Source organism: Chloroflexota bacterium (assembly GCA_015478725.1).
Classification (GTDB): domain Bacteria; phylum Chloroflexota; class Limnocylindria; order Limnocylindrales; family CSP1-4; genus C-114.
Map to the genome: position 1 here is coordinate 57,672 of JADMIG010000009.1, position 46,776 is coordinate 104,447.

The 46,776-nt window shown below is 69.1% G+C and carries 57 protein-coding genes and 4 tRNA genes (1 of these 61 cut by a window edge); 1 reads left to right on the forward strand and 60 read right to left on the reverse strand.

Annotated features, from left to right (window positions below; genetic code table 11):
- The 60 genes from IVW53_08010 to IVW53_08305 form a co-directional block, all read right to left on the reverse strand.
- Positions 1–448 carry the 5' end (the start) of a tetratricopeptide repeat protein gene (locus IVW53_08010; GenBank protein MBF6605509.1) on the reverse strand. It extends 584 nt beyond the left edge of the window, so 448 of the gene's 1,032 nt are visible here — the first part of the coding sequence; it begins with the start codon at positions 446–448; its stop codon lies off the left edge, out of view.
- Positions 441–1,424: an ornithine carbamoyltransferase gene (argF, locus tag IVW53_08015; GenBank protein MBF6605510.1), complete on the reverse strand. Its 984-nt coding sequence runs from the start codon at positions 1,422–1,424 to the stop codon at positions 441–443. Before argF ends, IVW53_08010 begins: the two co-directional genes overlap by 8 nt.
- 23 nt (positions 1,425–1,447) lie before the next feature.
- Complete coding sequence (gene rpsI / locus IVW53_08020) at positions 1,448–1,846, reverse strand: 30S ribosomal protein S9 (GenBank protein ID MBF6605511.1); 399 nt, start codon at positions 1,844–1,846, stop codon at positions 1,448–1,450.
- A 16-nt stretch (positions 1,847–1,862) separates the two neighbouring features.
- Complete coding sequence (rplM, locus tag IVW53_08025; GenBank protein MBF6605512.1) at positions 1,863–2,294, reverse strand: 50S ribosomal protein L13; 432 nt, start codon at positions 2,292–2,294, stop codon at positions 1,863–1,865.
- Positions 2,291–3,064, reverse strand: coding sequence for a tRNA pseudouridine(38-40) synthase TruA (truA, locus tag IVW53_08030; protein ID MBF6605513.1), 774 nt, complete (start codon positions 3,062–3,064; stop codon positions 2,291–2,293). Before truA ends, rplM begins: the two co-directional genes overlap by 4 nt.
- 31 nt (positions 3,065–3,095) lie before the next feature.
- Positions 3,096–3,449, reverse strand: coding sequence for a 50S ribosomal protein L17 (gene rplQ, locus IVW53_08035; GenBank protein ID MBF6605514.1), 354 nt, complete (start codon positions 3,447–3,449; stop codon positions 3,096–3,098).
- A gap of 3 nt (positions 3,450–3,452) precedes the next feature.
- Positions 3,453–4,442: a DNA-directed RNA polymerase subunit alpha gene (locus IVW53_08040; GenBank protein MBF6605515.1), complete on the reverse strand. Its 990-nt coding sequence runs from the start codon at positions 4,440–4,442 to the stop codon at positions 3,453–3,455.
- 10 nt (positions 4,443–4,452) lie between these two features.
- Positions 4,453–5,079, reverse strand: a complete 627-nt coding sequence (rpsD, locus tag IVW53_08045) for a 30S ribosomal protein S4 (GenBank protein MBF6605516.1) — start codon at positions 5,077–5,079, stop codon at positions 4,453–4,455.
- Between the two features lie 30 nt (positions 5,080–5,109).
- Positions 5,110–5,505, reverse strand: a complete 396-nt coding sequence (rpsK, locus tag IVW53_08050) for a 30S ribosomal protein S11 (GenBank protein ID MBF6605517.1) — start codon at positions 5,503–5,505, stop codon at positions 5,110–5,112.
- An 18-nt stretch (positions 5,506–5,523) separates the two neighbouring features.
- Positions 5,524–5,895 carry a 30S ribosomal protein S13 gene (gene rpsM, locus IVW53_08055; GenBank protein MBF6605518.1) on the reverse strand — a complete coding sequence of 124 codons (372 nt, stop codon included), beginning with the start codon at positions 5,893–5,895 and terminating at the stop codon, positions 5,524–5,526.
- A 3-nt stretch (positions 5,896–5,898) separates the two neighbouring features.
- Positions 5,899–6,012 carry a 50S ribosomal protein L36 gene (gene rpmJ, locus IVW53_08060; GenBank protein ID MBF6605519.1) on the reverse strand — a complete coding sequence of 38 codons (114 nt, stop codon included), beginning with the start codon at positions 6,010–6,012 and terminating at the stop codon, positions 5,899–5,901.
- A 37-nt stretch (positions 6,013–6,049) separates the two neighbouring features.
- Positions 6,050–6,268 carry a translation initiation factor IF-1 gene (gene infA, locus IVW53_08065; GenBank protein MBF6605520.1) on the reverse strand — a complete coding sequence of 73 codons (219 nt, stop codon included), beginning with the start codon at positions 6,266–6,268 and terminating at the stop codon, positions 6,050–6,052.
- 100 nt (positions 6,269–6,368) lie between these two features.
- Complete coding sequence (gene map / locus IVW53_08070) at positions 6,369–7,157, reverse strand: type I methionyl aminopeptidase (protein ID MBF6605521.1); 789 nt, start codon at positions 7,155–7,157, stop codon at positions 6,369–6,371.
- A complete protein-coding gene (locus tag IVW53_08075) occupies positions 7,157–7,822 on the reverse strand; it encodes an adenylate kinase (protein ID MBF6605522.1) in 666 nt (221 codons plus the stop codon). Before IVW53_08075 ends, map begins: the two co-directional genes overlap by 1 nt.
- Entirely contained in the window at positions 7,819–9,102 is a 1,284-nt protein-coding gene (gene secY, locus IVW53_08080) for a preprotein translocase subunit SecY (protein MBF6605523.1), read from the reverse strand. The genes IVW53_08075 and secY overlap by 4 nt, the downstream gene beginning before the upstream one ends.
- Before the next feature lies 1 nt (position 9,103).
- Complete coding sequence (gene rplO / locus IVW53_08085; protein ID MBF6605524.1) at positions 9,104–9,736, reverse strand: 50S ribosomal protein L15; 633 nt, start codon at positions 9,734–9,736, stop codon at positions 9,104–9,106.
- Positions 9,733–9,954, reverse strand: a complete 222-nt coding sequence (gene rpmD / locus IVW53_08090; GenBank protein ID MBF6605525.1) for a 50S ribosomal protein L30 — start codon at positions 9,952–9,954, stop codon at positions 9,733–9,735. Before rpmD ends, rplO begins: the two co-directional genes overlap by 4 nt.
- Entirely contained in the window at positions 9,944–10,486 is a 543-nt protein-coding gene (gene rpsE, locus IVW53_08095) for a 30S ribosomal protein S5 (GenBank protein MBF6605526.1), read from the reverse strand. The genes rpmD and rpsE overlap by 11 nt, the downstream gene beginning before the upstream one ends.
- 19 nt (positions 10,487–10,505) lie before the next feature.
- On the reverse strand, positions 10,506–10,868 hold the full coding sequence (gene rplR, locus IVW53_08100; GenBank protein ID MBF6605527.1) for a 50S ribosomal protein L18: 363 nt from the start codon (positions 10,866–10,868) through the stop codon (positions 10,506–10,508).
- A 21-nt stretch (positions 10,869–10,889) separates the two neighbouring features.
- Positions 10,890–11,441 carry a 50S ribosomal protein L6 gene (rplF, locus tag IVW53_08105; protein MBF6605528.1) on the reverse strand — a complete coding sequence of 184 codons (552 nt, stop codon included), beginning with the start codon at positions 11,439–11,441 and terminating at the stop codon, positions 10,890–10,892.
- A 6-nt stretch (positions 11,442–11,447) separates the two neighbouring features.
- Positions 11,448–11,846 carry a 30S ribosomal protein S8 gene (rpsH, locus tag IVW53_08110; GenBank protein MBF6605529.1) on the reverse strand — a complete coding sequence of 133 codons (399 nt, stop codon included), beginning with the start codon at positions 11,844–11,846 and terminating at the stop codon, positions 11,448–11,450.
- A 6-nt stretch (positions 11,847–11,852) separates the two neighbouring features.
- Positions 11,853–12,038 carry a type Z 30S ribosomal protein S14 gene (locus IVW53_08115; protein MBF6605530.1) on the reverse strand — a complete coding sequence of 62 codons (186 nt, stop codon included), beginning with the start codon at positions 12,036–12,038 and terminating at the stop codon, positions 11,853–11,855.
- A gap of 18 nt (positions 12,039–12,056) precedes the next feature.
- Positions 12,057–12,599, reverse strand: coding sequence for a 50S ribosomal protein L5 (gene rplE / locus IVW53_08120; GenBank protein MBF6605531.1), 543 nt, complete (start codon positions 12,597–12,599; stop codon positions 12,057–12,059).
- On the reverse strand, positions 12,596–13,036 hold the full coding sequence (gene rplX, locus IVW53_08125; GenBank protein ID MBF6605532.1) for a 50S ribosomal protein L24: 441 nt from the start codon (positions 13,034–13,036) through the stop codon (positions 12,596–12,598). Before rplX ends, rplE begins: the two co-directional genes overlap by 4 nt.
- Positions 13,036–13,404, reverse strand: coding sequence for a 50S ribosomal protein L14 (rplN, locus tag IVW53_08130; GenBank protein MBF6605533.1), 369 nt, complete (start codon positions 13,402–13,404; stop codon positions 13,036–13,038). Before rplN ends, rplX begins: the two co-directional genes overlap by 1 nt.
- Complete coding sequence (gene rpsQ, locus IVW53_08135; protein ID MBF6605534.1) at positions 13,401–13,766, reverse strand: 30S ribosomal protein S17; 366 nt, start codon at positions 13,764–13,766, stop codon at positions 13,401–13,403. Before rpsQ ends, rplN begins: the two co-directional genes overlap by 4 nt.
- 28 nt (positions 13,767–13,794) lie before the next feature.
- Positions 13,795–14,001 carry a 50S ribosomal protein L29 gene (rpmC, locus tag IVW53_08140; GenBank protein MBF6605535.1) on the reverse strand — a complete coding sequence of 69 codons (207 nt, stop codon included), beginning with the start codon at positions 13,999–14,001 and terminating at the stop codon, positions 13,795–13,797.
- Positions 13,988–14,425 (reverse strand): 50S ribosomal protein L16, encoded by a 438-nt coding sequence (gene rplP / locus IVW53_08145; protein MBF6605536.1) that lies wholly within the window; start codon positions 14,423–14,425, stop codon positions 13,988–13,990. Before rplP ends, rpmC begins: the two co-directional genes overlap by 14 nt.
- A 3-nt stretch (positions 14,426–14,428) precedes the next feature.
- Positions 14,429–15,115, reverse strand: a complete 687-nt coding sequence (gene rpsC, locus IVW53_08150; GenBank protein MBF6605537.1) for a 30S ribosomal protein S3 — start codon at positions 15,113–15,115, stop codon at positions 14,429–14,431.
- A 3-nt stretch (positions 15,116–15,118) separates the two neighbouring features.
- Complete coding sequence (gene rplV / locus IVW53_08155) at positions 15,119–15,457, reverse strand: 50S ribosomal protein L22 (protein MBF6605538.1); 339 nt, start codon at positions 15,455–15,457, stop codon at positions 15,119–15,121.
- A 14-nt stretch (positions 15,458–15,471) separates the two neighbouring features.
- Positions 15,472–15,756 (reverse strand): 30S ribosomal protein S19, encoded by a 285-nt coding sequence (gene rpsS / locus IVW53_08160; GenBank protein MBF6605539.1) that lies wholly within the window; start codon positions 15,754–15,756, stop codon positions 15,472–15,474.
- 18 nt (positions 15,757–15,774) lie between these two features.
- A complete protein-coding gene (rplB, locus tag IVW53_08165; protein ID MBF6605540.1) occupies positions 15,775–16,602 on the reverse strand; it encodes a 50S ribosomal protein L2 in 828 nt (275 codons plus the stop codon).
- Between the two features lie 2 nt (positions 16,603–16,604).
- On the reverse strand, positions 16,605–16,928 hold the full coding sequence (gene rplW / locus IVW53_08170) for a 50S ribosomal protein L23 (protein ID MBF6605541.1): 324 nt from the start codon (positions 16,926–16,928) through the stop codon (positions 16,605–16,607).
- Positions 16,925–17,548, reverse strand: coding sequence for a 50S ribosomal protein L4 (rplD, locus tag IVW53_08175; protein MBF6605542.1), 624 nt, complete (start codon positions 17,546–17,548; stop codon positions 16,925–16,927). Before rplD ends, rplW begins: the two co-directional genes overlap by 4 nt.
- Before the next feature lies 1 nt (position 17,549).
- Complete coding sequence (gene rplC, locus IVW53_08180) at positions 17,550–18,161, reverse strand: 50S ribosomal protein L3 (protein ID MBF6605543.1); 612 nt, start codon at positions 18,159–18,161, stop codon at positions 17,550–17,552.
- 7 nt (positions 18,162–18,168) lie between these two features.
- Entirely contained in the window at positions 18,169–18,477 is a 309-nt protein-coding gene (rpsJ, locus tag IVW53_08185) for a 30S ribosomal protein S10 (GenBank protein MBF6605544.1), read from the reverse strand.
- 4 nt (positions 18,478–18,481) lie between these two features.
- A complete protein-coding gene (tuf, locus tag IVW53_08190) occupies positions 18,482–19,678 on the reverse strand; it encodes an elongation factor Tu (protein MBF6605545.1) in 1,197 nt (398 codons plus the stop codon).
- Positions 19,679–19,720: 42 nt separating this feature from the next.
- Positions 19,721–21,796 (reverse strand): elongation factor G, encoded by a 2,076-nt coding sequence (fusA, locus tag IVW53_08195; protein MBF6605546.1) that lies wholly within the window; start codon positions 21,794–21,796, stop codon positions 19,721–19,723.
- Positions 21,797–21,822: 26 nt separating this feature from the next.
- Positions 21,823–22,290, reverse strand: coding sequence for a 30S ribosomal protein S7 (gene rpsG / locus IVW53_08200; protein MBF6605547.1), 468 nt, complete (start codon positions 22,288–22,290; stop codon positions 21,823–21,825).
- Entirely contained in the window at positions 22,290–22,721 is a 432-nt protein-coding gene (gene rpsL, locus IVW53_08205; protein ID MBF6605548.1) for a 30S ribosomal protein S12, read from the reverse strand. The genes rpsG and rpsL overlap by 1 nt, the downstream gene beginning before the upstream one ends.
- A 235-nt stretch (positions 22,722–22,956) precedes the next feature.
- A complete protein-coding gene (rpoC, locus tag IVW53_08210) occupies positions 22,957–27,501 on the reverse strand; it encodes a DNA-directed RNA polymerase subunit beta' (GenBank protein ID MBF6605549.1) in 4,545 nt (1,514 codons plus the stop codon).
- A gap of 126 nt (positions 27,502–27,627) precedes the next feature.
- Complete coding sequence (locus IVW53_08215) at positions 27,628–31,089, reverse strand: DNA-directed RNA polymerase subunit beta (GenBank protein ID MBF6605550.1); 3,462 nt, start codon at positions 31,087–31,089, stop codon at positions 27,628–27,630.
- A 174-nt stretch (positions 31,090–31,263) separates the two neighbouring features.
- Positions 31,264–31,653 (reverse strand): 50S ribosomal protein L7/L12, encoded by a 390-nt coding sequence (rplL, locus tag IVW53_08220; GenBank protein ID MBF6605551.1) that lies wholly within the window; start codon positions 31,651–31,653, stop codon positions 31,264–31,266.
- A gap of 48 nt (positions 31,654–31,701) precedes the next feature.
- Positions 31,702–32,229: a 50S ribosomal protein L10 gene (locus IVW53_08225; GenBank protein ID MBF6605552.1), complete on the reverse strand. Its 528-nt coding sequence runs from the start codon at positions 32,227–32,229 to the stop codon at positions 31,702–31,704.
- A gap of 358 nt (positions 32,230–32,587) precedes the next feature.
- Positions 32,588–33,298 (reverse strand): 50S ribosomal protein L1, encoded by a 711-nt coding sequence (locus IVW53_08230; protein MBF6605553.1) that lies wholly within the window; start codon positions 33,296–33,298, stop codon positions 32,588–32,590.
- A gap of 94 nt (positions 33,299–33,392) precedes the next feature.
- Positions 33,393–33,818, reverse strand: a complete 426-nt coding sequence (gene rplK / locus IVW53_08235) for a 50S ribosomal protein L11 (protein ID MBF6605554.1) — start codon at positions 33,816–33,818, stop codon at positions 33,393–33,395.
- 18 nt (positions 33,819–33,836) lie between these two features.
- Entirely contained in the window at positions 33,837–34,418 is a 582-nt protein-coding gene (gene nusG / locus IVW53_08240; GenBank protein ID MBF6605555.1) for a transcription termination/antitermination protein NusG, read from the reverse strand.
- A gap of 10 nt (positions 34,419–34,428) precedes the next feature.
- Positions 34,429–34,635, reverse strand: a complete 207-nt coding sequence (gene secE / locus IVW53_08245; protein ID MBF6605556.1) for a preprotein translocase subunit SecE — start codon at positions 34,633–34,635, stop codon at positions 34,429–34,431.
- A 38-nt stretch (positions 34,636–34,673) separates the two neighbouring features.
- Positions 34,674–34,750: transfer RNA gene (locus IVW53_08250), tRNA-Trp, on the reverse strand.
- 12 nt (positions 34,751–34,762) lie between these two features.
- Positions 34,763–34,927 carry a 50S ribosomal protein L33 gene (gene rpmG, locus IVW53_08255; GenBank protein MBF6605557.1) on the reverse strand — a complete coding sequence of 55 codons (165 nt, stop codon included), beginning with the start codon at positions 34,925–34,927 and terminating at the stop codon, positions 34,763–34,765.
- 4 nt (positions 34,928–34,931) lie between these two features.
- Complete coding sequence (tuf, locus tag IVW53_08260) at positions 34,932–36,128, reverse strand: elongation factor Tu (GenBank protein ID MBF6605558.1); 1,197 nt, start codon at positions 36,126–36,128, stop codon at positions 34,932–34,934.
- 87 nt (positions 36,129–36,215) lie between these two features.
- Positions 36,216–36,291 (reverse strand) — tRNA-Thr (locus IVW53_08265).
- A 28-nt stretch (positions 36,292–36,319) separates the two neighbouring features.
- Positions 36,320–36,404, reverse strand: a tRNA-Tyr gene (locus tag IVW53_08270).
- Between the two features lie 67 nt (positions 36,405–36,471).
- Positions 36,472–36,547: transfer RNA gene (locus tag IVW53_08275), tRNA-Thr, on the reverse strand.
- Between the two features lie 98 nt (positions 36,548–36,645).
- Positions 36,646–37,809, reverse strand: a complete 1,164-nt coding sequence (rlmB, locus tag IVW53_08280) for a 23S rRNA (guanosine(2251)-2'-O)-methyltransferase RlmB (protein ID MBF6605559.1) — start codon at positions 37,807–37,809, stop codon at positions 36,646–36,648.
- Positions 37,810–38,353: 544 nt separating this feature from the next.
- Positions 38,354–39,766, reverse strand: a complete 1,413-nt coding sequence (locus IVW53_08285) for a cysteine--tRNA ligase (GenBank protein MBF6605560.1) — start codon at positions 39,764–39,766, stop codon at positions 38,354–38,356.
- Positions 39,763–40,995, reverse strand: coding sequence for a 2-C-methyl-D-erythritol 2,4-cyclodiphosphate synthase (gene ispF, locus IVW53_08290; protein MBF6605561.1), 1,233 nt, complete (start codon positions 40,993–40,995; stop codon positions 39,763–39,765). Before ispF ends, IVW53_08285 begins: the two co-directional genes overlap by 4 nt.
- A complete protein-coding gene (locus IVW53_08295) occupies positions 40,992–42,050 on the reverse strand; it encodes a PIN domain-containing protein (protein MBF6605562.1) in 1,059 nt (352 codons plus the stop codon). The genes ispF and IVW53_08295 overlap by 4 nt, the downstream gene beginning before the upstream one ends.
- Before the next feature lie 171 nt (positions 42,051–42,221).
- Positions 42,222–43,664 carry a DNA repair protein RadA gene (gene radA, locus IVW53_08300; GenBank protein MBF6605563.1) on the reverse strand — a complete coding sequence of 481 codons (1,443 nt, stop codon included), beginning with the start codon at positions 43,662–43,664 and terminating at the stop codon, positions 42,222–42,224.
- 25 nt (positions 43,665–43,689) lie between these two features.
- Positions 43,690–46,164: an ATP-dependent Clp protease ATP-binding subunit gene (locus IVW53_08305; protein ID MBF6605564.1), complete on the reverse strand. Its 2,475-nt coding sequence runs from the start codon at positions 46,162–46,164 to the stop codon at positions 43,690–43,692.
- A gap of 192 nt (positions 46,165–46,356) precedes the next feature.
- Here IVW53_08305 and IVW53_08310 point away from each other — a divergent pair.
- A partial coding sequence (locus tag IVW53_08310; protein ID MBF6605565.1) for a hypothetical protein occupies positions 46,357–46,776 on the forward strand: 420 nt, incomplete at its 3' end.

Consider the following 46,776-nt stretch of genomic DNA (forward strand, 5'->3'; position numbering starts at 1 on the left):
TGCCGCCGGACGACCCCCGGAGACGGCCGAGCAGGCCCTCCACCTGGCGGCGACGCTCCTTCGACTCCGCCTGCTCGAGGGCGCGGCCCGCGGTGGCGCACGCCTCGGCGAGCCGGCCGGCCGCCTCCTGGACGTCCGCGAGTCGATCGTAAGCGTCCGCCGCCGCGATGCGCCTGCCCATCCAGGCGAGCGTCTCGGCGCGGCCGGCGAGTGAGGCTTCATCACGCGGCGCCACGGCAAGGGCGGCGTCGAATGCGGCGAGTGCCTCCGCGGATCGGCCGGCTCGGGCAAGGACGGCGCCGCGACTCGCGTGCGGAAGGGGACGATGCGAGGCGAGCGCGCTCGCCTCCGTGTACGCCGCAAGGGCCTCCTCGGTCCGGCCACGGAGCGTCGCCTCGTGGCCCCGTCGGAGCGCGTCCTTGTACCGCTCGAAGAGCGGCTCACTCATGCGGCGCCTCGAGCAGCTCGGCGAGCAGGCCCTTCTGGGCATGGAGCCGGTTCTCCGATTGCGCCCAGACGAGACTCCGTGGACCGTCCATCACCGCATCCGTGATCTCGTCGCCGCGGTGGGCCGGCAGGCAATGCATCGCGACCGATTCCGGACCGGCCGTATCGAGGAGCGCGTCGTCCACTCGGTAGTCGGCGAACGCGACGCGACGCGCGGCCACCTGTGACTCCTGGCCCATCGACGTCCACGCGTCCGTGTAGACGACCGCAGCGCCGCGCACGATCGCCCGGGGATCGCGGTCGAGGACGATGCGGGCGCCGGACGTCTCCGCCATCCGGCGGGCGCGGGCCACGATCGCCGCATCCGGGCCGTATCCGTCCGGATGGGCGAGCCGGATCTCCATCCCGAACAACGCTCCGGCAAGGACCAGGGAGTGGAACACGTTGTTCCCGTCCCCGACGAACGCGACGATCACGCCGTCGAGGCTCCCGAAACGCTCCCTGAGGGTGAGCAGGTCGGCGAGGACCTGGCACGGATGCTCGCGGCTCGTCAGGGCGTTGATGACCGGGATCGCGGCACGGTCCGCGAGTTCGGCGATGACCTCGTGTTCGCCGATGCGGGCCATGATCCCGTCGACGAACCGCTCGAGGTTCCGGGCGACGTCGCCGACCGACTCGCGCTCGCCGAGACCGACGTCCGCAGCGGCAAGGTAGATGCCATGGCCCCCGAGCTGGGTCATCCCGGCTTCGAAGGTCACGCGCGTCCGGAGACTCGGATGCTGGAACAGCATCGCCAGTGATCGACCGGCGAGCGGCGGCTCGAGGTGCCCGTGGCGGGCGAGGAATTCCCGCTTCAACGCAGCGGCGCGGTCGAGGATCCGGTCGAGCTCCGGACGGGTGAAGTCGCCGATACCGACGAAGTCGCGGCCGCGAAGGGGCGACCGGGACGACGTCCCGGGTGGATCGACGGCCGCCATCTGCGGGCCCTCGATCCGGACGGTCAGCGCTTCGTGTACTGCGGCGCCTTGCGGGCCCGCTTGAGGCCGTACTTCTTGCGTTCCTTCATCCGCGGATCGCGAGTGAGGAGGCCGGCCTGGCGGAGGGGCAGCCGATTGCCGTCGGGATCGAGCTGGAGGAGCGCCCGGGCGATGCCGTGGCGGATCGCCCCCGCCTGGCCGGTGACGCCGCCGCCCTCGACCTTGATCATCGCGTTGAAGCGACCCTCCGTGCCGGTGACCCGGAAGGGCATCCGCAGATCCGCCTCGTTGAACGCGTTGCCGAAGTGCTCGTCGAGCGATCGGCCGTTGACGACGATCGCTCCTTCGCCGGGGAGAAGCCGGACGCGGGCGGTCGCCGTCTTCCGACGACCCGTTCCAAAGTAGAAGGCAGGTGTGATCATCGGTACGTGCTCCTCCTCAGGCGAGCGGCTCAGGCCGCTGGGCCTGATGCGGGTGGTCCGTCCCGGCATAGATCTTCAGCTTGCGGAGCTGCTGGGCGCCGAGTCGATTGCGCGGCAGCATTCCCTTGACGGCGCGGCGGATGACCTCTTCCGGTCGGCGGGCGAGGAGATGGCCGAGCGTCTCCTCCTTGTAGCCCTGCGGATGTCCGCTGTGCCGCGCGTAGATCTTCGATTCGAGCTTGTCGCGCGTAACCGCGATCCGGGCCGCGTTGAGGACGATCACGTGGTCGCCCGAGTCGAGGTTCGGCGTGTAGGTCGGCTTGTTCTTGCCCTCGAGGACACGGGCGATGCGCGACGCGAGCCGGCCGAGCGTCTCGTCCGTCGCGTCGACGACGAACCAGCGTCGCTCGATCTCGCTCTCGCGGAGCGTGTACGTCTTGACGTTCATCGGTCTCCGTGTTCTCCGTGTGCTCCGTGCTGTCCGCCGGTCCGCCGTCCCATGACGACGCGCCGGAGACAGAGTCCCTTCGCCGGGGCCATCGCCCCGTCGAGTGCCGGTCGGCCCGCGACGAGTGCCGCGGCGACCGCCGATCCATCCATCTCACCCCGGCCGACCTCGAGGAGGACGGCCACGATCCGCCGGACCATGCCGCGGAGGAAGGCGTCCGCCGCGACGTCCACCGTCACGACCGACCCCGTCCGCCGCACCCGGACCCGGTGAAGGGTCCGGACCGGTCCCCGGTCCACCGCCCCGAAGGCGGAGAAGTCGTGCCGGCCCACGAGGGCCTGCCCGGCTCGCTCCATCGCGACGGCATCGAGCGGGCTCCGCACCCCGAGCGCCTGTCGCTCGCGGAGCGGACTGCGCGGCCCGTTCCACACGGTGTAGCGGTATTCCCGATACCGCGCCGCAAAGCGAGGATGGAACGCCACCGACGCTCGTCGCAACCCGTGGATCGCGACGTCCGCCGGGAGCAGCGCATCGAGCGCCCGGCCGAGTTCCGCCACCGAGAGCCGCCCGTCGTAGGTGAAGGCGATCACCTGTCCACTGGCGTGCACTCCGGCGTCGGTCCGACCGGCTCCGTCGACCCGCAGCCTCCGACCGTCCGCGAGGCGGGCGAGGGCGGCTTCGAGCTCCCCTTGGACCGTCCTGGCTCCAGGCTGGGCCTGGAACCCGGCGAAGTCCGTACCGTCATATTCCACCCGCGCTCGGCAGCGCACGGGCGCGTCCTCTCGGACGCTCGACGTGGCGTCAGACCAGCTCGATCTGGACGATCTCTGCCGCATCTCCGACGCGCTGTCCGATCCGGACCAGGCGGGTGTACCCGGACGTCCGGTCCGCATATTTCGGGGCGATCTCGTCGAACAGCTTGCCGACGACGAGCGGCTCGTTCGGGAAGGCGGCGATCACGGCTCGTCGGGCGGCGAGGTCGCCACGCTTGGCGAGGGTGATCATCCGCTCCACCCGGCCGCGGATCTCCTTCGCCTTCGCCTCGGTGGTCCTGACGCGTTCGTAGCGCAGGACCGAGACGGTGAGATTCCGATACAGGGCCAGACGCGGCCCCTGCTTCCGGGAGAGCTTTCGACCGTCGATGCGATGGGCCATCGATCAGGCCTCCTCGTCCTCGAGCGGCGCATCCGCCTCGGGCTCGTCGAAGCCGTCGGCATCCGTCTCCGGCACGACGAAGCCGCGCATCCGGAGCCGCTCCTTCATCTCGTCGAGCGACTTCTTCCCGAAGTTCCGCATCCGCAACAGGTCGTCGTCGGACAGCTGGAGCAGCTGGCCCACCTTCACGATGTTGTTCCGCTTGAGCGAGTTGTAGGCGCGCATCGGCAGATCGAGCTCTTCGATCGGCATGTCGAGCATGTTCGGGGGCAGGGCCGGCACGCCGCTCCCCGCCGTCCCGCCGGCGAGCGCCGGCATGCCCACGGTGACGAAGTGCTGGAACTCGTCCACGAGGCGGGCGGCGGCGCGTGAGAGCGCCTCCTCCGGGCCGATCGTGCCGTCGGTCTCGATCTCGATCGTCAGCTTGTCGTGATTCGTGTCCTGACCGACGCGGACACTGTCGATCCAGTAGTTGACCTTGCGGACCGGGGTGAAGATCGCATCGACCGCGATGACGCCGATCGGCAGCGCCTCGGCGCGCTCCGCGCCGATGTAGCCGATGCCGCGCTCCACGGTCAGGTCCATCTCGATCGTCAGGTCGTCCTTGTCGATCGTCATGAGCAGCTGCTCGGGATTGACGATCTCGACGTCCGCCGACTCGGTGATGTCCGCCGCGGTGACCGGGCCGGCGCCGCTCTTGATGAGGCGCAGCTGGACCGGGTGGCTGGCGAAGCTCTTGAGACGGAGCTTCTTCACGTTGAGGACGATCTGCGTCACGTCTTCCTTGACGCCGGGGATCGTCGAGAATTCCTGGTAGACGTCGCGGATCTGGACGGAGGTGACCGCCGCTCCCTCGAGCGACGAGAGGAGGACGCGGCGCAGGGCGTTACCGATGGTGACCCCATACCCCGCCTCGAGCGGGCCGGCCTCGTACTTGGCGTAGAAGCCCACTTCCTCGACGGATTCGATCTGTGGGGTCTCGAGTTCGATCATGATCGGGCGATTACCTCGAGTAGTACTCGACCACGAGCTGCTCGTTGAGGTCGAGCGGCATCTGGTCGCGGCGTGGCAGGTCGGCGATGGAGCCGGCGAGCGTCGCGGCATCCACCGCGAGCCATTCCGGTCCCTGGTGGGAGCGGAGCGTTTCCTTGGCGGTCTTGAACGGATCGCGCCCGACGCGCGACTCCCGGACGGCGATCCGGTCTCCCGAGGACAGCTGATACGACGGGATGTTCGTCGGCCGACCGTTGACCGCGAAGTGACCGTGGTTCACGAGCTGACGGGCCTGGGCCCGCGAGCTGGCGAAGCCCATCCGGTAGACGACGTTATCGAGCCGGAGCTCGAGCATCCGGAGGAGGTTCTCGCCGGTGACGCCGGGCCGGGCCTCGGCCGCATCGAAGTAGTTCTTGAATTGGCGCTCGAGCACGGAGTAGACGCGCCGGACCTTCTGCTTCTCGCGCAGCTGGAGGCCGAACTCGCCGACCTTCCGGCGCCGCACGCCGTGCTGACCGGGTGGGGTCGGGCGGCGTTCGAAGGCGCACTTCTTCGTATAGCAGCGACTGCCCTTGAGGAAGAGCTTGGCGCCCTCCCGACGGCAGAGGCGGCAGACGGAACCGGTGTAACGGGCCATGTGATCCTTGACCTGTGGTCCTGACGGGGCTCAGACGCGCCGGCGCTTGGGAGCGCGGCAACCGTTGTGCGGGATGGGCGTCACGTCGGTGATGGCGGAGACTTCCAGTCCGGCGGCCTGGAGCGACCGGATGGCCTGCTCGCGGCCGGCGCCGGGTCCCTTGACGAACACCTCCACCTGGCGCATCCCGTTCTCCATCGCCCGCTTCGCAGCGCCATCCGCGGACAGCGCTGCCGCGTAGGGCGTGCTCTTCCGCGATCCCTTGAAGCCGGCCACGCCAGCGGAGCCCCAGCTGATGACGGCCCCGGAGAGGTCGGTGATGGTGATGAGCGTGTTGTTGAAGGTCGCCTGGATGTGGACGTGCCCCTGCGGGACGTTCTTCCGCTCCTTGCGCCGGACCTTCAGTGCCCGCTTGCGTTCGGCCATACGGTGGGTCAGTCCTCGCTATTTCTTGCGCCGGACGCCGACGGTCTTCTTCGGACCGCGCCGTGCCCGCGCATTCGTCTTCGTCCGCTGGCCACGCACCGGGAGGTTGCGTCGATGGCGCATGCCTCGATACGAGCCGATCTCGATGAGTCGCTTGATGTTGAGCGCCACTTCCCGACGGAGGTCACCTTCGACCTTGTAACGCCGATCGATGAGCTCGCGGAGGCGGTTGACCTGTTCGTCGGTGAGGTCGCGGACCCGGGTGTCCGGGTTGATGTTGCTCTGGGCGAGGATCCGCTGGCTCGTGGGCAGCCCGATGCCGAAGATGTACGTGAGGGCGACCTCGACGCGCTTCTCGCGCGGGATGTCCACACCGGCGATTCGTGCCATCGGTTACCCCTGCCGCTGCTTGTGTTTCGGGTTGCTGCAGATGACCATCACCGTCCCGTGGCGACGAATCACCTTGCACTTGTCGCAGCGGGCCTTGACGGAAGCTCTGACTTTCAACGGACCCTCGTGGCTGTGCGTCGCACGCGATCGTCGGTTACTTGAGGCGGTAGGTGATGCGTCCGCGAGTGAGGTCGTAGGGCGAGAGTTCGACCCTGACGCGGTCCCCCGGCAGGATCCTGATGAAGTTCATCCGGAGCTTGCCGCTGATGTGAGCCAGGACCCGGTGTCCGTTCTCGAGTTCGACGGCGAACATCGTGTTCGGAAGCGGCTCGATGACCGTTCCCTCGACTTCGATCGCGTCTTTCTTCGCCACGGGCGCCGTGTTTCCCTTTCTTCGTGACGAGTGCCGGTCGGTGGACCGGCACACGAACGTGCAGAGTATCAAACCAGCGCCGAATCGGCAACTGGCCTGGTCAGACGGTGGTGAGCACCTCGGCACCGCGGTCGGTGACCGCGATCGTGTGCTCGAAATGAGCGGCCAGCGAACCGTCCGCGGTGACGACCGTCCAGTCGTCCGGCAGGACCCGCGTGTCGTACCCGCCGAGGGTGAACATGGGCTCGATCGCCAGGCAGAGGCCCGCCTCGATCCGTCGTCCCGCCCAGCCCGTCCGGTAGTTCGGGACCTGCGGCTCCTCGTGCATCCGACGGCCGATGCCGTGGCCGACATAGTGGCGGATGACGCCGAGCCCGGCCGCTGCCGCGACATCCTCGACGGCCGCCCCGATGGCCTCGATGTGGCTGCCGGGGACTGCGGCGGCGATGCCGGCCATCATCGCCAGGCGGGTCGTCTCGATCAAGCGTCGGGTCGCCTCGGGCGGTCCGTCGCCGACGTAGAACGTGCGGGCCGCGTCGCCATGCCAGCCATCGACGATCGCGCCCGCGTCGACGGACACGACCATCCCTTCGCGGACCGCCCGTTCGGCCGGGATCCCGTGGACGATCTCCTCGTCGATGGAGATGCAGATGCTCGATGGGAACGGACGGCGGGGGTTCGCGCCCGGATAGCCCTTGAACGACGGCGTGGCCCCGGACGCCCGGATGTGGCGTTCGGCAAGGCGGTCGAGGTCCGCGGTCGAGACCCCGGGCCGGAGCTCCGATTCGACGAGCGCGAGGACTTCCGCGACGACCCGGCCGGCACGGCGCATGCGGGCGATGTCGGCGACGGACTTCACGGCGGACGGCCGTGGCCGGGCGAGCGCCATCAGGGAGTCCTCGAGAGCGCGTCCGTGACCTCGCGGATGAGCGCTTCGGTGACCTCGGCGACGGCCTGCCGTCCGTCGACGGTACCGAGCGCGCCGCGCTCGCGGTAGTAGGAGACGACGTCGCCCAGCGCGCCGAGCTGGAGCACGAGCCGCGAGCGGATGGTCTCCGCGCGGTCGTCGTCCCGCTGGTACAGGGGACTCTCGTCGATGTCGCAGACGCCGGGGACCCGCGGCGGTCGGCTCACCTCGTTGTAGACGTGGCCGGCGGCGCGGCAGAGCCAGCGGCCGGACATCCGCCGGACGAGCTCCTCCGCGGGGACCTCGATCGCGATCGCCCGATCCACCCGTCCGCCGCGCTCGGTGAGTGCCGCATCGAGGGCCTCCGCCTGATGCCGGTTGCGCGGGAACCCGTCGAGGATCGCACCGTCCGCCGCGTCGCGCTCGCGGAGCCGCTCGAGGAGCATCCGGATCGTGATCTCGTCCGGGACGAGCTCGCCGCGCTCCATGTAGCCGGCTGCCTCGAGTCCGACGGTCGTGCCATCGCGCACGGCCGTCCGGAAGAGGTCACCGGTCGCGACGTGCGGGACAGCGAGGCGGGCGGCGAGGATCGGGGCCTGGGTGCCCTTCCCGGCGCCGGGCGCGCCAAGGAGGACAACGACGGTCACCGGATGAAGCCCTCGTAGTTCCGCATCATGAGCTGGGCCTCGATCTGTTTCATCGTCTCGACGACGACGCTCACCACGATGAGCAGACCGGTTCCCCCGAGGCCGATCCCGCCGAGGCTCGGCACGATCGCGGCGACGACCTGCGGGGCGACCGCGACGATGCCGAGGAAGAGCGCTCCGGCGATCGTGATCCTGAACACGACCTTGGCGAGGTAATCCTGGGTCGGCCGCCCGGGCCGGATGCCGGGGATGAATCCGCCGTTCTTGCGCAGCTGCTCGGCCGTCTCGTCAGGCTTGAAGGTGAACGCCGTGTAGAAGTACGTGAAGCCGACGGTGAGGACGAAATACAGGATGAGGTACGGCGCGTTGTGGGTGTCGAGGAAGGACACGATGCCGCGCGAGATGCCCGCGATCAGGGGGACGGTGCTCGTCGAGAAATAGGACGCGAGCTGCTGTGGGAAGAGGAGGATGCTGATCGCGAAGATGATCGGGATGACGCCGGCCTGGTTCACCCGCAGCGGAAGGAACGTCGATCCGCCCTGATACATCCGCCGGCCACGGACACGGCTCGCGTACTGGATCGGGATCCGCCGCTGCCCCTCCTGGATGTAGATGATCGCGAACACGGCGGCGATGCCGATGACGAGGAAGACCGAGATCGCCGCGAGGTCCGGCGACTCGATGAAGGTCCGGATGGCGTTCGGGACGCGACCGACGATGCCGGCGAAGATGATGAAGCTGATCCCGTTGCCGATCCCCTTCTCGGTGATGAGCTCGCCGAGGAACATGAGAAGGATCGAACCCGCGGTGAGCGAGACGATCTGGGTGAGCGTCTGCCACGACGACAGCGAGAGGGGCGTCGTCAGGACGGTCCCCTGCGCGTTGAGCAGGGCGAGGAAGCCGTACGCCTGGAGCATCGCCATCGGGAGGCCGAGGTAGCGCGTGTACTGGTTGATCTTGTTCCGGCCGTACTCGCCTTCGCGGCTCAGCGCCTGGAGGGACGGGATGACGCCCGTCATGAGCTGCATGATGATCGAGGCGTTGATGTACGGGTTCAGCCCGAGCCCGACGATCGAGAACGAGGAGAGTCCGCCGCCGCTGAACAGGTCGAGCAGGCCGAACAGCGGGCTGCCGTTGAAGAAGCTCGCGAGCGCCGTCCGGTCGACGCCCGGGACGGGGACGTGGGCGAGGAACCGGAAGACGATGAGGATCCCGGCGACGTAGAGCAGGCGCCGCCGGATGTCGGGCGCGCGGAATGCGTTGAGCAGCGACTCGAACACGTCAGGCGTCTTCGCCGGGCAGGGTGGCGGAGGGCTCGACGTCGCCGGCCGATGCGGGCGCCGCGCCGGTGACCGACGCACGCGCCCGGTCGACACCGAGGGCCGCGAGCGGGCCCGACGAGATCTCGATGACCTGGACCGAGCCACCCGCCGCCTCGATCTTGGCGACAGCCGTCCGGCTGAACGCGTCGGCGACGACGAAGAGCGCCACGCCGATCTCGCCGTTGCCGAGGATCTTGAGCGGCTTGTCGAGGGTCCGCACCGCTCCGACGGCCCGCAGGATCTCCTGGTTGACCGTGATCGGGGCGGCCTTCCGCGACGCGGCCGGTTTCTTCGTCGCGGGGAGATCGCCCGCCTCGAGCGCGCCGAGCTCCACGAGCGCGGCGATCCGGCCGAGGTTGACGACCTCGTACTCGGTCTTGAATGGATTGCGGAAACCGCGCAGCTTCGGGATCCGCCGGTGAAGCGGGGTCTGGCCGCCTTCGAACCAGGGTGGGATCGAGCCGCCGGCGCGAGCCTTCTGGCCCTTCGTGCCGCGGCCGGCGGTCTTGCCACCACCCGCCGCGATGCCGCGTCCGACGCGGGTCCGGCGGGTGTGAGAGCCGGCCGCAGGACGAAGATCGTGGAGCTTCATGCCTTCTCCTTCGCCGCCCCGTCGGACGTCGTCTCCGGGAGCTCCTCCACCGTCACCATGAAGTGGACCTGGCGGACCATGCCCCGGGTCGCCGGATTGTCCGGGATCTCCACGGTGTCACCGATGCGATGCAGACCGAGGGCGCGGACGGTCGCGCGATTCCGCGAGATCTGGCTGATCGTGCTCTTCGTCTGGGTGACTCGAAGCCTAGCGGACACCGGCGGTCTCCCCCGTCGTGGCGGACGGCTGACCGGGGATGACGCTCCGCAGCCGGACGCCGCGGCGGGCGCCGAGCTCCTCCGCCGAATGGAGACTGCGGAGCGCCTCGATCGTCGCCCGCGTCACGTTCACCGGATTCGTGGAACCGTGGGTCTTGGCGAGGATGTCGCGGATCCCGGCGGCCCCGACGACCGCCCGGACGGAACCTCCGGCGATGACGCCGGTGCCCTGCGAGGCGGGCTTGAGAAGCACCCGGCTGGCCGAGTACTCGGTCCGAACCTCGTGGGGGATCGTCGTCCCGACCATCGGGATCCGGATGAGGTTCTTCTTCGCGTCCTCGACGCCCTTCCGGATCGCCTCCGGAACCTCACCCGCCTTGCCGAGCCCGACGCCGACATGACCGGCACCGTCGCCGACGACGACGATCGCGCTGAAGCTGAACCGCCGGCCGCCTTTGACGACCTTGGCGACGCGGTTGATCTGGACGACGCGCTCTTCGAGCGTCAGCTTGTTGGGGTCGATCCTGGGCACGTGGTCTGCTCCTTGCCGATCAGAAGTCGAGGCCGGCTTCGCGGGCGGCCTCGGCGAGCGACTTGATCCGCCCGTGGTACCGGAACCCGGCCCGATCGAAGACGACCCGCTCGACGCCGGCGGACTTCGCGCGTTCGGCGACGAGGCGGCCGACGACCTTCGCCTCCTCCGTCTTCGTCGAACCGGAACCGCGAAGCTCCTTCTCGACGGTGGAGGCGGCGGCGAGCGTCCGTCCGGACGCATCGTCGATCACCTGCGCGTAGATGTGGTTGAGACTGCGGAAGACCGCGAGACGCGGACGCTCGCCGGTTCCCGCCAGCGAGAGGCGGATCCGGTGGTGTCGCTTCTGTCGCGCGGCGCCGCGGCTGGCGACCTGCGTCATCGTCCTCGTTCCTTCATGGTGTTACTTCTTGCCGCCGATCTTGCCGGCCTTGCCGGCCTTGCGGCGGACGACCTCGCCGGTGTAGCGCACGCCCTTGCCCTTGTAGGGCTCGGGCTTGCGGGTGGATCGGACGGTCGCTGCGACCTGGCCGACAAGCTCCTTGTCGATGCCGACGACCGCGACTCGGGTCGGGTTCTCGACCTCGAAGCTGATCCCGGACGGCGGATCGATCTCGATCGGATGGCTGTAGCCGAGGTTCAGCAGCAGCCGTTCTCCGACCTTCTGGGCGCGATACCCGACGCCGGTGATCTCGAGGCCCTTGCGGTACCCGGTCGAGACCCCGATGACCATGTTCGCCACGAGTGTCCGGGTCAGACCGTGGAGCTGCTTGTGGACCTTCTGTTCGGTGGGCCGACTCACGAGGATCGTCCCATCCTCCTGGCGCACCGTCATGTCCGGGTGAAGGTCGCGGTGAAGCGATCCCTTCGGCCCGCTGACCGTGATCGAGCGGCCGTCGATGGCGACGTCCACCCCGGCCGGGACGGCGATTGGAAGGCGACCGATGCGTGACATGCCGCCCTACCAGACGTAGGCCAGGACTTCACCGCCGAGCTCGGCCTTGCGGGCCTGAGCGCCGGTCATGATCCCCTGGCTCGTGCTGATGATGACGATCCCGAGGCCGCCGAGGACCCGCGGGATGTCCGTCTTCCGGGCATAGACGCGGAGTCCCGGCTTGCTGATGCGTTTCAGGCCCGAGACGACCGGCGCCTTGCCGTCGACGTACTTGAGCGTGAGGTGGAGCGTCAGTGCAGCGCCCAGCTGCTCCTCGCGAACGTCGGCGATAAAGCCCTCGTCCTTGAGGATGCGGGCGATCTCGCGCTTCGTCCGGGAGGCCGGCACGACCACTTCCTGATGGCGGGCGCGCGAGGCGTTCCGGACCCTGGTCAGCATGTCCGCGATCGGATCGGAGATGTTCATCGGTCCCTACCAGCTCGACTTCGTCACGCCTGGCAGCTCGCCCACGAGCGCACGCTCGCGGAAGCAGATGCGGCACAGCGCGAACCGGCGCATGAACGCCCGCGGGCGTCCACACACCGTGCAGCGGTGATACGCCTGCACCGGGTGCTTCGGGGTCCGCTTCGCCTTGGCGATGAGTGATTTCTTGGCCATGGATCTCCCTCCCCGCGCCTAGCCGGCGAAGGGCATGCCGAGGAGCTCAAGCAGACGCTTGCCCTCCTCGTCGGTCTTCGCCGTCGTCACGATGCTGATCTCCAGCCCGCGGAGACGGTCCACCTTGTCGTAGTCGATCTCGGGAAAGGCGAGTTGCTCCCGGAACCCGAGCGAATAGTTGCCGCGCCCGTCGAAGGACTTCGAGGGGATCCCCCGGAAGTCGCGGATGCGTGGCAGGGCGAGCGACGTGAGGCGGTCGAAGAAATCCCACATCCGCTCTCCGCGCAGGGTGACCATCGCGCCGACCGGATTGCCGGCACGAAGCCGGAACTGGGCGATGGACCGGCGCGCCCGCGTCACCACCGGCCGCTGACCGGTGATCGTCGCGAGGTCGCCGGTCGCGGCATCGATGGCCTTGGCGTTCGTCAGTGCTTCGCCGAGGCCGACGTTCACGACGATCTTCGAGAGGTGCGGGACCTGCATCGCATTCACGTACGAGAACTGTTTCGTGAGCGCCGGTGCGATCTCCCGCGCGTAGCGCTCCCGGAGGCGGTGCGTCACGGCTTCACCTCCAGCGGCTGGCCGCAATGACGGCAGACGCGGACCCGACGCCCGGTGTCGAGGACGGCGTGGGCGACCCGGGTGGGCCTGTCGCAGTGGGAGCAGACGACCATGACTCGGCCGATCGGGATCGGCTGGGCGAGATCGAGGATGCCGCCCTGCTGGACCTTCGGCATGCGGTCGTTCTGGCCACTGCTCTGACGCGGCTTCGTGTGGCGCTTGGCGATGTTGAGCCCGGTCACGACGACCGACGCGTCTGCGAGTGCCTCGGCGGCCGGGCGATCCCGCCGCGTGCCGATCATCCTGCCGCGCGCCCGACCGGCGACCCGCTCGACGACGCCACGCTTGCCGGCATCCTTGCCGGACAGGACGACGACCGTGTCGCCGGTTCGGATCTCCGGCACCTTGGTCGTGCGCCGGGTGATGGCAGCGCGCATCACAGCACCTCCGGGGCGAGCGACACGATCTTCATGTAGTTCCTGTCGCGAAGCTCGCGGGCGACCGGGCCGAAGATCCGCGTCCCACGGGGGTTGCCCTGGTTGTTGATGAGGACCGCGGCGTTCTCGTCGAAGCGGATGTAGCTGCCGTCCGGTCGGCCGTACTCCTTCGCCGTGCGGACGATGACGGCCCGGACGACGTCGCCCTTCTTCACCGCGGCGTTCGGAATGGCCTGCTTGACACTCGCGACGATGACGTCGCCGACGCCTGCGGTGTTCTTCTGCGAACGGCCCATCACGCGGATGCACTGGATGGTCCGCGCACCGGTGTTGTCGGCGACCTTGAGGCGGGACTGCGGCTGGATCATGCCTCGGCCTCGCCCGCATCCGAGCCGTGCTCGCGCCCGGGGTGCGCCGCGCCGTGGATGGCCTCGCTGGTCGCGGACTCATCGGCGATGAGCTCGCCCCCATGCTCGCCGGCGCGGGCGATCACCTCGATGAGCCGCCAGCGTTTCGTCGCCGACAGCGGGCGGCTCTCCTCGATGAGGACCGTGTCCCCGACGTGGGCGTCGTTGAGCTCGTCGTGTGCCTTGAATTTCGTCGTCAAGCGGATGACCCGCTTGTAGAGCCGGTGGCGCGCCAGCCGTTCGACGGACACGACGATCGTCTTGTCCATCTTGTCGCTGACCACGCGTCCGACCTTCGTCTTCCGCTTGCCGTTCACGGTGATCGCTCCTGTCATCGCTGATCTCCTCCCGTCACGCCGTGCGGGCGCGACCGGCGCGCCGCTCCAGCTGCACGGTGAGGATCCGCGCGATGGTCCGTCGGGCCTGGGAGATGGTGCTGAAGTCCTTGAGCTGGCGGGTCGAGAGGGCGAACCGCGCCTGCCAGAGTTCCTGCTTCGCTTCGCGGAGGGCGGCCTCCAACTCGGTGTCCGTCAGGCCGCGGACCTTATCGATGTCCATCTGTCGCCTCCTGGGCGCCGGGGCGGACGACGACGCGCGTCGCGACGGGGAGCTTGTGACTCGCCAGCCGCATCGCCTCGATCGCCTCGTCCGGCGCGATGCCCGCCATCTCGAACAGGATCCGCCCAGGCTTGACGACGGCCACCCAGTGATCCGGGGCGCCCTTGCCCGAACCCATCCGGGTCTCGGCCGGTTTCTTCGTTGCCGGCTTGTCGGGAAAGATCCGGATCCAGATCTTGCCGCCGCGCTTCACCGACCGCGTCATCGCCCGGCGTGCCGCCTCGATCTGGCGGCTCGTGATCCAGGCGGGCTCCATCGTCGCAAGCCCGTAGTCGCCGAAGGCGACCGTGTGGCCCCCCTTGGCGATGCCGGACATCCGGCCACGCATGACCTTGCGGTGCTTGACCCGCCGCGGCATGAGCATCGGTCAGGCCCCCTGGGCAGCGACGGCCGCCGCCTGTGCCGCTGTGAGCTCGCGCGGGGTGCGCTCGGGCTGGATGTCGCCGCGATAGATCCAGACCTTCACACCGATCCGGCCGTACGTCGTGTGGGCATGGACCTGGCCGTAGCTGATGTCGGCACGGAGCGTGCCGAGCGGGATCCGCCCTTCGCGATCCCACTCTCGCCGACCCATCTCCGAACCGCCGAGGCGCCCGGCGACGGCGATCTTCACACCCTTCGCCCCGGCCTTCATCGTCCGTTGGATCGACTGCTTCATCGCCTTCTTGAAGGCGATGCGGCGGCTCAGCTGCTGGGCGATGTTCATGGCGACGAGGTAGGCGTCGAGCTCCGGCTGGCGGATCTCCTTGATCTCGAGCTTGACCTTGCGCTTGGTCAGCGCGCTGATCTGATTGCGGAGGATCTCGACGTTCGCTCCGCCCTTGCCGATGACGATGCCGGGCTTGGCGGTGTGGATCGTTACCGTGACGTGGTTGATGCCGCGCTCGATCTCGACGCCGCTGACGCTCGCGTTCGCGAGTCGCGTGCCGACGAGCTTGCGGACCGCGATGTCCTCCTGGAGGAGCGCGGTGTAGTCCTTGTCGGCGTACCACTTCGCGGTCCAGGTGCGCGAGACACCGAGCCGGAAGCCGTACGGGTGGACCTTGTGTCCCATGCGTCAGGCCTCCCGGTCCGCGACGACGACGGTAATGTGCGTCATCGGCTTGTGGATCGGGAACGCCCGACCCTGCGCCCGCGGGCGGAACCGCTTGATCGTCGGGCCCTCATCGGCATGGGCCTCGAAGACGAACAGGTCCTCGGCGGACAGGTTGTGGTTGTTCTCCGCGTTCGCCGTCGCGCTCTTGAGCACGGCGGCGATGTCACGGGCGGCATGCTGCGGCATGAACCGGAGGGCGGCCGCGGCCTCACCGACCGGCCGGCCGATGATCGCCTTCGTGACGAGTCCGGCCTTGCGGGTGGAGCCACGGAGATACCTGGCGGTGGCGGATACGCGCATCGGGTCGACCGCTCCTACTTCAGCGACGTCGAACGTTCGGTGTGCTTGCCATGCCCGCGGTAGGTGCGGGTCGGGCTGAACTCACCGAGTCGATGGCCGACCATGTTCTCGGACACGTAGACCGGAACATGCTTCTTGCCGTTGTAGACCGCGATCGTGTGGCCGATGAAGTCGGGGAAGATGACGGACGCTCGAGACCAGGTCTTGACGACCTTCTTCTCGCTGCGCTTGTTCATCTCCTCGACGCGCCCCTTCAGACGCGCCTCGACGAACCAGCCCTTCTTGACGGATCGTGACATCGCTGCTCGTCCTCGCCCTTACTTCCGATGCCGGCTGCGGACGATGAGCCGTCCGGTGGTCTTCGCCCGGCGGGTGCGATAGCCCATGGCGGGCTTGCCCCACGGTGTCTTCGGTGGCATGCCGGTGGGGCTCTTGCCCTCGCCGCCACCGTGCGGATGGTCGCGCGGGTTCATGACGACGCCGCGCACCTCAGGCCGTTGACCGAGGTGGCGGGCGCGACCCGCCTTGCCGAGATTCTGGTTCTCATGGTCGAGGTTGCTCACCTGCCCGACCGTCGCCATGCAGCGGAGCGAGAGGCGACGGACCTCGCCGGACGGCATCCGCACCTGGGCGAAGTCGCCCTCCTTGGCGAGGAGCTGCGCCGAGACCCCCGCCGATCGGACGATCTGACCGCCCTTGCCGGGCACGAGTTCGATGTTGTGGATGGTCGTGCCGAGCGGGATGTTGGCGATCGGGAGCGCGTTGCCGATCCGTGCCTCCGCCTCGGGCCCGGCCACGACGACGTCGCCGACCTTGAGTCCGTGCGGGAGCAGCATGTAGCGCTTCTCGCCGTCCCGATAGTGGAGGAGGCCGATCCGGGCGGACCGGTTCGGGTCGTACTCGATCGTGGCGAGGCGAGCGGGTACGCCGGCCTTGTCGCGCTTGAAGTCGATCTTCCGATAGTGCTGCTTCTCGCCGCCGCCGCGATGACGGACCGTCAGCCGGCCAGCGTTGTTCCGACCGGAACCGCGCGTCTGGGCCTCGAGGAGCGGCTTGTACGGTTCCCGGGTCGTGATCTCCTCGAACGTCGAGCGGGTCATCCCGCGGAGTCCCGGGGAGGTGGGCTTGTAGGTGCGGAGGGGCATCGTCAGACTCCCTCGAAGAATTCGATCTTCTGGCCGGCCGCCAGGGTGACGATCGCCTTCCGCCACGGCGTGGTGTGACCGACGATCCGACCGCGTCGCGTGCCGCGACGCTTCTCCTTCGCCTTCGTCGTCAGGACGTTCACCCCGACGACGGTCACGCTCTCCTTGCGGTACAGCTCCTCGATCGCGGCCTTGATCTGGATCTTGTTGGCGTCGCGATGGACCTCGAAGGTGTAGCGATGCTTCGGCTCACGGGTGGAGAGGTCGATCGACTTCTCGCTGATGACCGGCCGGATGACGATCTCGCTGGCGGTGAGCGTGCTCACGCGTACACCTCCGTCATCCGGGCGAGGGCCGGCTGTTCGATGAGGACCAGATCCGCCTTGAGGAGGTCGACGACGTTCAGGGAGTCGGCGAGGATGACCTCAACGGTCGGCACGTTGCGTGACGAGAGCTCGAGGCGCTCGTTCCGGCCCGGCGCGACGACGAGCACGCGGCCGCTCGCCCCGAGTGCGGCCAGCACGCCCACGAAGTCCCGCGTTCGCGGCGCCTCGAGACCGAACGTGTCGATGACGCGCACCGCGTCCGCTCCGAACTTGGCGGTGAGAGCACCGCGGAGCGCGAGGCGCTTCATCTTCCGGGGCAGCCGCTGCGCGTACGACCGCGGATGCGGCCCGAAGACGACACCGCCGCCTCGATAGTGCGGCGCGCTGATGTGCCCCTGGCGTGCCCGACCGGTGCCCTTCTGTCGGTACGGCTTCCGGCCGCCGCCGCGGACCTCGCCGCGGGTCTTGGAGTCGTGCGTCCCGAGGTGGCGCCCGGCGAGCTGCGCGGTGACGACCTGGTGGAGGACGGCCGCGTTCACCGGCGCCGCGAACAGCGCGTCGGCGAGGTCGACGGTTCCGATCGAGGCGCCCGTCCGGTCGTACAGGGTGGTCTGCGGCATCTCAGGCCTTCTTCACGAGGATGAGCGCGTTGCGGGCGCCGGGCAGTGAGCCCTTGACGAGGAGGAGGTTCCGATCCGCATCCGTGCGGATCACGCGGAGCTTCTTGCCGGTCGCCCGATGGTCGCCCATGTGGCCGGCCATCCGCATCCCCTTGTAGACACGACCGGGCGTCGTGCCCGGTCCGATCGAGCCGGGTTCGCGATGGTGGTCCGATCCGTGGGTCTTGGGACCACGCTTGAAGTGGTGGCGCTTGATGTGGCCGGCGAAGCCCTTGCCCTTCGAGACCCCGGTGACGTCGACGAGGTCTCCGGCGGCGAACACCTCGGCGACCCCGAGCTGCTGGCCGACTTCGTAGCCGTCGACGCTCGGCAGCCGGAACTCGCGGATCGTCGCGACCTGCGGCAGGCCCTTGAGCTGGCCCGCCTCCGGCTTCGTCAGTCGCCTGGCGGGTTCCGCGCCGACCTGGACGGCCGTGTAGCCGTCGCGCTCCGTCGTCCGGAGCCGGGTGACGACGTTCGGTTCGACGGCGAGGACGCTCACCGCGACCATCGTCCCGTCGTCCTGGAAGACCTGGGTCATGCCGACCTTGCGGCCGATCAATCCGATGCTCATCGCGGTGTCACATCTTGATCTCGATGTCGACGCCCGCTGCCAGCGAGAGTCGCATCAGGGCATCGACGGTCTTCGAGCTCGGATCGAGGATGTCGACGAGCCGCTTGTGGGTGCGGATCTCGAACTGTTCCCGACTGTCCTTGTCGATGAACGGCGAGCGGAGGACGGTGAACTTCTCGATGCGGGTCGGCAGCGGCACCGGACCGACGACGTCGGCACCGGTCCGCTGGGCCGTCTCGACGATCTGGGCCGCCGACTGATCGAGCAGCCGGTGATCGTAGGCCTTGAGGCGGATCCTGATCCGCTGCTTCGCCATCGTCCTACTCGATGATGCTGACGATGGCGCCGGCGCCGACGGTCCGGCCACCCTCGCGGATGGCGAAGCGCTGGCCGGTCTCGAGGGCGATCGGGGTGATGAGCTCGACGGTCATCTCGACGTTGTCGCCGGGCATGATCATCTCGGCGCCGTCGGGCAGGCCGATCGCCCCGGTGACGTCGGTCGTGCGGAGGTAGAACTGCGGCCGGTAGCCGTTGTAGAAGGGGGTGTGCCGCCCGCCCTCGTCCTTGGTGAGGACGTAGACCTGGGCGCTGAACTTCGTGTGAGGCTTGACCGAGCCCGCCTTGGCGAGGACCTGGCCGCGCTCGATCTCGTCGCGCTCGATGCCCCGGATGAGGCAGCCGACGTTGTCGCCGGCGCGGCCCTCGTCGAGCAGCTTCTTGAACATCTCGACGCCGGTGACGACGACCTTGCGGGTCGTCTTGACCCCGATGAGCTCGACCTCGTCGCCGACCTTGACGATGCCGCGCTCGATGCGCCCGGTCGCGACCGTGCCGCGACCCTTGATCCCGAAGACGTCCTCGACCGGCATGAGGAAGGGCCGGTCGATCGCCCGCTCGGGGGTCGGAATGTAGCTGTCGACGGCATCCATGAGGGCCGCGATCGGGGCATATGCCGGGTTCGCCGGATCGTCGGGCGCCTCGAGGGCCTTGAGGGCGCTGCCGCGCACGACGGGGATGTCGTCGCCCGGGAACTGGTACTTGCTGAGGAGCTCGCGGACCTCGAGCTCGACGAGGTCGAGCAGCTCGGGGTCGTCGACCGCGTCGACCTTGTTGAGGAAGACGACGATGTACGGGACCTCGACCTGGCGGGCGAGGAGGATGTGCTCGCGGGTCTGGGGCATCGGGCCATCGGTCGCGGCGACGACGAGGATCGCGCCGTCCATCTGGGCGGCACCGGTGATCATGTTCTTGATGTAGTCGGCATGGCCCGGGCAGTCGACGTGAGCGTAGTGGCGCTTGTCCGTCTCGTACTCGACGTGGGCGATCGCGATCGTGATCCCCCGCTCCCGCTCCTCGGGCGCGTTGTCGATCGTCTCGAACGCGCGGTACTCCGCCTCACCCTTGAGTGCGAGGTACTTCGTGATCGCCGCCGTCAGGGACGTCTTGCCATGGTCGATGTGACCGATCGTCCCGATGTTGACGTGCGGCTTGGTGCGCTCGAACTTCTTCTTCGCCATCGTGGCTGCTCCTGGCTCCTCTCCCGCGCGGGGACGTGCGGCCTAGACCTTCGACTTCTGGACGAGCTCGGAGGCGACCGACGGGGGCACCTCCGCGTAGTGGCTGAATTCCATCGACGAGCTCGCCCGACCCTGCGACATGCTCCGCAGGTCCGTGACGTAGCCGAACATCAGGGCGAGCGGGATGAACGCCCGGACGACCTGGGTGCCGCCCCGGCTCTCCATGCCGTCGATCTGGCCGCGGCGGCTGTTGAGGTCGCCGATCACGTCGCCCATGAACTCCTCGGGCATCGTGACCTCGACCTTCATGATCGGCTCAAGGATGACCGGCTGCGCCTTGTGGATGGCATCCTTGACCGCCAGCGAACCGGCGATCTTGAACGCCATCTCCGAGCTGTCGACTTCGTGGTAGGAGCCGTCGTGGAGGGTGGCCTTGACGTCGACCATCGGGAAGCCGGCGTACGGGCCGGTCTCCAGCGTCTCCCTGATGCCGGCGTCGACCGACTTGATGTACTCGCGCGGGATGGTGCCGCCGACGATCTTGTCGACGAACTGGTAACCCGATCCCTTCTCGCCCGGCTCCAGCCGGATGACCGCATGGCCGTACTGGCCCTTGCCGCCGGTCTGGCGGATATGGCGCCCGATGCCCTCCGCGGCGCGGCGGATCGTCTCGCGGTAGGAGACCTGCGGCTTGCCGATGTTGGCGGCGACCTTGAACTCGCGGATCATGCGGTCGACGAGGACGTCGAGGTGGAGCTCCCCCATCCCCGCGATGAGCGTCTCGGAGGTCTCCGGATCGGTCTTCACCCGGAACGTCGGATCCTCCTCGGCCAGGCGCTGCAGCGCGATCGCGAGCTTGTCCTGGTCGGCCTTCGTCTTCGGCTCGATCTTGACCTCGATGACCGGCTCCGGGAAGGTCATCGACTCGAGGATGACCGGATGGTCCGGGTCCGTCAGGGTGTCACCGGTGAAGGTGTCCTTGAGTCCGACGGCGGCCGCGATGTCACCGGCCAGGACTTCCTCGATCTCCTCGCGGTGGTTCGCATGCATCTGGAGGATGCGTCCGACCCGCTCGCGCCTGCCCTTCGTGGGATTGAGGACGTACGAGCCTGCCTTGAGGGTGCCCGAGTAGACGCGGAAGAAGGCGAGCTTGCCGACGAACGGGTCGGCGGCGATCTTGAAGGCGAGCGCGCTGAACGGCTCGTCATCGTCCGGGCGCCGCAGGACGTCCGCCCCGGTGACCGGGTCGGTGCCGTTCATCGGCGGCACGTCGAGCGGCGACGGGAGGTAGTCGACGACCGCATCGAGGAGCTTCTGGATGCCCTTGTTCTTGAGCGCCGAGCCGGTGAGGACCGGGATGATCCGTGTCGAAAGCGTGCCGATGCGCAGGCCGCGCTTCAGCTCCTCGGTCGTGAAGTCCACGCCCTCGAGGTACTTGTGGAGGAGCTCGTCGTCCATCTCGGCGACCGCTTCGATCATCGCCCGCCGCTGCGTCTCCGCCTCGGCCCTGAGCTCGGCCGGGATCTCCTCGACCTCGATCTGGTTGCCCAGGTCGTCGCGGTAGTAGACGGCCTTCATCTCGACGAGGTCGACGACCCCCTTGAACTGGTCCTCGCGGCCGATCGGGATCTGGATCGGCACCGCGTTGGCCCCCAGCCGATCGCGGATCGACTCGACGCCGCGCCAGAAGTCGGCACCGGTCCGGTCGAGCTTGTTGATGAAGCAGAAGCGCGGGACGCCGTAGCGGTCGGCCTGGCGCCAGACCGTCTCGGACTGCGGCTCGACGCCGGCCACGCCATCGAAGACGACGACCGCGCCGTCGAGCACCCGCAGGCTCCGTTCGACCTCGACGGTGAAGTCCACGTGCCCGGGCGTATCGATGATGTTGAGGCGATGGTCGCCCCAGAAGGCGGTGGTGGCCGCCGCGGTGATGGTGATGCCGCGCTCCTGCTCCTGGGGCATCCAGTCCATCGTCGCGGCGCCCTCATGCACCTCGCCGAGCTTGTAGATCTTCTTCGTGTAGAAGAGGATCCGCTCGGTGACGGTGGTCTTGCCCGCGTCGATGTGGGCGATGATCCCGATGTTCCGCGTGCGCGCAAGCGGAACCTGACGTGCCACGGAGGTCTTGCGCTCCTGAACCGGTGCTACCACTTGAAGTGGCTGAAGGCGCGGTTCGCCTCAGCCATCTTGTGGGTGTCCTCGCGGCGCTTCACCGCGGACCCGAGGCCATTCATCGCGTCGACGAACTCGGCCGCGAGCTTCTCGCTCATGCTCTTGCCGTTGCGCTTCCGGGCGGCCTGCACGAGCCAGCGCACGCCGAGCGAGAGGCGGCGGTCGCCGCGGATCTCGACCGGGACCTGGTACGTGGCTCCGCCGACGCGGCGCGGCTTCACCTCGATGATCGGGGTCGCGTTCCGGAGCGCCGCCTCGAGGACCTCGAGACCGGGACGCCGGGACTGCGCCTCCGCCCGCGCGAGTGCCTCGCGGAGGATGCGTTCGGACAGATTGCGCTTGCCCGCCGTCATGAGCTTGGCGGTGAAGCGCGACGTCGTCCGGTTCGCCGGGGCTGTCTCGTACTTGACCTTGCGCGGGATGTTGACGCGACGGGGCACTACTTCCTGCCTCCAACCGCGGCGGTCGCCTTCGCGCCGTACTTGCTCCGACCCTGCTTGCGATCGCGGACGCCCGCGGCGTCGAGCGTGCCACGGATGATGTGGTACTTCACCGACGGGAGGTCCTTCACCCGACCGCCACGCACGAGCACGACCGAGTGCTCCTGGAGGTTGTGGCCGATGCCGGGGATGTAGGCGGTGACCTCCATCTGGTTGGTCAGCCGCACGCGGGCGATCTTGCGGAGGGCCGAGTTCGGCTTCTTCGGCGTCATCGTCCGGACCTGGAGGCAGACGCCGCGCTTCTGCGGCGCGCCGGGGATCGACTCCTGGCGCTGCTTCAGGCTGTTCCAATTCTTGCGCATGGCGGGCGCCTTGACCTTGGAGATCTTGCGCTTTCGGCCGTGACGCACGAGCTGGCTGATGGTCGGCACGGAGACGCGGTTCCTTTCAGTGTCGGTGCGTGGCTGCGACGAGAGTGCCGCCCGACCGGATCCCGCGTGGGGCGGCAGGTGCGGGGACCATCCTCGCTGTGGGTCCTCGGTGCTCGGAGACGTACTCGTCACCGGGCCACCCGTTCGAGGCCACGAGCGCGGAGTGTAGCAGCGGGTCCGAACGAGTGTCAAACGTTCGGACCCGCATCCGCGAGGGTGGTGGCGGGCCGGCGGGCTACTCGCCCGCGACGGTCCTGGCGGGCCGTTTCGCCGAGGCCCTGGGGGCTGCCGCGACGGGCTCGGCGACCGCGACGTCATCGTCGACGGCCGGGGCGAGCTCGTCGTCCCGATCGGGGAGGAGGGGGTTCGCGCGATCGTCGGCCGCCGCCTCGCCGACGAGGAATGGATTGATCTCCTCCGCGTCGTCGCCGTCCGCCGCTCCCGCTGCGAGGAGCGAGGCGAGACCGGCGGTCTCGTCGTCGGCCGGGCGGGCGCTCCCGTCCTCGAGGAACGGGTTGAACTCCTCGTCGGCGGCCCCGAACGAATCGAGCGCCTCGCCGGCGAGCGCTTCGAGCGCCGCACGTCGACGTCGTTCCGCCGCCGCCGCCAGGTTGGCCGGTGCCCCGGTCCCGGCGGGGATGAGCTTGCCGATGATGACGTTCTCCTTGAGGCCGATCAGGTGGTCGCGGGCGCCGTTGATGGCGGCCTCCGTGAGCACCCGTGTCGTCTCCTGGAACGAAGCCGCGGCGAGGAAGCTCGACGTGTTGAGCGACGCCTTCGTGACCCCGAGCAGGACGGTCTGCGCCGTCGCCGGCTCACCGCCCTCAGCGAGGACGAGATCGTTCTCCTCTTCGAACTCGAGGCGGTCGATGAGTTCCGTCGGAAGGAGATCGACGTCGCCCGGCTGGTCGATGCGGACCTTGCGGAGCATCTGCCGGACGATGATCTCGATGTGCTTGTCGTTGATCGTCACGCCCTGGCTGCGGTAGACCTTCTGGACCTCGCGGACGAGGTAGCGCTGGACGGCGTCCTTGCCCCGCGTCTCGAGGTACTCCTGCGGATTGACCGGGCCGTCCGTGATCGAGTCGCCGGCCCGGATATCCTGCCCGTTCTCGACAAGGAGCTTCGCGTTGTGGGGGATCGCATATTCGCGCTCGACGACATCTTCCGCGCGGACGACGAGACCCCCCTCGTTGCGAAGAAGGAAACCCTTGACCGGCGCGAGGACGTCGTGGGCCGGGTCACCCTCGATCCTCGCCACGACCTGGTTCGCCTCGACCGGATCGCCGGGGGCAAGGAGGAGCGCGGCCGCCTCAGGCACGGCGAGCGACGTGTCGTACGACTCGGTGCTCCTGACCTTGACCCTGGTCTGGCCCTCACCACGGAGGATCTCGACGATCCCGTCGATGTGGCTGATCTCCGCCTTGCCCTTCGGGACCCGGGCCTCGAACAGCTCCTCGACCCGCGGCAGTCCGGCCGTGATGTCGAGGCCGGCCACGCCGCCGGTGTGGAACGTCCGCATCGTCAGCTGGGTGCCCGGTTCGCCGATCGACTGGGCCGCGATGATCCCGACCGCCTCACCGGCGGCGACGAGATGCCCGGTCGCGAGGTTGCGCCCGTAGCACGATCGGCATACGCCGTGGCGCGCCTCGCACGTCAGCGGCGACCGGACGAGCACCTCGTCGATGCCGGCGGCGTCGATGGACTCGGCGATCGCCTCATCGATCTCCGTGTTCCGCTCTGCGAGCGACCGGGCGTTGCGGCCGCTGCCGGTCGCGAGCTTCGCCCCCGCGAGACGGCCCACGAGCCGGCGCTGGAAGGCGCCCTTCTCGTCGCTCGACTCGGCCCGCGTGATCCAGCTCCCCTCCTCCGTTCCGCAGTCGTCCTCCCGGGTGATGACATCCTGGGCGACATCGACGAGGCGCCGGGTGAGATAGCCCGAGTCGGCCGTCCGGAGGGCCGTGTCGGCCAGGCCCTTGCGGGCACCATGGGTCGAGATGAAGTACTCGAGCACCGTCATCCCCTCCCGGAAGTTGCTCCGGACCGGGACGTCGATGATCCGGCCGGCGGGGTCGGCCATGAGTCCGCGCATGCCGCCGAGCTGACCGATGTTGCCCTTGTTGCCGCGAGCCCCCGAGCTCGTCATCATCGTGACCGGTCCGACGAATGGATTCGGGTCGACCATCTTGTCGGCCATCTCCTTCGTCGTGTCCTGCCAGACGCCCACCACCTGCTCGTAGCGCTCGTCGTCCGTGATGAGGCCGCGCTGGAACTGGCGGTCGATCTGGGCGACCTGATCGTCGGCCCGCCGAAGGATGCCGGCCTTGTCCGGCGTCGACGGGATGTCGCTCACCGCGATCGTCATCCCGCCCCGGGTGGCGAACTCGAAACCGACGCTCTTGATGCCGTCGACGAGGTGGGCCGTCTCCTCCGGACCGAGGCGTCGATAGCACTCGTCGACGAGGTTCTTGAGCTCCACGCGACGCATGACGTCGTTGTTGAATCGGAGGGCCCCCGGAAGGACCTGATTGAAGATGACGCGCCCGACCGTCGTGCGTCGACGTTCGATGCGGAGCGCCCCCGCTTCGGCGTCCCAGCTGCGGACCTCGGCCTCGATCGGCTGGTGGAGCGTGACGGTCCGGAGCTGGTAGGCCCGGATCGCCTCGTCCTCGTCCGAGAAGAGCCGTGGCTTCTGCGTCTCTGACGGCGCGCCGTCGAGGGTGAGGTAGAAGCAGCCGAGGACCATGTCCTGGGTCGGTGCGACGACCGGGCTCCCGTCCGCCGGGGAGAGGAGGTTCGCCGTCGACAGCATCATCTGGCGCGCCTCTTCCTGGGCGGCCGAGCTGAGCGGCACGTGGACGGCCATCTGGTCCCCGTCGAAGTCCGCATTGAACGCCGTGCAGACGAGCGGATGGATCTGGATCGCCGAACCCTCCACGAGGACCGGCATGAACGCCTGGATCCCGAGCCGGTGGAGTGTCGGGGCGCGGTTCAACAGCACCGGGTGGTCCTTGATGACCTCTTCGAGGACGTCCCAGACCTCCGGCCGCACGCGTTCCACGATCCGCTTGGCGCTCTTGATGTTGTGAGCGAAGCCCTTCTCGACGAGCTGGCGCATGACGAACGGCTTGAACAGCTCGAGCGCCATCTTCTTCGGCAGGCCGCACTGGTGGAGCTTGAGCTCCGGGCCGACGACGATGACCGAGCGACCCGAGTAGTCGACCCGCTTGCCGAGGAGGTTCTGGCGGAACCGACCCTGCTTGCCCTTGAGCATGTCGGACAGGCTCTTGAGCCGATGGTTGCCGGTGCCGGCGATCGCCCGACCCCGGCGGCCGTTGTCGATGAGGGCGTCGCACGCCTCCTGCAGCATGCGCTTCTCGTTGCGGATGATGATCTCCGGCGCACCGAGCTCGAGGAGTCGCTTGAGACGGTTGTTGCGGTTGATGACCCGGCGGTACAGGTCGTTCAGGTCGGAGGTCGCGAACCGACCGCCATCGAGCTGGACCATCGGCCGAAGATCCGGCGGGATGACCGGCAGCACGGACAGGATCATCCACTCGGGACGGGTGCCCGAGCGGCGGAACGCCTCGATCAGGCGAAGTCGCTTGATCGCCTTCTTGCGGCGCTGGCCGGAGCTCGTGCGAACCTCCACGTGGAGGCTCCGGGCGAGCTCCTCGAGGTCCATCCGGGTGATCATGTCGCGGATCGCCTCCGCTCCCATGCCGGCATGGAACAGGCGACCGCCGCGGGCGCCGGACCCGTACTTCTCGTCGAGGGCGCGGAACTCGCTCTCCATGAGCAGCCGGCCCGGCTTGAGGCCCTCGATCTCGTCGCGGACCTTGCGGAGCTCCTCCTTCAGACCCTGGGCCTCCTGGGCGAGGCGCCCCTTCTCGGCCACGAGCGTGTCGCCGATCGCCGCCTCGAGGGCCGCGACCTTCTCGTCGGTGGCGTGGGCCTCGTCCACCTCGCGCTGCTTGAGCTCGTCGTTCACCCGATCGGTCTCGGTCGCGACGAGCTTGCGGAGGCGAGCGGTCGCCTCCTTGCCGCCCTTGTCGCCCTCGCCGACGACGACCTCGCCGGTCGGGGTGAAGACGATCGTCTCGGCGGCGACCTTCGCCCCGAGTCCTGTGACCTGACGCTGCGTCGACTGCGCCGCGGTGACGATCTCCTCGGTCCGCGCGGCTCGCTGGCCCTCGAGGTCCGCCTTCGTCGCGGCGAGCGTCGCGGTCAGTTCGTCCTTCGTGCGATTGAACTCCGCGCGGAGCTCGTCCTCGAGCTCGTTGAGCGCCTTGCCGGCCCGTCCGCCGCGGCCCTCCGCCTCGTCCTCGAGCTGGAGCAGCGCCCGCTTCCGAGCGTCCTCGTCGACGTGGGCGACGATGTAGAGGGCGAAGTAGAGGATCCGCTCGAGGTTGCGCGGGCTGATGTCGAGAAGGATCCCGAGCCGGCTCGGTGTCCCCTTGAAGTACCAGATGTGGCTCACCGGGCTGGCGAGCTGGATGTGGCCCATCCGCTCACGGCGGACCTTGCTCCGGGTGACCTCCACGCCGCACTTGTCGCAGATGATGCCCTTGTAGCGGATCCGCTTGTACTTGCCGCAGTAGCACTCCCAGTCCTTGGTCGGACCGAAGATGCGCTCGTCGAAGAGCCCGTCCTTCTCCGGCTTGAGGGTCCGGTAGTTGATCGTCTCGGGCTTCGTGACCTCGCCCTTGCTCCACTCCCGGATCTGATCCGGGCTCGCGAGCGAGATGCGGATGGCGCTGAAGTTATTGACCTCGAGCATGGTTCTCCTCCGCGCGGTCGCCGTGCTCGACCTCGCGATGCCGACCGGTAGCGAGCGGGGCCGGGCCGGCCGAGCGCCGACCCCGCGACAGGTGCGTCAGATGCGGCTGCTGGATGCGCGTGACGGTCAGTCCTCGAACCCGGCGAGATTGATCCCGCCGAGATCGGGGAGCATGTAGCCCGACGCGTCGTCCTCCGCGAGCGGGATCTCCTCGTCGTTCTGATCGAGGATCTCGGCGTTGAGACCGAGGCTCCGAAGTTCCTTGATGAGGACCTTGAACGACTCGGGGACCCGCGGTGGCTGGATCTCCTCCCCCTTCACGATCGCCTCATATGTCTGGACGCGTCCGAGGACGTCGTCAGATTTCACCGTCAGGAGCTCCTGGAGGATGTTCGCCGCGCCATAGGCCTCGAGGGCCCAGACCTCCATCTCGCCGAAGCGCTGGCCGCCGAATTGGGCCTTGCCGCCGAGCGGTTGCTGGGTGATGAGGCTGTACGGGCCGGTGGACCGGGCGTGGATCTTGTCCTCCACGAGGTGGTGGAGCTTGAGCATGTAGATGTAGCCGACGGTGATCGTTCGGTCGAACGCCTCGCCGGACCGGCCGTCGCGGAGGACGATCTTGCCGTCCTCCGGCAGGCCCGCCTCGCGCAGCTCCTCGCGGATCTGCTCCTCGGTCGCACCGTCGAAGACCGCGGTCGCCGCCTTGGCGCCGCGCGCCTGGAGCGCCCAGCCCAGGTGGGTCTCGAGGATCTGGCCGATGTTCATCCGCGACGGGACGCCGAGCGGGTTGAGGATGATGTCGACGGGCGTGCCGTCCGGCAGGTACGGCATGTCCTCCTGGGGCAGGATCTTCGCGATGACGCCCTTGTTGCCGTGCCGTCCCGCCATCTTGTCGCCGACGCTGATCTTGCGTTTCTGAGCGACGCTCACCCGGACGAGCCGGTTGACGCCGGGTTGCAGGTCGTCGTTGTTCTCGCGGCGGAACTCGCGGATCTCGACGACCTTGCCTCGCTCGCCGTGGGGCAGGCGAAGGCTTGAGTCCTTCACCTCGCGGGCCTTCTCGCCGAAGATCGCCCGCAGAAGGCGCTCCTCCGCGGTCAGCTCAGTCTCGCCCTTCGGGGTGATCTTGCCGACGAGGATGTCGCCCGGCCGGACCTCGGCCCCGACATAGACGATCCCCTCCTCGTCGAGGTCCTTGAGGGACTCCTCGCCGACGTTCGGGATGTCGCGGGTGATCTCCTCCGGACCGAGCTTCGTGTCGCGCGACTCGATCTCGTGCTTCTCGATGTGGATGCTCGTGAACAGGTCGTCCCGAACGAGCCGATCGCTGATGACGATCGCGTCCTCGTAGTTCCCGCCTTCCCAGCTCATGAAGGCGACGAGGACGTTGCGGCCGAGGGCGAGCTCGCCGTTCTCGGTCGAGCTGCTGTCGGCGATCGGATCGCCGACAGCGACCCGGGCGCCGACATCGACGATCGGCCGCTGGTTGATGCACGTGCCCTGATTGCTGCGGACGAATTTCTGGAGTCGGTAGCTGTCGAGCTCCCCGGTGTCCGTCTCGACCTCGATCCGCTCGGCGGTCACGCTCGTGACGACGCCCGCCCGCCCGGCCATGATCACCTGGCCGGAGTCCCGGGCCGCCCGGATCTCCATACCGGTGCCCACGATCGGCGACTCCGGCTCGAGGAGCGGGACGGCCTGCCGCTGCATGTTCGAGCCCATGAGGGCCCGATTCGCATCGTCGTGCTCGAGGAACGGGATGAGCGCCGTCGCCACGGAGACGACCTGCTTGGGGCTCACGTCCATGTACTCGATCTGGTTCGGCCGGGCCTCCGGGAACGTGTCGCGGAGTCGCGAGGGGACCCGCTCGGCGAGGAAGTGGCCGCGCTCGTCGAGCTTGGCGTTCGCCTGGGCGACGACGTGCTCCTCCTCCTCGTCCGCCGGGAGGTACTCGATCTCGTCGGTGACGACCGGACGGATCGGGAAGGCGAGGGCCTTCTGCTTCTTGAGCTCGGCTGCCGCCGCATCGTCGAAGGGCGCCCCGGCCTTGAGGACGACGGTGCCATCCCGGGCGACGAGGTCTGCTCCCGCCTCGTAGGTGCGGAGCCCCGCGTCGTCCCAGCCGATCGAGCGCTTCACCTTGCGGTAGGGGGTCTCGATGAACCCGTAGCTGTTGATCCGCCCGTACGTCGCCAGCGAGCCGATCAGGCCGATGTTCGGTCCTTCCGGGGTCTCGATCGGGCAGATCCGGCCGTAGTGGCTGTGATGGACGTCGCGGACATCGAAGCCCGCTCGCTCGCGGGACAGACCGCCCGGGCCGAGCGCGGAGAGTCGGCGCTTGCTCGTGAGCTCGGCGAGCGGGTTCGTCTGGTCCATGAACTGGCTCAGCTGACTCCCGCCGAAGAACTCCTTCATCGCGGCCACGACCGGACGGATGTTGATGAGCGCGTTCGGCGTGGCCTTGTCGATCTCCTGGATCGTCATCCGCTCCCGGACGACCCGCTCCATCCGGAGGAGGCCGATGCGGAACGCGTTCTGGATGAGCTCGCCGTTGGCGCGGATGCGTCGGTTGCCCAGATGGTCGATGTCGTCCTTCTGGTGGAGTCCGCGGTTGGACTCGATGAGGTGACCGACGATCGCCGCGATGTCCTCGCGGGTGATGGTCCGTTGCTCGCGCGGGAGCTCGATGCCGAGCCGGCCGGCGACCGAGTCGAGCTTCTTGTTGAACTTGTACCGTCCGACGCGGCCGAGGTCGTAGCGACGGAAGTTGAAGAACAGGCTCTCCACGAGCTGGCGGGCGTTGTCGCCGGTCGGCGGATCGCCTGGCCGGAGCTTCTTGTACACCTCGATGAGCGCCTCGGCCTGGGTGTGCGTGACGTCCTTGTCGAGGGTGTTCGCGATGTACGGGTGGTCGGGGTCGACGTCGACCGCCGCGAACAGGGCGCTGATCTCGTCGTTGTGCTCGTAGCCGACGGCACGGAGGAGGGTGGAGGCCGGGATCTTCCGCTTGCGATCGACCTTCACGTAAAGCTGGTCGGTCTTCGTCGTCTCGAACTCGAGCCACGCGCCCCGATTCGGGATGACCTTCGCCGCGAAGAGCTCGCGGCCGGTCTGGTTGAAGAGGTCCCCATCGACCGAGTAATAGACGCCGGGCGACCGGACGAGCTGGCTGACGACGACGCGCTCAGCCCCGTTGATGACGAACGTTCCCTGGCCCGTCATCGTCGGGAAGTCGCCCATGTAGACGCGCTGCCGCTGGATCTCGCCGGTCTCCTTGATGAGGAGCTCCACGTTGACGTAGAGCGGCCTGCTGAACGTCAGGTCCTTGGTCCGACATTCGAGCTCGGTGTACTTGGGCGGCCCGAACTCATACTCGAGGAACTGGAGCTCCATGACCTTGCCGGTGAAGTCCTTGATCGGGCTGATCTCGTCGAACAGCTCGCGCAGCCCGCGATCGATGAACCAGGCGAACGAATCGAGCTGCAGCTCGATGAGGTTCGGGATCGGGAGCTTCTCGTCGATCCGGGCGTAGGAGATCCGGCCTGACGACGTGAGGGCGCGCGTCGACGACTCAGCAGCAGACAGCATGAACCACTCCTTGACGGAGGAGGACGAGGGAAGAGGGGGCCGCGCTCACAGAAGGAGTAGGATACCGCGCGATCCGCAGATGTCAAACGGGGTGGCGGCACGCGGCCGGCCACCCCGTCGGACGAGCCCCGGACCACCGGATCCGGACCGGGGTCCGTGCATGGCGCGACGCGCCTACTTGACCTCGACCTTCGCGCCCTGCTCCTCGAGGGCAGCCTTGATCTTCGCGGCCTCCTCCTTCGTGACGCCCTCCTTGACCGGTTTCGGTGCCGCGTCGACGAGGTCCTTGGCCTCTTTGAGGCCGAGGGCGGTCAGCTCTCGGACGACCTTGATGACCGGGATCTTGTTCGGTCCGACCTCCGTGAGGATGGCGGTGAACTCCGTCTGTTCCTCGACCGCTTCCGCGACAGCTGCCGCGCCGGCCGCCGGGGCGGCAGCGACCGCGACCGGGGCCGCCGCGGTGACGCCATAGCGCTCCTCGAAACGCTTGATGAACTCGGAGAGCTCGAGGACGGTCATCCTGTCGATGGCCTCGAGCAGATCGTCCTGGGTGAGAACGGCCATGGTGATGGACTCCTTCGATACAGCGTCGGGGTTCTGGTGGTGGACGTCCTAGCGGGCGGCGGCGGCCTTCTGGTCGCGGACCTGGGCGAGCGCATGACCGAGATCCCGGATGCTCGCGGCCAGCAGGCCGGCGAGCGTCGCGATCGGGGCCTGCATCGCGCCGGCGAGCTTCGCCTGGAGGACCGGGCGCGGCGGCAATGCCGCCAGCCGGATCACCGCATCGGCGTCGATCCGCCGATCGCCGAGCACGGCGCCGGTGATGCGGACGATCTTGAACGGGCGGGTCGCGTCGAGGACGGCCTTGGCTGCCGCCGTCTCGTCACCCCGGCCGATCGCGATCGCCGTCGGCCCGACGAGGAGCGGCGCGAGGGCAGCTCCGTTCGAGTCAGCGGCGGCGATCTTCAGGAGCCGGTTCTTGACGACGCGGTAGCTCACGTCGTGCTTTCGGAGAGCGCGCCGTATCTCGGCGAGCTCGCCCACCTTGAGGCCGCGGTATTCGGAGACGATGAGCGCGGTGCTGCCGGCGAGCTCGTCGCGCAGCGCCTCGATCGTCGCTCGTTTGGCCTCGGTCGGCATGGGAACCTCCCAGCGTCCGTGCGTGCGGCCGGCACGCGGCGGTGGGTCGCCGCGGGCCCGGATCGCTCCGGGCGCACGGACGCCCCTGCGACGGTCCTTCGACACTGCAGGGGCGCATCCACCCGCATGGGCGGCTGGGTCCTGCCTCGGCGTGCTCGCCGTCGTCCCCACCCGGTCGATGCGGCCAGGCGGTCCGGTGCGGCGGATCGAGCCCCGACCGTCGGGCCCGACCGCGATGGCCGGACTCCGGCGGTCCGCGGGCGCAGGCTGTCTGCGGCGGTCCGTCGATCTTCTGTTGTGAGCGACACGCCGCCGCCTGGGCGGAGGCCGTCACCGCGTATGGTGGGTGGGCGCGGTGTCAGGCCGCGGCGGCCACGGCGAGGAGTGCCGGCATGTCGACTCGGATGCCCGGGCCCATCGTGCTCGCGACCGTCAGGCTGCGCAGGTAGAGACCCTTCGCGCCCGTCGGCTTCGCGCGGTTGACGGCGTCGACGAGCGCGGCGAGGTTGGCGACGAGTTCGTCCGGCCCGAAGCTGCTCTTGCCGACCGCGACGTGGATCGTCCCGGCCTTGTCGGCTTTGAACTCCACCCGGCCCGACTTGACCTCGCGGACCGCGCGCTCGAGGTCGAAGGTGATGGTCCCCGATTTCGGGTTCGGCATGAGGCCGCGACGACCGAGGATCTTGCCGAGCCGGCCGACCATCCCCATCGTGTCGGGGGCAGCCAGGGCAACGTCGAAGTCGAGCCAGCCCGCCTCGATCCGCTTGACGAGATCCTCCGCACCGACCTCGTCGGCGCCCGCCCGAAGAGCCTCCTGGGCCTTTTCCCCCTGGGCGAAGACCGCGACGCGGACCTTCCTGCCGGTGCCGTGGGGAAGGACGACCGTGCCGCGGACCATCTGGTCGGCATGGCGCGGATCGACGCCGAGCCGGAGGTGGACCTCGACGGACGCATCGAAGTTGACCGTCGTGGTCCGCTTGATGAGGTCCACCGCCTCGTCCGGGGCGTAGACGCGCTCGCGGTCGACGAGCTTCGTCGCTTCGAGGTATTTCTTGCCGTGAGCCATGATCGATTCCTCGCGCTGGCGGTCGAGCGTGCCCGGCCTCCCCCGTCGCGTGGGGTGGACGTCCGGCGCGATGGCGCCGCCGGAGACGCTGCGCAGTCTAGCCGACGACCTCGATGCCCATCGATCGGGCGGTCCCCTCGATCTGGCGCATCGCCGCCTCGACGTCGTTCGCATTGAGGTCGGCCATCTTCGTCGCGGCTATCTCGCGAACCTGGTCGCGGGAGACGCGTCCCACGCCGGCACGACCGGCGGTGGACGCCCCCTTGTCGACGCCGGCCGCCTTCCTGAGGAGATCGGCCGCCGGCGGCGTCTTGAGGACGAAGGTGAAGCTGCGGTCCTCGAAGACCGTGATCTGAGCCGGGATGATCTGCCCGGCCTTGTCCGCGGTCCGCTCGTTGTAGGCCTTCGTGAACTCCACGATGTTGATGCCGTGGGGCCCGAGGGCAGTACCGACCGGAGGCGCCGGGGTGGCCTTGCCGGCCGGCAGCTGCAGGGTGAGGACGATCCGGATCTTCTTCGCCACTGGGCGTCGGCTTCCTTTCTAGAGCTTCTCGACCTGGAGGAAGTCGAGCTCCACCGGTGTCTCGCGACCGAAGATGCTCACGAGCACCTTCACCTTGTTCCGCTCCGGATTCACCTCGTCGACCGTGCCGATGAACTCGGCGAACGGACCGTCCGTGACGCGGACGCTCTGGCCCTTCGTGAAGGCGACACGGTACTTCGGGGTCTCGACACCCATCTGGCGGAGGATCTGCTTGACCTCGTGGTCCGCGAGGGCGACCGGCTCGCTGCGCATCCCCGGGATGTTCGCCCCGCCGACGAAGCTCGTGACGCCCGGCGTGTTGCGGACGACGAACCAGCTGTCGGGATCGAGCGTCATCTCGACCAGGACATAGCCCGGGTACACCTTCTTCTGAACGGTGTGGCGCTGACCCTGGCGGATCTCGATCTCGTCCTCCATCGGGACGAGGACCTGGAAGATCCTGTCCTCCATGCCCATCGACTCGATGCGGTGCTCGAGGTTCGCCTTGACCTTGTTCTCATAGCCCGAGTACGTGTGGATGACGTACCAGTGCTTCTCGGGCGCCTGGACGGTCGTCTCGGGGCTGTTCGTGTCGGTCATCGTCATCCGCCTAGCCGTTGCTCAGGAACTTGACGGCGTTGAGGAAGATCGCGTCGCAGACCGTGATGAACAGCCCGACGGCGAAGCTCACGGCGAACACGAGCACCGTCAGGTTGCGCGTCTGGTGGAGCGTCGGCCACGAGACCTTCTTCAGTTCGGACCACGCCTCGTCGATGAAACGACGGGCGTTCGCCATGAGGCGGCGGATTCGATCCACGATGGGTCGTTCTTCTCTCTACGGCTGACGGGGTGGGGTGGCAGGCGCGGCCGGACTCGAACCGACAACCACTGGTTTTGGAGACCAGAGCTCTGCCAAATTGAGCTACGCGCCTCCGTGACGGTCGCTACTTCGCCTCGCGATGGAGGGTATGGCGGCGATCGCGTGGACAGTACTTCATCAGCTCGATCCGGTTCGGATCGTTCTTCTTGTTCTTTCGCGTCGCGTACGTCCTCGACTTGCACTCGGTGCAGGCGAGGAGGATCACGGGACGGGCTTCGACCTTCGCCATCGTCCTACTCGATGATGCTGACGATGGCGCCGGCGCCGACGGTCCGGCCACCCTCGCGGATGGCGAAGCGCTGGCCGGTCTCGAGGGCGATCGGGGTGATGAGCTCGACGGTCATCTCGACGTTGTCGCCGGGCATGATCATCTCGGCGCCGTCGGGCAGGCCGATCGCCCCGGTGACGTCGGTCGTGCGGAGGTAGAACTGCGGCCGGTAGCCGTTGTAGAAGGGGGTGTGCCGCCCGCCCTCGTCCTTGGTGAGGACGTAGACCTGGGCGCTGAACTTCGTGTGAGGCTTGACCGAGCCCGCCTTGGCGAGGACCTGGCCGCGCTCGATCTCGTCGCGCTCGATGCCCCGGATGAGGCAGCCGACGTTGTCGCCGGCGCGGCCCTCGTCGAGCAGCTTCTTGAACATCTCGACGCCGGTGACGACGACCTTGCGGGTCGTCTTGACCCCGATGAGCTCGACCTCGTCGCCGACCTTGACGATGCCGCGCTCGATGCGCCCGGTCGCGACCGTGCCGCGACCCTTGATCCCGAAGACGTCCTCGACCGGCATGAGGAAGGGCCGGTCGATCGCCCGCTCGGGGGTCGGAATGTAGCTGTCGACGGCATCCATGAGGGCCGCGATCGGGGCATATGCCGGGTTCGCCGGATCGTCGGGCGCCTCGAGGGCCTTGAGGGCGCTGCCGCGCACGACGGGGATGTCGTCGCCCGGGAACTGGTACTTGCTGAGGAGCTCGCGGACCTCGAGCTCGACGAGGTCGAGCAGCTCGGGGTCGTCGACCGCGTCGACCTTGTTGAGGAAGACGACGATGTACGGGACCTCGACCTGGCGGGCGAGGAGGATGTGCTCGCGGGTCTGGGGCATCGGGCCATCGGTCGCGGCGACGACGAGGATCGCGCCGTCCATCTGGGCGGCACCGGTGATCATGTTCTTGATGTAGTCGGCATGGCCCGGGCAGTCGACGTGAGCGTAGTGGCGCTTGTCCGTCTCGTACTCGACGTGGGCGATCGCGATCGTGATCCCCCGCTCCCGCTCCTCGGGCGCGTTGTCGATCGTCTCGAACGCGCGGTACTCCGCCTCACCCTTGAGTGCGAGGTACTTCGTGATCGCCGCCGTCAGGGACGTCTTGCCATGGTCGATGTGACCGATCGTCCCGATGTTGACGTGCGGCTTGGTGCGCTCGAACTTCTTCTTCGCCACGTGAGCGTCCTACTCCATGATTGGGCGGCGGGGCCGCGGATCTGCCGGGCGCACCGGCGCGATGCCGATGGTGCCGTGCCGAGAGGGTGGAGCCCACAATCGGACTCGAACCGATGACCTCTTCCTTACCAAGGAAGTGCTCTGCCAGCTGAGCTATGTGGGCCCGGTTCCTTCGCTGCGGGCTGGTGTGTTGGTGGGCAGGGAGGGAATCGAACCCCCACAGTCGAAGACGGCTGATCTACAGTCAGCGGAGCTCACCACCTGCTCAACCTACCCACTGCGGACACGGCGGACGGGCAACGCTGCGGCATCGTGGTGGACCCGCCATCCGGGAATGTTCTGTTGGAGCCGACGACGGGACTCGAACCCGGAACCGGCGGTTTACAAAACCGCTGCTCTACCAATTGAGCTACGTCGGCGCGCATGGGCTCATACCGCAGCGGAACCTGGCGCTCGCGCATGATAGGGCCCACCGCCGCCATGGGTCAAGCGACGCGAGGCATCGTCCGAGGCGAGCTCAGGCGGGTTCCGGACCCCCGGGCAGGAGTCGATCATCTGCGGTCGGGTCGACGCCGACGGATCCCGCGAGCGGCTCGCTGGGCGGCGGCTCGGGCATCCCCGCCTCCGCGGACCCCGATCCCGGGAGCGGCGCTTCGGCGGGCGGCTCCTTCCTCCGCGCCGCGGCGGCAGGGCGTGCGCGAGGCCGCCGGGCGGGCGGCGGTGCGCTCGGAACGTTCGTGCTCGGCGTCGTTGCGGGTCGGTCCGCCTCCGTCGTCGCCGAAGCCGGCTGGTCCACGCGCGCCGCATCGCGCTGGCCGAGCACCTCGAAGAGGAGGATCGATCCGGCGACCGCCGCATTGAGCGAACCGATCGAGCCGCGCATCGGGATCCGGACGACGAGGTCGCATCGTCGCCGGATCGCTGGTCCAAGCCCCTGGCCCTCGCTCCCCACGACGACGACGAGGGGGCCCCGGAGATCCGCTTCTCGCGTCGTGAGTGGCGCTTCAGCCTCCGCCCCGACGATGCGGAGCCCGCGGACATGGAGGTCCGTGAGTGCGCGGGCGAGGTCGTCCACGGGCGCGAGGAGGAGATGTTCGACTGCACCGGCGGAGGCCTTGACGGCGGCAGGGGTGAGCGGTGCCTGGCGATGCGTCGGGAAGATGACTCCGTGAACGCCCGCGGCCTCGGCGCTCCGAAGCAGCGTGCCGACGTTCTGTGGGTCCTCGAGCGAGTCGAGCGCGAGGACGAACGGGGACTCTCCTCGTTCACCTGCCCGGGCGAGCATCTCCTCGAGGGTCGCGTACCGTCGCGCACCGACCACGAGCGCGACCCCCTGGTGGCCATCGAAGCCGGCCAGCGCCGTGAGCGTCCCGCCCTCGACCTCCACGATCGGGATCCGGAGGCTCGTGGCGTGGAGGACGATCCGCTCGAGCGCCGCTCGGCGTTGCGGGGTGACGAGGAGCCGGACGGCGTCCCGGCGGGCCACGAACGCCTCCTCGACGGGCCGCCGCCCGGCCACGATCTCCTCACCGTCGGCGAGCGGAGGGACGGCATCCGGGACGGGGCGCCAGCCGCTGGCCGGTGGGCCCGCCTGGAACGGGGTGCCGGAGTTCGGCGGGCGATACCCGCCACGCGAACCCCGGAAATGACCGCCCGGACCCGGGCGGTCGTCGCCACGCACCGGCCGAGGTGGACGCCAGGCGCTGGGCGGAGGCACGGCGGCAGGTGGACCGCCGGTCTGGCGTGCAGGGCGGGGCCCGGCGGTCCACGGATCACCACGCGGGCGACCCTGCGGTGGCCCGCCGGCGAATGGTCGCTCCCGCCACGACCCGTCGGCCTGTGGGCGTGGCCGATCGAACGGGGGACGCGGCCGGTCGGTCGAGGGGCGCGGCCGGGAGCCGCCGGAACCTCCCGGATGCCCGGGACCCGGCGATCGCCAGGGTCCGGTCGGCCCGATGTCGCGATCCGGGCGCCCGCCTCCGGGCGGTGAACTCGACGGGGCGGACCGGCTCGGCCCTCGCGCCTGGTTCGGAACGCGCTGCGGTCCATGACGCTGCGGTCCGCCCGGTCCGCCCGGTCCGCCCGGTCCGCCCCGACCCGACGACCCCGCGGCCCCGCCGGACGGGCGCGAGCCGCCTGGCCCCCGATCCTGGCGGCGGCCGTCCCCGCTCGGGTGGGACCCTCCGCCCGTCGGGCGGTCGCGCTCTCCGCCGGGTCGCCGTCGGTCAGCCATGCCTCGCGACCTCCAGCCGACGCCATCGCTGACCGTCGCGCGTGTCCTCGACGAGGACACCTCGTTCCGCAAGCTCGTCGCGAAGGCGGTCGGAGGCGCCCCAGTCGCGGGCGGTCCGGGCGGCTGCGCGGGCGTCGAGGAGCGCCGCCACATCGGGCGGCAGGTCGTCCGAAGGCGATGCGGTCACGCCGAGGACGGCGTCGAGTTCGGCGATGAGCGCGGCGGCCCGGTCGGCGTCGGCGGTCGACAGCCGTCGGGCGTCCATCCGCCGGTTGACCTCGCGGACGAAGTCGAACAGCACGGCGAGCGCGGGCGAGACGTTGAGGTCGTCGTCCATGGCCTTCTCGAAGCCATCCCGGGTCTCCTCGATCACCGCCTCGAGCGAGTCGTCGTCCGCACCGTCACCGCGATACGTGCGGAGCGCGGCAAGGGCCGCGTCGAGACGCTCCACGGCGGATTCGGCGGCCAAGAGGGACGCCTCGGAGTACGCGAGCGCCATCCGGTAGTGGACCGAGATGAGTGCGTAGCGGAGCGCCCGCGGTGCGACACCCGCCTCGATGAGATCGCCGACCCGGGCGATGTTCCCGGTCGACTTCGCCATCTTCGTCCCGCCCATCTGGAGGTGCGCACCGTGCAGCCAGGTCCGGACGAACTCGGTCCCCGACGCCGCCTCGCTCTGGGCGATCTCGTCCTCGTGATGCGGGAAGATGAGGTCGACCCCGCCGGTGTGGATGTCGAACGTGGGGCCGAGGTGCGCCATGCTCATCGCCGAGCATTCGATGTGCCAACCGGGACGCCCCGCTCCGATCGCCGTCTCCCAGACCGGCTCGCCCGGCTTGGGACCCTTCCAGAGGGCGAAATCGCGGACGTCGTCCTTCCCGTACTCATCCGCCTCCACCCGCTCGCCCACCCGGAGGCTCGCCGCGTCGATGCGCGCGAGGCGGCCGTATCGCGGCCAGGAGGCGATGCGGAAGAAGATCGAGCCGTCCTCCGTCCGGTACGCGTGACCTCGCTCGAGGAGTGTCTGGACGAGCTCCACGATCGCGGCGATGTGGTCCGTCGCCCGCGGCTGGACGTCCGGCACGGTCATCCCGAGCGCGGCCGCGTCGGCCGTGAACCGCTCGATGTAGCGGTCCGCGAGGGCACCGATCGACATCCCGCTCGCCGCGGCGCCCTTGATGATCTTGTCGTCGATGTCGGTGATGTTCATGACCCACGTCACGCGGTAGCCGCGGTAGCGGAGGTATCGGACGAGGATGTCGGCGAAGAGGAACGACCGGAAGTTGCCGATGTGGGCCGGCCCGTAGACGGTTGGCCCGCACGAGTAGATCCGGACGTGTCCGGGCTCGAGCGGCACGAGCGGTCGCACCTCGCCGGTAAGGGTGTCGTGCAGGCGGATCGTCATCGTCGCATCGCCGTAGCCGCCGAAGGATCGAGGTGACCGATCACGGCCACCGCATGGGCCGTCATGCCGCGACCGGCCCCTTCCATGCCGCCGAGGTTGCCGGTCGATCCCTTGACATCGACGGCGGAGGCCGGCAGGCCGAGGATGCCGGCGATGGCGTCCCGCATCCCGTCGAGCCGCTCCGCCAGGCGCGGTCGGGCGCCGACGATCGTCAGGTCGACGGAGAGCGGCGAATATCCCGCCGCGGCGAGGCGGTCCATGGCGGCTCCGACGACGAGTCGGCCGGCGATCCCGCGCGGCGTCTCCCGGCCGGCCGGCACGATGCGGCCGAGATCGGGCAGCCCGGCCGCACCGAGGAGTGCGTCGGCGAGCGCGTGCAGGGCGACGTCGCCGTCCGAGTGGCCGGCCAGGCGCGGCGCACCCTCGATCGTGGTGCCGCCGAGCGCAAGGGGCTCGCCCGGACCGAACGGGTGACTGTCCGTTCCGAACCCCACCCGGACCGGACGGTCCGCCAGGGCGGGCTGCGGGCTGGTCGATGCGAGCAGCGTCTCGCGCACGCGGGCGAGATCCGCAGGCACGGTCACCTTGAGGTTCGAGGGGTCGCCGGGGATCGCATGGACGGGGATTCTAGCGGCCTCGAGGAAGGCGGCCTCGTCGGTGAACGTCAGCGGGCCGTCCGGAGGATTGACCGCCCAGGCCGCCCGGAGCGCGGCGGCTCGCACAGCCTGGGGCGTCTGGGCGACAGCGAGGGCCGCCCGGTCCATCGTCTCGATGACCCGGCCCTGGGCGAGCCGCTTGACCGTCTCCGCGATCGGCAGCGTCGGGATCGCTGCCCCATGGCGTTCCGCTGCCGCGATCGCGGCGAGGATGAGCTCGTGGCTCACCGCCGGACGGGCGCCGTCGTGGACGACGACGATCCGCTCATCCGGCGGATCGAGCGCGTCGAAGGCCGCGGCGACGGAGTCCTGGCGGCGACGACCGCCCGGCACGATGGCCGCGATCGACGGCGGAAGCCACGCGGCCGCCGCGACGGCGGCGACCCGCTCGGGTGCCACCGCGACGGCGATCCGGCCGACGTTCGGAACGGTGCCAAGAGCGCCGAGCGTCCAGGCAAGAAGCGGTCTGTCGCCGATGACGGCGTCGAGCTTGTCGATCCCACCCATCCGTCGACTCCCGCCCGCCGCGACGACGACGACGTCGAACGGGCGTGGCCGCGCGATGCCGTTCAATCCGTCCGCGGCTGCGCGAAGATCATCCGGCCGGCGACGGTCTGGAGGACACGCGTGACGGCGACGTCGAGGTCGCGATCCATGAATCGGGCGCCGCCCTCGACGACGATCATCGTGCCGTCGTCGAGGAAGCCGACCCCCTGACCGGCCTCCTTGCCCTCCTGGATCACGCGGACGCGAAGATCCTCGCCGGGGAGGAGCGCGGCCTTCACGGCGTTCGCGAGCGAGTTGATGTTCATGACCCGGATCCCCTGCAACTCGGCGACCCGGTTGAGGTTGAAGTCGTTGGTCAGGATCGCCCGGCTCCGCTCCTTGGCGAGGGCGACGAGCTTCGCGTCGACTTCGGCGATCTCCGGGAAGCCCTCCTCGGCGATCTCGAGCGGCGTCGGGGTGTCCTTCTGGAGTCGGGCGAGGATCTCGAGCCCGCGCCGGCCGCGATTGCGACGGAGGGTGTCCGGGCTGTCGGCGATGTGCTGGAGCTCCTCGAGTACGAACCGTGGGACGACGAGCGTGCCGTAGATGAAGCCCGACTCGACGATCTCGGCGATCCGACCGTCGATGATGGCGCTCGTGTCGACGACGATGTGCGGCTCTCCCGTCGATCCGCGTTCGACCTCTGCACCGACTCGCCGGAGCAGGCCGATCGCCGCGGCGGCCTCCACGAGGTCGGCCCGCTTCGCGACGGTGAGGCCGACCATCCCGAGCCCGAGGAACAGCGAGACCCCCAGGGGCAGCCACTGACCGAGCGGGCCACCGATGTTCGAGAGCGGCAGGCCGAGGAGGAGCCCCATGAGGAGTCCGATGAGCAGGCCGATGACCGCCGCCACGAATTCGGCCGTGGAGAGCTCCTGGACCTGGCGGAGGAGCCATCCGGACGGCACGACCGTGAGGTACGGAAGCACGCCGAACCCGATGACGAGCCAGGCGACGACCCAGGCCGCGAGGAATGCGCCGGCGTACTGCTGGCCGACGAAGAGCCCGCCGTCGATGGATGCGGTGGTGAGCCCCACGAGCGTCCCGAGGGCCGCGCCGAGGAACCGGATGCTGCGGATCACCTGCGTCTCTTCATCCGCTCGGGGAGTCGGCGGTGCGACGGCGCCGTCCTCCCGACTCGTGGACGGCGTACCCGTGCGCCGTCGGGAGAGCCTAGCATCGCCGAGAGCGCATCGTCAGGAGGTGTTCGCCGGCCGCCTGCCCCATGGTCCGGTGCACCCGTCGGCCGCGCCTCAGGCGCGCCACCCGGTCGGTGCGACGCTGCGGGTCGCGTCGAAGGCGACCGCCAGGGCGTCGCCGAGGGTCGCCACGCCGACCACCTCGAGGCCGGTGATCTCGGGAGGCGACACGGAGGACGCGGCGACGGGCACGATCGCCCGACCGAAGCCGAGCCGGGCGGCCTCGCGGAGGCGTCGTTCGAGACCCGTCACGGACCGCAGCTCGCCGAGCAGCCCGACCTCGCCGACGGCGACGGTCCCACTGCGGACCGTCTGATCGCGGAGCGAAGATGCGAGGGCGATGGCGATCGGGAGGTCGAGGGCCGGTTCGTCGACCGACAGCCCGCCGGCGACGTTCATGTAGACATCGTGGCTCGCGAGGTCGATGCCGGCCCGCCGCCCGAGGACCGCGATGAGGAGCGCCAGTCGGTTCGGGTCGAGGCCGCTCGCCATCCGGCGCGGCGTCCCATAGCTCGTCGAGGCCACGAGCGCCTGGATCTCGATGAGCAGTGGGCGGCTGCCCTCGAGCGTCGGGACGACGACGCTCCCCGGCGCGCCCGCCGGGCCTGCGCCGAGAAAGGCCCGCGCCGGGTCGGCAAGCTCACCGAGCCCGGTCTCGCCCATCTCGAATACGCCGACCTCCTCGGTCGAGCCGAAGCGGTTCTTCGTCGCCCGGAGCAGGCGCAGGGAGGCATATCGCTCGCCCTCGAGGGTGAGGACCGCGTCCACGAGGTGCTCGAGCGTCTTGGGTCCTGCGATCGAGCCATCCTTCGTCACATGACCGACGAGCACGACCGCGACGCCGTCGCCCTTGGCGAGCTCCATGAGGCGGAGGGCGGACTCCCGCACCTGTCCGACGCTGCCCGCCGGCCCGTCGAGTTCCTCGACGCTCATCGTCTGGATCGAATCGACGACCACGAGCCCAGGGCGTTCCGTCCGCGCGATCTCGACGATGCGCCCGACCTCGCTCTCGGCGACGACCCGGATCGACTGACCGGCGACGCCCCGGGTGAGTCCGAGCCGCGTCGCCCGGAGCGCGACCTGGGCTGCGGACTCCTCACCCGTCGCATAGACGACGGTGGACCCACCGTCCGCGGCGGATCGGGCGAGCCCCGCGGCGATCTGCAGCACGAGCGTCGATTTGCCGATCCCCGGTTCCCCGCCGACGAGGATGAGCGAGCCTGGGACGAGGCCGCCGCCGAGGACCCGATCCACCTCGCCGATCCCGATCCCGATCCGCGGGACTGCGGCGTCCCCGATCTCCGCGAGCGCCACCGGGGGTGCGCTGGACCCACCCCGGCCCGCGCCGCCCGTCGCCGCCCGCGCGGATCGAGTCGAGGGTCGGACGAGCGTCTCCACGAGGCTGTTCCAGCTGCCGCACGAACGGCACTGCCCCTCCCAGCGCACGAAGGCGTCGCCGCACGATTGGCAGACGTATCGACTCTGGGCCTTCACCACCGTCCGCCGCCGGAGCCGTCGTCGCCTAGTGCGTCTCGACGGGAGTCTTCACCTCGGCGGCGTGGATATCGAGGCCGGCCTCCTCGCCCTTGTCGACGACGATCATCGTGTGGGGCTCGTAGCGGCCGAGGAGAAGGTGCTCGGCGAGGACATCCTCGACCATGTTCTGGATGACCCGGCGGAGCGGACGAGCGCCGTAGGCGGCGTCGTAGCCGAGCTTGATGATGTGCTCCTTCGCCGCCTGCGTGACCTCGAGATCCATCTGCTGCGCTCGTAGCTGGTCGCGGACGCGAGCCAGCATGAGGTCGACGATCTTGGTGATCTCCTCCACCGTGAGGCTCCGGAAGACGACCGTCGCATCGATCCGGTTGAGGAACTCCGGCCGGAAGTTGTTCTTGAGCTCGGCCGCGACCTTCTCGCGCATGAGCTCGTACGACGCCTCGGCTCTCGACTCCGCCGTCTCGCCGGTGGAGCGGAAGCCCAGGGCGGAGTTCGTCTGGAGCTGCCTCGCGCCGAGGTTGGAGGTCATGATGATGATGGAGTTGCGGAAGTCGACGCGTCGGCCCTTCGCATCCGTGAGGTGACCGTCCTCCAGGATCTGGAGGAGGATATTGAACACCTCCGGATGGGCCTTTTCGACCTCGTCGAGGAGCACCACACAGTAGCTCTTGCGGCGGACCGCCTCGGTGAGCTGGCCTCCCTCATCGAACCCGACATAGCCCGGGGGCGCTCCGACGAGCCGGCTCACGTTGTGGCGTTCCATGAACTCGCTCATGTCGATCTTGATGAGCGCGTCCTCGCTCCCGAACATGAACTCGGCGAGCGCCTTCGCAAGCTCGGTCTTCCCGACACCCGTCGGACCGAGGAAGATGAATGAGCCGATCGGGCGCTTGGGGTCCTTGAGACCGGCCCGCGCCCGGCGGACCGCCCGCGAGACCGTCCCGATCGCCTCTTCCTGGCCGATGACCCGTCCGTGGATCGTTTCCTCCATGTGGAGGAGTCGCTCGGATTCCTCCTGGGCGATCCGGGTGACGGGGATGCCCGTCCACATCGCGACGACCTGAGCGATCTCCTGTTCGCCCACCGTGGGCTGGTCCGAGGCGACCTGACCCTGCCATTCCGCGCGCAGGGACTCGACGTGGTCCTTGGCCGCCGACTCTGCCTCGCGGAGCGTTGCGGCCTGCTCGTAGTCTTGGCCGTTGATCGCCGCGTCCTTCTCCTTCGTGATCCGCTCGAGTTCGCGCTGCGCCTCGCGGAGCGGCGGCGGAGCCGACGCATATCGCAGGCGGACACGGCTCGCCGCCTCATCGATGAGGTCGATCGCCTTGTCCGGCAGGTGGCGATCCGTGATGTAGCGGATCGACAGGTCGGCCGCCGCCTGCACCGCCTCGTCGGTGATCGTCACCTTGTGGTGCTGCTCATAGCGCTCGCGGACGCCCTTGAGGATCTCGATCGTCTGCTCGAGTGTCGGCTCTTCGACCATGACCGGCTGGAAGCGGCGTTCAAGGGCGGCGTCGCGCTCGATGTACTTGCGGTACTCGTCGAGTGTCGTGGCGCCGATGCACTGGAGCTCGCCGCGGGCGAGTGGTGGCTTGAGGATGTTCGCCGCGTCGATCGCGCCCTCGGCCGCTCCGGCCCCGACGAGCGTGTGAAGCTCGTCGATGAAGAGGACGGCGTCGTTCGTGTTGCGGAGCTCCTCGATGATCTTCTTGAGCCGCTCCTCGAACTCGCCGCGGTACTTGGTGCCGGCGACCAGCGACCCGATGTCGAGGGTGAGGACCCGCTTGTTGAGCAGTGTCTCCGGGACGTCGCCGCTGACGATCCGGTGGGCGAGGCCCTCCACGATGGCCGTCTTCCCGACGCCCGGTTCGCCGATCAGGGCCGGGTTGTTCTTCGTCCGCCGCGAGAGGATCTGGATGACCCGTTCGATCTCCTTCTCTCGGCCGATGACCGGGTCGAGCTTGCCTGCCCGCGCGGCGTCCGTGAGATTGATCCCGAGCTGGTCGACCGTGGGCGTCTTGCTCGCCCGCTTCGTCTCCGGCGTCGGACCGGACGCGGAGCTCTGGGACAGGACCCGGATCACCTCGTGACGGACCTTGTCGAGGTTGACACCGAGGGACTCGAGCACGCCGGCTGCGATGCCCTCTCCCTCGCGGACGAGGCCGAGGAGCAGGTGCTCCGTGCCGATGTAGTTGTGACCGAGCCGCCGGGCCTCGTCGATCGCGAGCTCGATGACCCGCTTCGCCCGAGGCGTGAGGCCGACCTCGCCCACGACGGGCCGATCGCCGCGACCGATGATGAATTCGACCGCCGTGCGCACCTTCGGCAACTCGACGTTCATGTTCTCGAGGACGCGCGCGGCGACACCCTCGCCCTCGCGGACGAGACCGAGCAGGAGGTGCTCGGTGCCGATGTAGTTGTGGTTGAACCGCTGCGCCTCGTCCTGCGCGAGAGTCAGGACTTTGCGTGCGCGATCCGTGAACTTGTCGAACCGATCCATCGAGTCGAACGCCTGTTCCTCTTGCCGCCGAGTGGGAGCCCCGAGGGCATGCTAGCACGACGGCCCGCCAGCGCAACGAGGTGACGGCCGTGCAGCCCGTCCGGCACGAAGGATCGACCGGCGATGCGTGGGCCGCGGGCCCGGCGGCCCGCGATGGACGACCGCAGGGTCAGGCGGTCAACCCTCGGTCGGGTGGGCCGTCGCCGATGTGGGCGGTGTCGCCGGCTCGGGCTCGGTTTCGGCCTCAGGCTTGGGCCCAGGCTTGGGCTTGGGCTTCGGCTCAGCCACGGGCTCGGGCTCGGGCTTCGGCTCGGGCTTCGGCTCAGCCTCGGCCTCAGGCTTGGGCCCAGGCTTGGGCTTGGGCTTCGGCTCAGCCACGGGCTCGGGCTCGGGCTTCGGCTCGGGCTTCGGCTCAGCCTCGGCCTCAGGCTTGGGCCCAGGCTTGGGCTTGGGCTTCGGCTCAGCCACGGGCTCGGGCTCGGGCTTCGGCTCGGGCTTCGGCTCAGCCACGGGCTCGGGCTCGGGCTCGGGCTTCGGCTCGGGCTCGGGCTCATCGACGGGCTCGGGCTCGGGCTTCGGCTCGGGCTCGGGCTCGGGCTTCGGCTCGGGCTC

Excerpts from the sequence above, each read along its gene's own strand:
- argF (MBF6605510.1), bottom strand. The coding sequence starts at position 1,424 with ATGGCGGCCGTCGATCCACCCGGGACGTCGTCCCGGTCGCCCCTTCGC.
- rpsI (MBF6605511.1), bottom strand. The coding sequence starts at position 1,846 with ATGATCACACCTGCCTTCTACTTTGGAACGGGTCGTCGGAAGACGGCG.
- rplM (MBF6605512.1), bottom strand. The coding sequence starts at position 2,294 with ATGAACGTCAAGACGTACACGCTCCGCGAGAGCGAGATCGAGCGACGC.
- rplQ (MBF6605514.1), bottom strand. The coding sequence starts at position 3,449 with ATGGCCCATCGCATCGACGGTCGAAAGCTCTCCCGGAAGCAGGGGCCG.
- IVW53_08040 (MBF6605515.1), bottom strand. The coding sequence starts at position 4,442 with ATGATCGAACTCGAGACCCCACAGATCGAATCCGTCGAGGAAGTGGGC.
- rpsD (MBF6605516.1), bottom strand. The coding sequence starts at position 5,079 with ATGGCCCGTTACACCGGTTCCGTCTGCCGCCTCTGCCGTCGGGAGGGC.
- rpsK (MBF6605517.1), bottom strand. The coding sequence starts at position 5,505 with ATGGCCGAACGCAAGCGGGCACTGAAGGTCCGGCGCAAGGAGCGGAAG.
- rpsM (MBF6605518.1), bottom strand. The coding sequence starts at position 5,895 with ATGGCACGAATCGCCGGTGTGGACATCCCGCGCGAGAAGCGCGTCGAG.
- map (MBF6605521.1), bottom strand. The coding sequence starts at position 7,157 with ATGGCGCTCGCCCGGCCACGGCCGTCCGCCGTGAAGTCCGTCGCCGAC.
- rplO (MBF6605524.1), bottom strand. The coding sequence starts at position 9,736 with ATGAAGCTCCACGATCTTCGTCCTGCGGCCGGCTCTCACACCCGCCGG.
- rplR (MBF6605527.1), bottom strand. The coding sequence starts at position 10,868 with ATGACGCAGGTCGCCAGCCGCGGCGCCGCGCGACAGAAGCGACACCAC.
- rplF (MBF6605528.1), bottom strand. The coding sequence starts at position 11,441 with ATGTCACGCATCGGTCGCCTTCCAATCGCCGTCCCGGCCGGGGTGGAC.
- rpsH (MBF6605529.1), bottom strand. The coding sequence starts at position 11,846 with ATGAACATCTCCGATCCGATCGCGGACATGCTGACCAGGGTCCGGAAC.
- IVW53_08115 (MBF6605530.1), bottom strand. The coding sequence starts at position 12,038 with ATGGCCAAGAAATCACTCATCGCCAAGGCGAAGCGGACCCCGAAGCAC.
- rplX (MBF6605532.1), bottom strand. The coding sequence starts at position 13,036 with ATGCGCGCTGCCATCACCCGGCGCACGACCAAGGTGCCGGAGATCCGA.
- rplN (MBF6605533.1), bottom strand. The coding sequence starts at position 13,404 with ATGATCCAGCCGCAGTCCCGCCTCAAGGTCGCCGACAACACCGGTGCG.
- rpmC (MBF6605535.1), bottom strand. The coding sequence starts at position 14,001 with ATGGACATCGATAAGGTCCGCGGCCTGACGGACACCGAGTTGGAGGCC.
- rplP (MBF6605536.1), bottom strand. The coding sequence starts at position 14,425 with ATGCTCATGCCGCGGCGGGTCAAGCACCGCAAGGTCATGCGTGGCCGG.
- rpsC (MBF6605537.1), bottom strand. The coding sequence starts at position 15,115 with ATGGGACACAAGGTCCACCCGTACGGCTTCCGGCTCGGTGTCTCGCGC.
- rplV (MBF6605538.1), bottom strand. The coding sequence starts at position 15,457 with ATGCGCGTATCCGCCACCGCCAGGTATCTCCGTGGCTCCACCCGCAAG.
- rpsS (MBF6605539.1), bottom strand. The coding sequence starts at position 15,756 with ATGTCACGATCCGTCAAGAAGGGCTGGTTCGTCGAGGCGCGTCTGAAG.
- rplB (MBF6605540.1), bottom strand. The coding sequence starts at position 16,602 with ATGCCCCTCCGCACCTACAAGCCCACCTCCCCGGGACTCCGCGGGATG.
- rplD (MBF6605542.1), bottom strand. The coding sequence starts at position 17,548 with ATGCCGCAGACCACCCTGTACGACCGGACGGGCGCCTCGATCGGAACC.
- rplC (MBF6605543.1), bottom strand. The coding sequence starts at position 18,161 with ATGAGCATCGGATTGATCGGCCGCAAGGTCGGCATGACCCAGGTCTTC.
- rpsJ (MBF6605544.1), bottom strand. The coding sequence starts at position 18,477 with ATGGCGAAGCAGCGGATCAGGATCCGCCTCAAGGCCTACGATCACCGG.
- tuf (MBF6605545.1), bottom strand. The coding sequence starts at position 19,678 with ATGGCGAAGAAGAAGTTCGAGCGCACCAAGCCGCACGTCAACATCGGG.
- rpoC (MBF6605549.1), bottom strand. The coding sequence starts at position 27,501 with ATGCTCGAGGTCAATAACTTCAGCGCCATCCGCATCTCGCTCGCGAGC.
- IVW53_08215 (MBF6605550.1), bottom strand. The coding sequence starts at position 31,089 with ATGCTGTCTGCTGCTGAGTCGTCGACGCGCGCCCTCACGTCGTCAGGC.
- rplL (MBF6605551.1), bottom strand. The coding sequence starts at position 31,653 with ATGGCCGTTCTCACCCAGGACGATCTGCTCGAGGCCATCGACAGGATG.
- IVW53_08225 (MBF6605552.1), bottom strand. The coding sequence starts at position 32,229 with ATGCCGACCGAGGCCAAACGAGCGACGATCGAGGCGCTGCGCGACGAG.
- nusG (MBF6605555.1), bottom strand. The coding sequence starts at position 34,418 with ATGACCGACACGAACAGCCCCGAGACGACCGTCCAGGCGCCCGAGAAG.
- rpmG (MBF6605557.1), bottom strand. The coding sequence starts at position 34,927 with ATGGCGAAGGTCGAAGCCCGTCCCGTGATCCTCCTCGCCTGCACCGAG.
- IVW53_08285 (MBF6605560.1), bottom strand. The coding sequence starts at position 39,766 with ATGACGATCCGCCTGCACGACACCCTTACCGGCGAGGTGCGACCGCTC.
- IVW53_08305 (MBF6605564.1), bottom strand. The coding sequence starts at position 46,164 with ATGGATCGGTTCGACAAGTTCACGGATCGCGCACGCAAAGTCCTGACT.